We start from the raw sequence: 40,492 nt of genomic DNA on the forward strand, positions 1-40,492 counted from the left end.
CGGGGTGGGGGGGCTCTTCCGGGGGGGGCTGGTTCTTCTATTTGTTGTACCGGCCCCGCGACTCCATCCTCAGCATCCGGCTCACCTCGCGGCTGCGGGAGGCCTTCGGCGCGGAGGTGTCGCCCCGGCTGGTGTTCACCCACTCCACCGTGGCCGCCCTCGCCACGGCCCTCACCGGGGCGAGCGGCCGTACGGAAGGGAGGGAGGCGCCGATCACGCCGGTGCCCCGGGACGCGGAGCTGCCGCTGTCGTATCCCCAGCAGCGCCTGTGGTTCCTGGACTCCTTCGCGCCGGACAGCACCGAATACATCACCCCGCTGGCGCTGCGGATGCGCGGCGCGCTCGACGTCCGGGTGCTGGAGGACGCGCTGACCGCGCTGGTGGCCCGGCACGAGTCGCTGCGCACCACCTTCGACGCGGTGGACGGGCGCGGAACGCAGATCGTGCACGAGCCCGCCCCGGTGCGGTTCACCCGGCACGATCTGTCGGACCTTCCCGCCGACCGGCGGGAGGCGGAGCTGGCGGAGCTGCTGGCGCGGGAGCGGGAGCGCCCCTTCGACCTGCGGCGCGGCCCGCTGCTGCGGGCCGGGCTGATCCGGCTGGGCGCCGAGGACCACGCGCTCACTCTGACGCTGCATCACATCATCACCGACGGCTGGTCCACCGGTGTGCTCATCGGCGATCTGCGCGAGCTGTACCGGGCGGGCCTGAGCGGCGAGGCGGCGGCGCTGCCACCGCTCCCCGTGGGGTACGCCGACTTCGCGGCGTGGCAGCGGTCCGAGCTGTCCGGCCCGTACGCCGATGAGGAACTGGCGTACTGGAAGCGGCAGTTGCGTGATGTGGAGCCGCTGGAGCTGCCCACCGACCGGCCCCGTCCGGCAGTGCGCAGCGGACACGGCGCGACGGTGGAGTTCGAGGTGCCCGCCGCGGTGAACCGGCGTCTGAAGGAGTACGGCCGGGCCCGTGGCACCACCCTCTTCATGACGCTGGTGGCGGCGGCCCAGGTGCTGCTGGCCCGGCTGTCGGGCCGACAGGACATCGCCGTGGGGACGGTCACCTCGGGGCGGGAGCGCGCCGAGACGGAGCGCCTGATCGGCTTCTTCGTCAACACGCTGGTGCTGCGCTCCTCGGTCGACCCCGAGCGCGGCTTCACCGACTTCCTGGCCGATGTGCGCGGCACCGTCCTGGACGCCTTCGCCCACCAGAGCGTGCCGTTCGAGCGGGTGGTGGACGAGGTGCAGCCCGTCCGGGACACCAGCCGGACACCCCTGTTCCAGGCGATGGTGGTGCTGCAGAACATCCCCGGCGGGCCTCTGGACCTGCCCGGACTGGCGCTGGAGGACATCGCCCCCGAGAACAGCACCGCGAGCTTCGACCTCACGCTGGAGTTCGCCGAGGCCGACGGGGGCGCGCTGCGCGGGCTGATCAGCTACAGCACCGATCTGTTCGACGCGGCGACGGCCGAGCGGATGGGCGCGGCCCTGCGCACGCTCCTCTCCGGCATCGCCGACGACCCCGAGCGGGCGGTGGGCGCGCTGCCGCTCGCCACCCCGGCCGAGCTGCGCCGCACCCTCGTGGAGTGGAACGCCACCGGGCACCCCGTACCACCGGCCACGCTGGCCGAGCTGTTCGAGCGGCAGGCGGCGGCGTCCCCGGACGCCACGGCCGTGGTGTCCGGGGCGAGCGGGCTCACCTTCGCCGAGCTGGAGACGGCGGCCAACCGGCTGGCGCACGAGCTGATCGGGCGCGGTGTGGGGCCGGAGAAGCTGGTGGCGCTGGTGCTGCCGCGGTCGGTGGAGATGGTGGTGGCGCAGCTGGCGGTGGTGAAGGCGGGCGGCGCGTTCCTGCCGGTCGACCCCCACTACCCGGCGGAGCGGGTGGCGTTCATGCTGCGGGACGCCGAACCCCTGGTCGTCCTCGACGACATGGCGTCGGTGTGGGCCGGGGACGGCCCCGCGGACCCGCCGTCCGTCCAGGAACTGACACCGGACCATCCGGCGTACGTCATCTACACCTCCGGGTCCACCGGAGTGCCCAAGGCGGTCGTGGTCACCCACGCGGGGCTGGCGAGCTTCTCGGCCGCCGCCGCGACACGCTACGACGTCCGGGCCGGGGACCGGGTCCTGCAGTTCGCCTCGCCGAGCTTCGACGCCTCCGTGCTGGAGCTGTGCGTCTCCCTGCCGAGGGGTGCCGCGCTCGTGGTCGCGGAGGAGGGACCGCTGCTGGGCGAGCGGCTGGCCCAGGTGCTGTCGGAGCAGCGGATCACCCATGCGCTCATCCCCCCGGCGGCGCTGGCCACCGTGCCGGAGACGGCGCGGCAGGCGGGCCTGCCCGACTTGCGCACGCTGATCGTCGGCGGTGACGCGTGCTCCGCCGAACTGGTGGACCGCTGGGCCCCGGGACGCCGGATGATCAACTCCTACGGTCCGACCGAGGCGACCGTGGTGAGCACCTGGTCCGGGCCGCTGACCGCCGGTACGGGGGCGCCGCCGATCGGCGGGCCGATCCGTAACACCCGGGCCTATGTGCTGGACTCCGCGCTGCGGCCGGTCCCGGTGGGCGTGGCCGGGGAGCTGTACGTGGCCGGGGCGGGTCTGGCCCGCGGCTATCTGGGCCGGCCCGGGCTCACCGCCTCCCGCTTCCTGGCCGATCCGTTCGGCCCCGCGGGCGGGCGGATGTACCGCACGGGCGATGTGGTGCGCTGGACCTCGGGCGGCGAGCTGCGGTTCGTCGGCCGGGCCGACGACCAGGTCAAGGTCCGGGGCTTCCGGATCGAGCCGGGCGAGGTGGAGAGCGCGCTGCGGCGCAGCCCCGAAGTGGGCGAGGCGGTGGTGGCCGTGACGGACACCGGGCCCACGCCCGAGCATCCGTCCGGGCTGAAGCGCCTGGTCGGTTACGTGGTTCCGGCACCCGGCGCCACGCCGACCGCCGCCTCGCTGCGCGACTTCCTGGGCCGCACCCTGCCGCCCCACATGGTGCCGTCGGCGTTCGCCACCCTGGAGGAGCTGCCGCTCACGCCCAACGGCAAGGTCGACCGCCGCGCCCTGCCCGATCCGGATCCCACTCCGGCCCCGGGCGCGGACCATGTGGCGCCGCGCACCCCGATGGAGAGCCGGATCGCGGCGATCTGGGCGGATGTCCTCGGCCTTGACCGGGTCGGTGTGAACGACAACTTCTTCGACCTCGGCGGGGATTCCATCCTGAGCATCCAGGTGGTCTCCCGCGCCCGCCAGTCGGGGCTGCGGCTGTCCACCAAGGACCTCTTCACGCATCAGTCGGTGGCCGCCCTGGCCGCCGTGGTCACGGCCGAACGGGACGACGAGGGCGGGGCGGAACCGGTGACCGGAGACCTTCCGCTCACCCCGATCCAGCGCTGGTTCTTCGCCACCCACACCGTCAACCCGCACCACTTCAACCAGTCCACCCTGCTGGAGCTGGACCAGAAGCTGGACGAAGCGGCGCTGGAGGAGGCGCTGGCCGCGCTCCTCGTCCACCATGACGCGCTGCGGATGCGGTTCACCGAGGACGGCGGGCAGTGGCGGCAGTACAACCCGGAGCCCGAGGCGGCGGAAGTCCTCGCCCGGTACGACCTGTCGGGGCTGCCGGAGCAGGAGGCGGACGCGGCGATGGAGAAGGCGGCCGACGCCCTGCACGCGGGCTTCGACCTCGGCAGCGGGCCGCTGCTGAAGGCCGCGCTGTTCCGGTTCGGCGACGACCGGCGGCCGTTCCTCTTCCTGACCGCCCACCATCTGGTCATCGACGGGGTGTCCTGGCGGATCGTGCTGGACGACCTGGACACCGCCTACCAGCAGAGCGTGCGGGGCGAGGTGGTCGACCTCGGCCCCAAGACGACCTCGTTCCGGGACTGGGCCCGGCAGCTCGCCGAGCAGGTCGCCGACGGCGCCCTGGACCACGAGGTCGACCACTGGGCCTCGGCGCTGGACGCGCGGCCGCTGCCGGTCGACCACGAACCGGCCGCCCCGGGCGCCGAGGCCCGGGCGGTTCCGGTGGAGATCGACGAGGCGGACACCGAGGCGCTGCTGCGCGCGGCCCCCACCGCGTACCGCACCCGCATCAACGACGTGCTGCTGGCCGCCCTCGCGCTGGCGCTGTCGCGCTGGACCGGCCTGGAGCGGGTCTCCGTCGAACTGGAGGGCCACGGGCGCGAGGACGTCATCGAGGGCGCCGATCTGTCCCGTACGGTGGGCTGGTTCACCACGATGTACCCGGTCTCCTTCGACCTGCCCGCCACCGGGGACTCCGCGTCCGTCGACTGGCGCGGCCTGGTCAAGTCGGTCAGGCGGCGGCTGCGGGCCGTCCCCGGCAACGGCTTCGGCTTCGGGGCGCTGCGGACCTTCGGTACGGACGCGGTACGGGAGCGGCTGACCGGCACCGGCGACGGGCCGCAGGTGGTGTTCAACTACCTCGGCCAGTGGGACGCCCGGTCGGCCGAGGCCAAGGACGGCCTCGTCCACGCCGAACACGGCTCCTTCGGCCAGGATCACGACCCGCGCGAGGGCGGATCGCATCTGCTGGAGGTCGTGGGCGCGGTGCAGAACGGGCGGCTCGGCTTCACCTGGTACTACCGTCCCGGTGTCCACGAGGAGTCGACCGTGGCGGCGGTGGCCGCGGACTTCGCGGACGCGCTGCGCCGCATCGCCCAGGACTGCCGGGGTGGTGCCGCATGACCGGGGAGCGGGGGGCCCTCGAAAGCGGCGAGGCGGGTGTGGCGGCCGACGGCCGCGCCGCCGCGCCGGTGCCCCTGGCGCGCAACCGCGGCTACCGGCTGCTGTGGGGCAGCCAGGCGCTCTCGGAGTTCGGCTTCCACGCGTCGATGATCGCGTTTCCGCTGCTGGTCCTGGCGCTCACCGGTTCCGGTGCCGCGTCCGGCCTGGTGATGGGCACGATCGCCGCCGCGCAGATGGTGGCCGGGCTCCCGGCGGGTGTTCTGGTGGACCGGTACGACCGCAAGGCGCTCATGCTCGGCTGTGAGGCGGCCCAGGCGGTGTCCGCCATCAGCCTGGTCATCGCGGTGTGGAGCGACGCGGCCACCGTGCCGCACATGGTCGCCGTCGCCGCGGTGTTCGGCGCCGCCGCCGCCCTCTTCGAACCGGCCGAGAACGCCGCGCTGCCGCTGCTGGTGGACACCACCCAGCTGCCCGCCGCGGTCTCGATGAACACGGCGCGGGCGTCGATGGGGCAGCTCTCGGGCACCGCGACCGGCGGGTTCCTGTTCGCCGCGGGGCGGTTCGTCCCGTTCCTGGCCGACGCCGTCATGCACACCCTGTCGTTCGTCGCGCTGCTCTTCCTGCGGCTGCCGAAGCGGGAGCGGCCCACCGCCCCGCCCGGCAGGCTCGGCCACGAGATGCTGGCCGGCCTGCGGTGGGTGTGGCAGGAGCGCCGGATCCGGGTCACCATCCTGTGCGCGGTCGTGCTGAACCTGTTCTTCAGCGCCTTCTACCTCGTCGTCATCGTGCTCGCCGGAACCCGAGGGGTGCCGTCGGGGGAGGTCGGGGTGATGGCGGCCATGCTCGGGGTGGGCGGGGTCGCCGGCGCGCTCGCCGCGCCCGTGCTCCACGGCCGCCTCGGCGCCTACCGCGCCATCGTGGCGGTGTTCTGGGCGCTGACCGTGCTCACCCCGGTCGCCGCGCTCGTGCACGGCGGCTATCTCACCGGGGTGCTGTTCGCCCTGATGGCACTGTTCCCGCCCACCGCGAACACCGCGATCATGACGGAGCAGCTGCTGCGCACCCCCGACGAGCTGCGCGGCAGGCTCACCAGCGCCCTCGCCCTGGCCTGCGGGGCCGCGGGCGCGGCGGGACCCGCGCTGGGCGGCCTGCTCACCCAGGCCCTGCCGGGCGACCGGGCGATCCTGGTGTGCTCGGCCGGAATGGCCGCCGCGGCCGTGCTCGCCACCGCCAGCCCGACCCTGCGCGGGCTGTCCCCGAACCCCCCGCCCGGCAACCGGGCGGCGGCGGCCTGAGAACCGCATCCACGCAAGTTCCGTACGGAAACGACTGAGGAGAACAGCTCATGGACGACAACGCCCGCTACCAGGTGCTCCGCAACGACGAGGACCAGTACTCCCTGTGGCCCGCCGACCTCGACGTGCCCGACGGCTGGCAGGCCGTCGGCAAGGAGGGCACCAAGGACGAGTGCTCCGCGTACGTCGACGAGGTGTGGACCGACATGCGGCCCCGCAGTCTGCGCGAGCGCATGGCCGAGTCGGGTTCCTGAAGCCGCGCCCCGGCGCCCGCCGGGGAATCTCCGGGGCGCGGTGTCCGTTTCCGCCCGAGGAGGCCGGACGGACACCGCACCCGCAGGAGGCAATCATGTACGGCGACGAAGCGACGATCCGCACGATCCTGGGCGAGCTGGGAGACACCTGGGCGGTCGTCGGCCTGTCCTCCAACCAGGCCCGCGCGGCCTACGGCGTGGCCGGGGTGCTCCAGCGCCACGGCAAGCGCGTCGTGCCCGTGCACCCGAAGGCCGAGACGGTGCTCGGCGAGCCCGGCTACGCCACCCTCGCCGAGATCCCGTTCCCGGTCGACGTGGTCGATGTGTTCGTCAACTCCGAGCTGGCCGGGCCGGTCGCGGACCAGGCGGTGGAGATCGGCGCCAAGGCGGTGTGGTTCCAGCTCGGCGTGATCGATCCGGCGGCGTACGAGCGGACCCGCGCGGCGGGACTCGAGATGGTGATGGACCGCTGCCCCGCCATCGAGATCCCCCGGCTGGGCCGGTAACCGGCCGGGCGCTGCGCGCGCCCCGGCGGCCGGCTTCGCCCGGCCGCTAGACGCCCAGCCCCTCCAGCACGACCGCGCCCGGCAGCCCGGCGAGCAGCTTGCCCGGCACGATGAGCTTGCCCCGGCGGCTGCCGCTGCCGATGAGCGCGTACGGGATGTCGGCGACGGCGGCGTCCAGCAGCAGCGGCCAGCCGGCGGGCAGCCCGATCGGGGTGATGCCGCCGAACTCCATGCCGCTCTCGCCGGTCGCCGTACCCGTGGGCGCGAACGACGCCTTGCGGGCGCCCAGATGGCGCCGTACGACCCCGTTGACGTCCGCGCGGGTGTGGGCGAGGACCAGGCACGCGGCGAGCGTGACCTCACCGCCCCGCTTCCCCGCGACCACCACGCAGTTGGCGGACTGCTCCAGCAGCCAGGAGCCGTAGTTCTCCACGAGCACGGCGGTGTCGGCCTTGTCGGGGTCGGTGTCCACGTAGAGCACCTGCTCCACCGGCTCGGCGCCGCGCCAGTCGCGCAGCGCGCCGGCGACCGGGGCGGTCAGCAGGTCCAGGCATTCCACGGCGGGACGGACCTCGTCGAAGGCATCCATCGGGGTACTCATGGCGACAACGTAACAGCCGTACGGGGACCGGGACGGGCCCCGATCAGCGCGGGGGCGGGATGGATACCGCCAGGGTCATGGTGACGGTCTCCTCGCCGTCGTTGCGGTAGGCGTGCGGCACGTTCGACTCGAAGATCGCCGAGGTGCCGGCGGGCACGACGTACTCCTGGCCGTCGACCAGGAGCGTCAGCTCACCGTCGCGGACGTGCAGCATCTCGACGGTGCCGGGCGGGTGCGGATCCGAGTCGCTGCCGTCGCCCGGCATCAGCCGCCAGTCCCACAGCTCCAGCGGCCCCCGTGCCTCCGTCCCGACGAGCAGCACGGTGTGGCTCCCCGCCTCCGTGGACCACATCCGCACCGCCTGCTCGGGCGGTACGAGCCGCACCCGCGCTTCCTGCTCGTAGTCGAGCAGCGTGGTGATGCTCACGCCGAGCGCGTCGGCGAGCTTCACGGTGGTGCCGACGCTCGGGTTCGTACGGGCCTGCTCGATCTGGATGATCATCCCCCGGCTGACCCCGGCCCGGGTGGCGAGGGCGTCCAGGGTGTAGGCACGTTCGTTGCGCCAGCGCTTGAGGTTGCGGGCGAGCGACTGCGTGAGCTGATCGAGGTCGGTCACGGGCATCCAGTCCAATATCGTAAATGGCGTAGTCGAACAGATTGAACTACGGTGGGGTGTACTCCAGCGTCCATCTCACTGTACGGCGAGGTTTCCCCATGTCCGCACTCTTCGCTCTGGCCACCAGCCTCATGTGGGGGCTGGCCGACTTCGGCGGAGGGCTGCTCACCCGGCGCACCCCCGCGCTCACCGTGGTCGTCGTCTCGCAGGTCATCGCGGTGAACGTGCTCGGCGCGATCGTGGTCGCCACCGGCGGCTGGTCCGAGGCCGGGCCCCAGCTGTGGTTCGCCGCGGCGGCGGGCGTGGTGGGCCCGGCCGCCATGCTCTGCTTCTACCGGGCGCTCGCGCTCGGCCCGATGGGCGTCGTCTCCCCGCTCGGCGCCCTGGGCGGGGTCATGGTGCCGCTCGCGGTCGCGATCGTCCTCGGCGAGCGGCCCGGGCTGCCGCAGCTGGCCGGGGTCGTGGTGGCGGTGGCCGGGGTGGTCCTGGCCGGCGGGCCGCAGACCGGCGGAGCCCCCGTACAGCGGCAGACCCTGCTGCTCACCCTGGTCGCCGCGCTGGGCTTCGGATCGGTGATGGCGCTGATCGCCGAGGCGTCCTCCACCCTGACCGGGCTCTTCCTCGCGCTGTTCGTGCAGCGGGTGTGCAACGTGGTGGTCGGCGGCACCGCGCTGCTGGTCTCCGTACGGCGCGGCACCCGCGCGCTGCCCGAGGGCGGCCTGCGCGTCGTCGCGGCGACCCTGCCCGCGCTCGCCTTCGTGGGCCTGGCCGACGTCGCCGCCAACGGCACCTACAACCTGGCCGCCCACCACGGGCCGGTCACCATCGCCGCCGTGCTCGCCTCGCTGTACCCGGTGGTGACCGCGCTCGCCGCCCGCGGGCTGCTGGGCGAGCGGCTGCGCGCGGTGCAGGCGACCGGCGCCGGGCTCGCCCTGGTCGGCACGGTGCTGCTGACGACGGGCTAACGTGCCGGGAACGGCAGGAATCGCGGACCGAAGGAGACGGCAGTGGCGGAGCGGGCGCTGATCGCGGGAGTGGGCGGCAAGGAGCCGAAGGTCGATCCGGAGGCGTTCACCGCCCCGACCTCCGTGGTGATCGGCGATGTGTCGGTGGCCGCGGGGGCGAGCGTCTGGTACCACGCCGTGCTGCGCGGCGACGCCGAGTCGATCAGTGTGGGCGCGCACAGCAACATCCAGGACAACTGCACCGTGCACGCCGACCCCGGCTTCCCGGCCACCGTCGGCGAGCGGGTCACGGTGGGCCACAACGCGGTGCTGCACGGCTGCACCGTCGAGGACGACGTCCTGGTCGGCATGGGCGCCACGGTGCTGAACGGCGCGCACATCGGCGCGGGCTCGCTGATCGCCGCCCAGGCGCTGGTGCCGCAGGGGATGCGGGTGCCGCCGGGCTCGCTGGTCGCTGGCGTTCCGGCGAAGGTCAGGCGCGAGCTGACCGAGGAGGAGCGGGAGCACGTCCGGCTGAACGCCGAGGGCTACGTGGAGCTGGCCCGCCACCACCGCGCGGCGACGGAGGAGCGGGCCATCGAGGCGGGGTGACGCCGAGCGGCTACTCGGCGGCCGGGACGGGCTCCGGCTCGGCCGCCTCCGCTCCGGCCCCGGAACCGCCGGCCGCGACCGGCTGCTCGGCGGCCCGCCGCCGAGCCTTCTCCCGCACCTTCTTCGTACGCCACTTCATCACCAGCATCGAGCCGAGGCCGAAGCACAGCGCGGCCACGAGCCCGAGGTAGGAGAAGCGCTTGAGCCAGTCCTCGGCGACCTTCCCGACGGAGTAGATGACCGCGGTGGTGCCGCCCGCCCAGACGATGCCGCCGAGCACGTTGGCGATGGCGAACTTCCAGTACGGCATGCGCAGCACCCCGGCGAGGGGGCCCGCGAAGATGCGCAGCAGCGCGATGAAGCGGCCCACGAAGACCGCCCACATGCCCCACTTCTGGAAGGACCGCTCGGCGGACGCCACATGATCGGCGCCGAAGTGCTTGGGGAATTTACGGCCCAGCCAGGCGAGCAGGGGCTTGCCGCCCCTGCGGCCGATGAGATAGCCGATGGAGTCGCCGATCACCGCACCCGCGATGGCGCAGGCCCCGAGGATGTACGGGTTGATGTGGTCCTGCGACGCCGCCAGCAGCGAGGCGGTGACGAGGATGATCTCTCCGGGGAGCGGGATGCCCAGGCTTTCGAGGCCGATGACCAGGCCGACGAGCAGATACACACTGATCGCGGGTACGGTCGCGAGCCATTCCTCGATGTGCAACGCCGGATCCCTCCCGTATGCCGATCCATGGTCGGCGCACGCCCGATCGAGCGCACTTCGGGAAGCGTACTCAATCGGCGCGTCCGCCACATTCCACGATGCGTGGTCCCGGCCACATCGGCGCGCCGGAGAGCCCCGTACGAGGGGGAGGTGCCCCCGTACGAGCGGTCCGTGCGGGGAGGGAAGCCGCCGCTCAGTCCTGCGGCCGCAGGGTCCAGGTGACGGACATCTCCCCGGTGACCGCTCCGTCCTCGCGCGTGATCTCGATCCGTACGGGGAATTCGGGGCGCTCGCCCGCGTCGAGTCCGGCCACCACCTCGGCCGCCGGCCGGCCGAGCCGGGCGGTGGCGGTGACCGGCCCCTTGGCGAGCTTCTTGTACTCGATCTCGGCGCGCACGGCGAGCGGTACGGCGCGCCGGAGCTGGTCGCCGAAGGCGGCGAGCACGACCGCGCCGGAGGCGGATTCGGCCAGGGTGAACATCGCCCCCGCGTGCGGTCCGCCGACGTGGTTGTGCAGATCGGGCTGGTCGGGCAGGCGCACCACGGCGCGTTCGGCCGACGCCTCGATGAACTCCAGGTTCAGGGTGCGCACCATGGGCACGGTGGCCGCGAGCATGTCGCCGATGGATGGCAGTGTCTCTGACATGCCCCGGAAGTTACCATCCAGTAGCTCATTCGGGAACGGGGCGGCCGTAGCCGCTCCCGGCGGCCCCCTCTATCGTTATCGGCCATGTGGCCAGGACAGCAGCCGCCCGGGGGCGAGCACAATCCGCAGGATCAGAACCCCTATCAGCAACCGGGGTATCAACAGCCCAATCCGTACCAGCAACCGGGCTACCAGCAGCCGAATCCGTATCAGCAGCCACAGCCGGGCTACCCCGGCCAGCCGCCGGGCCGGCCGGGACAGCCGGGACCGCAGCCGGGCTACGGGCCACCGCAGAACCAGCCCGCACACGGCTGGAACACGCCGTCCGGACCGGCCGGGCCACCACAGCCCCCGCAGCCGCCGCGGAAGAAGCGCACGGCGACCATCGCGATCGTCGCCGCGGTGGCCGTCGTCGCGGCGGCCGTGATCACCGGCGTCGTCGTCCTGAACCAGGGCGACGACAAGGACGACCAGGCGAAGGACGGCGGGAAGCCCGCCGCCCCCGCGTCCTCCGCCGCCTCCTCCGCCCCGGCCGAGGACCCCTCCGCGGGCGGCGAGGACAACCCGCGCGCGGGCGGTGACGCGCCCGAGATGAAGCCGGTGATATCCGGCTGGCAGACGGTCGTCAGCCCCAAGCGGCACGACGCCTTCGACGTGCCCGCGAACTGGACGGTGAAGAAGCCGGACCTGAGCATCGGCTTCGAGGACGAGAAGGGCAACCCGCTCGTCATCATGTCCGCCCCGGCCAAGTACAAGGAAAACGCCTGCACGGTCAAGGGCAAGGACGGCGAGGAGGAGACCAGCGGCATCGCCGGGGTCGGCACCAAGGGCGCGCAGGGCGCCAAGACCGAGGCCTCCGCCGCCAAGATCGAGGCCGAGAACTGGGTGTTCGCCGCCTTCGACCAGAAGGAGACCGGCACCCGCAAGGTCACCGACGCCAAGCCGTTCAAGAGCGCGCACGGGCTCAAGGGCTACACCTCCACGGCCACGGTCACCGGCGTCAAGAAGACCGACAAGTGCGTCACGGACGGCAAGGCGGTCACCGTCACCTACACGGACGTCAACGGCGACTTCGCGACCTGGGTGCTCTACTCCGCCAAGGGCGTCAAGGACGAGGTCCCGGACGCCACCATCAAGAAGATCATGAGCACGCTGCGTCCGGTGAAGTCCGAGGGCTCCTGATCGACGCGGCCGGAATGGGGTTGAACGCCGGGGCCCGCCCCCGGGATAGTTCGGCTGCGTGACCACTCCCCCGGCCCCGCGTCCCCGACCGCACCGCCCCGCCTGGGCGGGCCGCAACTACACCCTGCTGACCGCCGCCGCGATGGTGACGGGCCTCGGAAACTCCGGGGCCCTCATCGCGGCGGCGTTCGCGGTGCTGGACGCGGGCGGGGACGGCGGCGACGTCGGGCTGGTCGCCGCGGCCCGTACCGTCCCGCTCGTCGCCTTCCTGCTGATCGGCGGCGCGTTGGCGGACCGGCTGCCGCGGCACCGGGTGATGGTCGCGGCCAACGCCCTCAACTGCGCCTCGCAGGGCGTCTTCGCGGTGCTCGTGCTCACCGGCGAGGCGCGGCTGTGGCAGATGGCCGTGCTCGCCGCGCTCAGCGGCACCGGGCAGGCGTTCTTCAGCCCCGCCGCCGAGGGCATGCTGCTCTCCAGCGTCACCGCCGAACAGTCCGCCCGCGCCTTCGCGTTGTTCCGGATGGGCATCAACGGCGCGCAGATCGGCGGTGCCGCGCTGGGCGGCGCCCTGGTGGCGGTCGCCGGCCCGGGCTGGGTGCTGGCCGTCGACGCCGCCGCCTTCGCCGCCGCCGGGGCGCTGCGCACCCTGCTCGACGTCAGCCACATCGCACCGCGCGCATCCGACGGCGGCATGCTGCGCGATCTGCGCGAGGGCTGGCGGGAGTTCACGGGGCGGCCCTGGCTGTGGACCATCGTGCTGCAGTTCTCGGTCGTCAACGCCGTGGTGGCCGCGGCCGAGGCGGTGTACGGGCCGCTGGTCTCCGAGGAGCAGCTGGGCGGGGCGCGGCCCTGGGGGTTCGCGCTCGCGGCGTTCGGCGTGGGCACCGTCGTCGGCGGGCTGACGATGACCCGCTGGAGACCGCGCCGCCTGCTGCTCCCGGGCATCCTGTGCGTGCTGCCCCTCGCCCTGCCGTCGGCCGCGCTCGCCGTCCCGCTGTCCGTACCAGCGCTGTGGGCGGTGATGTTCGTCGCCGGAGCGTCGGTCGAGGTGTTCGGGGTGTCCTGGATGACCGCCCTGCACCAGGAGATCCCCGAGGACAAGCTGTCCCGGGTGGCGGCGTACGACGCGATCGGCTCCATGGCCCTGGTCCCCCTCGCCACCGCCCTCGCGGGCCCCGCCGAGAGCGCCTTCGGGCGGTCCGCCGCGCTGTGGGGCTGCTCGACGCTGATCCTGCTGCTGACCCTGGCGGTGCTGTGCGTACCGGACGTACGGCGGCTGCCGCGCCGCCAACCGGCCCCGGTCGCCGAGGGAATGCCCGCCACCGAACGGACGGCGGCGCCGGAAAAGCTCTGAGGGGCGCTCCTCACGTGCCCTACGGCACCCCCGGCCGGCCGCTGCGGACGTGGCCCCTGCCGTCACCCGACGCTGAACGCCCCGCCCGGCGGCTCGGGCGAGGGCACCGCGTCCTCGTCCCGCACCGGCACCGCGTCGCCCGTGAACCGATCCAGCGCCGCCCCGTGCTCCACCCGCGCCGGAAACGCGTCGGCCGCGGTACGCCGCGCCAGCACCCCGACCGGCAGTTCGCCCTGCGAGGCCACCAGCACCGCGTTCCCGAACCGGCGGCCGCGCAGCACCGCGGGCTCCGCGATCAGGCACAGGTGCGCGAACACGGCGCGGAACGTGGCCAGCTGGGAGCGGAGGAAGGTGAACGGCGCGCTGTCGGCGAGGTTGGCCGCGTAGACGCCGCCGGGGCGCAGCACCCGGGCCGCGGCGCGCGCGTACGCGACGGAGGTCAGATGCGCGGGCACCCGGGAGCCGCCGAACACATCGGCCACGATGACATCGGCGGACGCCTGCGGCGCGGCCTCCAGCGCGGCGCGGGCGTCCGCCCGGCGCACCGTGATGCCCGCGCCGCCCGGCGGCAGCGGCAGCCGCTCGGCGACCAGTTCCAGCAGTCCGCCGTCGGCCTCGATCACCTGCTGCCGGGAGCCGGGCCGGGTGGCGGCCAGATAGCGGGGCAGGGTCAGCGCCCCGCCGCCCAGGTGCAGGGCGTCCAGCGGCGCGCCGGGCCCGCCGGTCCCGTCGAGGACATGGGCGAGCCGGCGCGCGTACTCGAACTCCAGGTGACCGGGGTCGTCCAGGTCGACGTACGACTGGGGTGCGCCGTCCACCGTGAGCAGCCAGGCGCGCGGGCGGTCCAGGTCCGGCATCAGCTTGGCGGTGCCGTGGTCCACGGCCCGGGTCACGGGTATCGGCTCGTTCACCGTCCCATTGTGCCGTTCCCCGGCAGGTCACGGCTCCCGCTCTCCCCGGCGGGGCCGGGCGGGCGGGAGCACGGGCCCTACGGCTGGTCGGGCACGGTGAGGACCGTGCCCGCGCCCACCGTGCGGCCGCCCTCGCGGATCGCGAAGCCGAGCCCCGGCTCCAGCGGCACCGCGCGGCCCAGCTCCACCGTCAGGGTGACGGTGTCGCCGGGGCGGGCCACCCCGGCGGCCCCGAGGTCCACCTCGCCGGCCACATCGGCCGTACGCAGGTAGAACTGCGGCCGGTAGCCGGTGACCACGGGGGTGCGGCGGCCGCCCTCGGCCGCCGACAGCACGTACACGCGCGCGGTGAAGCGCCGCCGGGGCACGACGCTGCCGGGCGCCGCGACCACCTGGCCGCGGCGCACCGCGTCCCGGGCCACCCCGCGCAGCAGCAGCGCCACGCTGTCGCCCGCCTCGGCGGACTCCATGGGTTTGCCGAAGGTCTCGACGCCGGTGACGACCGTCGTCACGTCCGCGCCCAGCACCTCGACGCGGTCGCCGACGCGCACCGTGCCACGCTCGACGGCGCCGGTGACCACGGTGCCACGGCCGGTGATGGTCAGCGTGTTCTCCACCGGCAGCAGGAACGGGGCGTCGGTGTAGCGCACCGGGGTGGGTACGTAGATGTCGACGGCGTCGAGCAGCGCCTCGATCGCACCGCTCCAGCGCGGGTCGCCCTCCAGCGCGCGCAGCCCGGAGACCCGTACCACGGGCGTGGCCTCGCCGGGGTAGCCGTGCGTGGACAGCAGCTCGCGCACCTCCAGCTCGACCAGGTCGGTGAGTTCGGGGTCGCCCGCGTCGGCCTTGTTGAGGGCGACGACGATGTGGTCGACCCCCACCTGGCGGGCGAGCAGCACGTGTTCGGCGGTCTGCGGCATGACGCCGTCGAGCGCCGAGACGACGAGGATGGCGCCGTCGAGCTGGGCCGCGCCGGTCACCATGTTCTTGATGAAGTCGGCGTGGCCGGGCATGTCGACGTGCGCGTAGTGCCGGGTGTCGGTCTCGTACTCGACGTGCGCGATGTTGATGGTGATGCCGCGCGCGGCCTCCTCCGGCGCCCGGTCGATGCGGTCGAACGGCACATAGGTGCCGCCGGGGCCGCGCTCGCTGAGGACCTTGGTGATGGCGGCGGTGAGCGTGGTCTTGCCGTGGTCGACGTGCCCCATGGTGCCGATGTTCAGATGCGGCTTGGTGCGCACGTAGGCCGGCTTGGACACCTTGGGCAGCTTGGACGTGGCGGACATGCGGGCTGTTCCTCCTCGGAACGACAAGGGAAGCGCGGACCCCGGTGCCCGGCCGACCCTCCCCTGGCGGGGTCCGTCGGAGTGGTCCGAGGAGGGTCAGCTTCGGGCGCCGTCGAAGAGGGCGTCGGAGAAGAGGGCGGCAGCCTTCGGCGCGTCCGCGACCGCGGACGGCATCACGAGGAAGGCATACCGGAACATGCCGTGATCATTGCGTACCGTTCGGTCCCCGTCGAATGGTTTTCGGGGCGCCCGGGGCCGGTGTGATACCGGTGAACCCCTGGCGCCCGGGAGGCGGTCGTCCGGACCGGCCCATGTATCAACGGGGCGACAACCAGCCGACGAGCGAACGACATCACAGCGTTCCCCCGGCCCGGTCGGTTACGCTCCCCCGATGCTCGATGTCGCCGCCCCCTCCCCGAAAACGGCCGTGCGCCGCACCCGCGCCGTGCTGTTCTCGCCGTGGTCACGGCTGGGGCTGCTCGTCGCGCTGCTGGCCGGTTCCGCGACCGCGGTGTGGGTGTGGCAGCCGCAGCGGCTGCTGGCCGACGGCTGGCCGCCCCAGCTGTCGGGGGCGGCGGCCGTGGTGCTGTTCGCGGCCGCGTACGGGCTGTGCACCGCCGCGCTGATGCCCAGGCCGCTGCTGAACCTGGCGGCCGGTGTGCTGCTCGGCGCCCAGGCCGGTCTCGCCGCGGCCGTCGCCGGTACGGTGCTCGGCGCCGGGATCTCCTTCGGCCTGGGCAGACTGCTGGGGCAGGACGCGCTGCGCCCGCTGCTGCGGGGCCGCTGGCTGGGCGCGGCCGACCGGCAGCTGAGCCGGCACGGTTTCCGCTCCATGCTGGCGATCCGGCTCTTCCCGGGCGTACCGTTCGCCGCCGCGAACTACTGCGCGGCGATCTCGCGGATGGGCTGGCCCGCGTTCCTGCTGGCGACAGGGCTCGGCTGTGTGCCGAACACGGCGGCGTACGTGGTGGCGGGCGGCCACGCGGCCACGCCCACCTCGCCCGTCTTCCTGATCGCGCTGACCTGTATCGCCGTACCCGCCCTCGCCGGGCTCGTCATGGCCTGGCGCAAGCGCGGCAGGCTACGGGGCGCCTGAGAGCGGGACGGGGCGGCCCGTACCGCTCAGGGACGGCTCAGTGCGGTTTCGCCGCGGCGCGCGCGGACAGCGGCTCGGCGACGTCCTCCAGCGGGCGCTGTTCCGCCGGTACGGCCAGGAAGGCTGCCACCACCCCGGCCACGACCATCAGCGACGCCCCGATGCAGAAGGCCAGGACCGTGTCCCCGACGACCCCGCTCCGCGTCAGCTCGGCGAAGATCAGCGGGCCGCTGATCCCGCCGGCCGCCGTGCCGATGGCGTAGAAGAAGGCGATGGCCAGGGCGCGCGTCTCCATCGGGAAGACCTCGCTGGCCGTCAGATACGCGGAACTCGCGCCCGCCGAGGCGAAGAAGAGGACCACGCACCAGCAGCCCGTCATGGTCGCCGCGTTGAGCCAGCCCCGGCCGAACATCCAGGCGGTGACGAACAGCAGCGCACCGGAGAGGACATACGTCCCCGCGATCATCGTCCTCCGCCCGAGAGTGTCGAAGAGCCGGGAGAGCAGCAGCGGCCCGATGAAGTTGCCGGCGGCGATGACGGCGAAGTAGTAGCCGGTGTCGCCGCTGGGCACCCCGAAGAACGTCACCAGGATCGAACCGAAGCCGAAGGTGATGGCGTTGTACAGAAACGCCTGCCCGATGAAGAGGGCCAGGCCCAGCACGGCGCGCTTGGGGTACTTGCGGAAGAGCGTACGGGCGATGTCCACGAACCCGGTGCTCTTCCGGGTCCTGATGGTGATGTCCTCGGACGGTTCGGGCAGCGTGACGCCCCGTTCCTCCTCGACCCGCCGCTCGACCTCCCGGACCAGCTCCTCGGCGCCCTCCGACCGGCCGTGGATGAACATCCAGCGCGGGCTTTCGGGGACATGGCGGCGCACCAGGAGGATCACGAGCCCGAGGACGACGCCGAGCGCGAAGGTGAGCCGCCAGCCGATGTCCGCCGGGAAGAAGCGGGTGTTGAGCATCAGGACGGACAACAGGGCACCGCCCACGGCGCCGAGCCAGAAGCTCCCGTTGATGACGATGTCGACGCGGCCCCGGTAGCGGCTGGGAATCAGCTCGTCGATCGCGGAGTTGATGGCCGCGTACTCCCCGCCGATGCCGAAGCCGGTGAGGAAGCGGAAGAGGAAGAACCACCAGACGGAGAAGGACACGGCGGTCAGCGCGGTGGCGGCGAGGTAGACGCCGAGCGTGACGAGGAAGAGTTTCTTGCGGCCGTACCGGTCGGTGAGCCAGCCGAAGACCAGCGCCCCGGTGCAGGCCCCGGCGACATAGAGCGCCGCCGCCATGCCCGTCACCTGGGCGTCGGTGATGGGCAGCCCGCTGCCGGGCTCGGAGAGGCGGCTGGCGATGTTGCCGACGACCGTCACTTCCAGGCCGTCCAGGATCCATACGGTGCCCAGGCCGATGACGACCATCCAGTGCCAGCCGGACCAGGGGAGCCGGTCCAGCCGCGCCGGAACCTTGGTGGTGACGATCGCGGCGTCCCCGTCCCGGGATGGCCGTGGCGCGTCCGGCCCGGTGGTGGTCATGTGGCTCCTCGGCGGCTGCTGGGCGGCGTTCGGTGATCGCATTCCGAACACACTCCGAAAGACCGCCGAGTACCCCTGTCCATATGGGTAAACCGGCCTTCGGGCCGGGCCCTTGGCAGGCCGTCCGCCCGGGGACGCTACGCTGCCACCACAACCGGTTGCCGGTCCCCGGCGGCCGGCCTTCCCCTCGGCCGCCCCGCTTGTCCCGGCATACCCCGGAACAGCGCATGATCAGCCTTTGGATAGCGTAGACGCAATGTCGTGGTTTGAATCTTTCATCCTCGGGCTGGTCCAGGGGCTGACCGAGTTTCTTCCGATCTCCTCCAGCGCCCATCTGCGCCTCACGGCCGCCTTCGCGGGCTGGAGCGACCCTGGCCCAGCCTTCACCGCGATCACCCAGATAGGCACCGAGCTGGCGGTGCTCATCTACTTCCGCAAGGACATAGCCCGGATCGTCAGCGCCTGGTTCCGCTCCCTGTTCAACAAGGAGTGGCGCGGCGACCACGATGCCCAGATGGGCTGGCTGGTGATCGTCGGATCGATCCCGATCGGCGTGCTCGGCCTCACCCTGCAGGACGCGATCGAGGGCCCGTTCCGCGATCTGCGGCTCATCGCCACCACCCTCATCGTCATGGGCATCGTGCTCGGCTACGCGGACCGGCGGGCCGCGCGCGATGAGACGGGCGGCAAGCACCGCGTCGCCAAGCAGCGCAAGTCGCTGCAGGAGCTGAGCGTCCGGGACGGACTCATCTACGGCATATGCCAGGCGATGGCGCTCGTCCCCGGTGTCTCCCGGTCCGGCGCGACCATCAGCGGTGGTCTGCTCATGGGCTACACCCGCGAGGCCGCGGCCCGCTACTCCTTCCTCCTCGCCGTCCCGGCCGTGCTGGCCTCCGGGGTCTTCGAGCTGAAGGACGCGTCCGAGGGGCACACCGAGTGGGGTCCGACGATCTTCGCGACCGTCATCGCCTTCGTCGTCGGTTATGCCGTCATCGCCTGGTTCATGAAATTCATCTCCAGCAAGAGCTTCATGCCGTTCGTGATCTACCGGATCCTGCTGGGCCTGGCACTGTTCGCCCTGATCGGCATGGGCGTGCTGAGCGCCCACGCGGCCGAGTCGGCGGGCTGACCTCCACCACGCGCAGCACGTGAGAAGGAGAGATGGGCCGCCGGCCGAGGAGGGAGGAGGTCCGGCGGCCCCTTCGCTCAGGTCTGGCGCCCCCTGAGCGGTATGCGAAGAGTCAACCGCCACGCGGCGCGCAGCGGGAGGGTGTGTGATAGATATATGCAAGCACTCTCATCACACGGGGTGTGAATACATCACACTCCGTACGACCTCCCCCCTGAGCCGTGCCTCATCCCCTCCCGTCGCGGAGGGCCTCGACCAGCTCCCCCAGCCCCGAAACCCGCCAGTCCGCCCGCGCCGCATCATCACCGGCAGCCCACAGATGGCCCCAGGGCCCCCGGCGGACATGCGCGGCCCGCAGCCCCGCGGCCCGCGCCGCCCGGATGTCGAACGCCGGATGGTCGCCCACGTACACCGTCCGGTCCGGCGGGGCCCCGCCCAGCTCCACGACCCGCTCGAAGAACCCCGCATCGGGCTTGGCCACCCCCCACTCCCCGGACGTCGCGACGGCGTCCACCGGCAGCTCCAGCCCGCGCAGCAGCTCCCCCGTGCGCACCGGCTGGTTCCCGGCCACCACGACCCGCACCCCCAGCGCACGCAGCGCCCCGAGCGCGGGCCGCACGTCCGGATACAGATCGCGCTCCTCCAGCCACTCCCGGCGCCCCGCCGCATCCCACGCCCGCCGCTCCGCGGCGACATCCACCCCCGGCCTGGCCAGCCGGATCGCGTCTCCGTCCTCCCGCCCCTGCGCGACCACGGCCCCCACCAGGGCGGACAGCGTATGCCGGGGCACCCCGAGCCAGTCGGCCCACGAGGCCCAGTAGCGGTCCTCCCGCACCAGGGTGGAGCCGACGTCGAACGCCACCACATCGATCACGACGCGCCCTCCCCCGCCCCCTTCTCCCCCGCCCAGTCCGCGTACCGGACCCGCTCGATCTCCAGCACCTCGCCGACCGTCCCCCACTCGTTCTTCCCCAACCGCGCCAGCGGCCGCAGCCTGCCCACCTCCGGATGCCCGTCGACCATCACCCCGGCATCGACGGCGGCATGCACCACCCGCCCGAACACCACGGTCGAGTCCCCCAGCAGCACCGTGCTGTGCAGCTCGCACTCCAACGCCACCGGCGACTCGGCCACCCGCGGCGGCCTCACCCGCACACTGTCCTCCCGCGCCACCCCCACCGCCTCGAACTCGCTCACCCCCCGTGGAAAGTCCGTCGCCGTCCCATTGATCGTCTCGAACATCCGCTCCGACGCGAGGTTCACCACGAACTCCCCGGTCTCCTCCACATTGCGCAGCGAGTCCTTCCGCCCGACGGAGGTGAACTGCACGACGGGCGGTGAGACGCAGGCGACGGTGAAGAAGGAATGCGGGGCGAGGTTCGGTGCCAGCGTGTCCGGGTTGATGGTGGACACCCAAGCGATCGGCCGGGGCACGACGACCGAGGTCAGCAGCTTGTAGAAGGGGTTCCGGCCGACGGTCTCAGGATCGAAGTCGATACGCATACGCCCCAGTATCCGCAACCCGGACCGTCCGCCCCAACGACGATCCGCGATCTCACCCGACCCCCGAGTTCCACGAAGGTCTCCGGTGCCGGAAGGCACGAGCCTGAGCACGTCGGGGCCGCGTCACCCTCCCGGTGATGGTGCGCGACACCCCGGGCCTTGGGCTCGTCGGGCAGCCCGTCGAGGCGGCCGTGCCGACATCGTCGCGGGCGCTGCGGACGTCATGTCCGGGGCTTGTGCGCGAACACCCAGCGGTTGCCCTCCAGCGCGTCGTTCGGCTCGGGGAGGGGGCCGCGTCCGTGCCGGTGGGTGAAGTCGAAGGGGGTGTGCACCGAGGTGGACCAGCCCTTGGCCGTCAGGTCGCCGGCGGAGTCGGGGCGTGGCCCCTTGTCGAAGAGGTGGAGCAGGTCGATGCCGATCTGTTCTCGCGTGGCCGTGTAGATCGCGCTGTCGCGGTACTCCAGCAGGTCCTTCTCCAGCTTCGCCTCGAAGGCCAGTGCGCTGCCTCCGGTGGTCAGCCGGTCCACCGTGTCGATGAGGTACGTCTCGGTGGGGCCCGGCAGGTAGAAGAGCAGTCCCTCGGCCAGCCAGACGCTCGGTGCGTCCGGGTCGAAGCCGGCGGTGGTCAGCGCGGTGACCCAGTCTGCGCGCAGGTCGACCGGCACGGGGACGCGCTTCACCTTCGGGGTGGCCGACAGGTCCGTGAGCACTCGGTGCTTGAACGCCAGCACGCCCGCCCTGTCGATCTCGTGGACCACGCAGCCGGACGGCCACTCCAGCCGGAAGGCGCGGGTGTCCAACCCCGCGCCCAGCAGCACCACTTGGCGGGCGCCCGTACCGACCGATCGGAGGAGGAAGTCGTCGAGGACCCTGGTCCGCAGGCCGAAGTAACGGGCGAACCGCCCCCACAGCGGGTTGCCGTCCCCGTCCGGGGCCTGCTCGATGCGCACCGGCCAGTCCGCGCACGCCGGGGCGGCGCGCACGAAGTGTTCCGCGTAGACGTCCCTGGCCAGGCTGTCGTAGCGGTGGGTCTCGATCGCCCGTGCCGCGGCGACCAGGAGGGCGGTCAGACCCACGCCCGCGTCCACGCCTTCCACGTCCGTCTGCCGGGGCGCCGTGCCGACCATGTTTCCTCCGTTGGCGGAATGGGGGATCGTGAGGTGCCTGCTTGTCGTATGCGGTGCGTCCGCGGTGCTGCATGCCTCGCTCATCGGCTTCTTCCCTCCGGAAGCAGGACGGGTTTGACCACGCGGCCCGCGTCGCAGTCGCGTTCGGCCTGGTTGATGTCGGCCAGCGGGTAGGTGCGGATCAGCTGGTCGAAGGGGAAGCGTCCGGCCTGCCACAGCCCGATCAGCCGGGGTATCAGCAGTGCGGGTACGGCATCCCCTTCGCAGATGTGGCGGATGGTGCGGCCTCGGTCCAGAGTGCCCGGTTCGAGCGGCAGTGCGGTGTGGAGCCGTGCCACCAGGCCGAGGCTGCCGGTGGGGCGCAGTGCCCGGAGGGCATCGTTGATGAGCGGGGACGAGGCCGTGGTGTCCAGCGCGTACTGCGCGCCACCGTCAGTCAGCCGCCGGATCTGGTCGGGCAGTCCAGTCGTTCCGGCGAGCAGCGGGATCGCGCCGAACCGTTCGGCCAGGGCCAGCCGCCCGGGATGCCGGTCGACAGCCACGGTCGGCGCCCCGGCGGCGGTGGCCGCCATCACCGCGGCCAGGCCCACCGCTCCCGCGCCGAAGACCACGAGGGTGTCACCGGGGCCGGCGCCGAAGGCGTGCAGCACGGCTCCGGCGCCGGTGAGGAAGCCGCAGCCGAGCGGCCCGAGCAGTTCGACGGGCAGGGCGGGGTCGACCCGGACGGCGTTGCGGGCCGGGACGAGCGCATACTCGGCGAACGAGGACTGGCCGAACCACCGGGGGGCCAGCGCTTCCCCGGTCGCGTCGGTGAGCCACGGCGCGTCCTCCTTGCGTCCGCCGAAGAGGTTCAGGGAGGTGAAGGAGTCGCAGTAGGCGGGGGCCGCGCCGCGGCAGTTGCGGCAGTGCCCGCAGGAGTCGAAGCTCAGCACGACGTGGTCGCCGACGCCGATCGCGGTGTCCGGGCCGCCGCCCGTCCGCACTACGACCCCGGCCCCCTCGTGGCCGAGCACCGCCGGCAGCGGGCTGCGGCCGGCCGATCGCCGGACCGCGAGATCGGTCCTGCACATCCCGCAGCCCGCGATCTCGACCAGGATCTCGCCGTCGGCGGGTTCCGTGCACAAGGTCACCTCCTCGACCGCGAACGGGTCGTCGTACGAGCGCAGTACGGCCGCCTGGAACCTCATGGTCATGCCTCCTGCGGACGGTGGACGACGAAGGGCCGGAGGTTGCCGTAGAGCCCCCACGGTCCGCCCGCGACGCCGACACCGCTGTTCTTGACGCCCGCGAAGGGCTGGGCAAGGGACAGTTCGGCATGGTGGTTGATCCAGGCCGTGCCGCATTCGAGCCGGTCGGCCACCGCCCCGGCCCGGTCGAGATCGGTGCCCCATACCGAGCCGCCCAGTCCGAAACCGGTGCCGTTGGCCGCGTCGACGGCTTCGTCGAGGCTCCGGTACGGCAGCACCGGCAGGACCGGTCCGAATTGCTCCTCGGTCACCACCGGGCTGCCGGGCGGGACGTCGGTGAGGATGGTGGGAGCGAAGAAGTAGCCCGGCCCGTCCAGCCGGTGGCCACCGGCCGCCGCCCGGGCTCCATCGGCCAGGGCCTGCTTCACGACCTGCTCGACCCGGGCCAGTTGGGGGGCATTGTTGACGGGGCCCAGCCGGGTGTTCGGGTCGAGGCCGGCTCCGACGGCGACGGACTTGGCGCGCTGGGCGAGGGCTTCGACGACCTCGGCGTGGAGCCGGACCGGGGCGTAGACGCGTTTGACCGCCATACAGACCTGCCCGCAGTTGCGGAACGCGGCCCAGAACAGCCGGTCCGCGATTCCGTCCACCTCGACGTCGTCCAGCAGGACGGCGGCGTCGTTGCCACCCAGTTCCAGGGTGACCCGGGCGAGCGAGGCCGCCGCCGCTTCGGCGACGGCGCGCCCGGTGGGCACCGAGCCGGTGAAGGTGACGTGGCGGATGCCCGGGTGGGAGGCGAGGCGGGCGCCGAGGGGTTCGCGGCCGGTGACGACGGTCAGCACGTCCTCGGGCAGGGCGGTGGCGAGGACGGCGCCGAGCAGCCGGGTGGCGAAGGGGGTGAACGGGGACGGTTTGAGGACCATGGTGTTGCCCGCCGCGAGCGCGGGCGCCAACTTCGCCGCCGCGAGCTGGAGGGGAAAGTTCCACGGCACGATCGCGGCGACGGGTCCGAGGGGCCTCCAGCGGATCTCGCTGTGCACGGGACGGCCATCGGTGATCTGCCGGGTTCTGGGGGCCAGGCCGGCGAAGTAGCGCAGGCGGGCCGCCGTACGGGCGATCTCCGCGTACGACTCGGCCAAGGGCTTGCCCTGTTCCCGGGTGAGCAACCTGGCGAGGTCGTCGCCGGCCGTCTCCACGGCATCGGCCGCCCCGCGCAATGCGGTGGCGCGCGCGGCGGGGTCGGCACGCCAGTCGTGCCAGGCCCGGTGGGCCCGGTCGACCACGGCGTCCAACTCGTCCGGCTGCTGGTCGGGGGCTTCGTCGAAGGTCTCCCCAGTGGCCGGGTCGACGACGGCGAAACACGCGGCCCGGCGTCCGGGGACGCGGTCGGGCTCAGATGTCGGCATGCCGCTGGTCAGTTCACGGCCGGGGCGCCGGCCGCGTGCTCCCGTGCTTGCCGGTCCATCTCCGCCCGGAAGGCGGCCACCAGATGCGGCTGAATCCTTCCGGCGTTGCGGTCGCCGCCCTCGCAGACCGCTCCGCGCACGCCCACGATGTCCGTGCCGATGCGGGTCAGCGGACCGAGGTCGGTCTGTTTGACACTGCCCGCGAGGGCGGCGAGCAGACCGGACGCGTGGGCCAGCCGGACGAACTCGGCACAGACGTCCGGCGGAACGTGGTCGAACAGCCGCGTCCCGTCCTTGATGGCGGTGTCGAGCATGGCCGCGTCGGCGCCGGAGCGGGCGGCGATGTCGGGCACGGCGAGCGGGTTGACGCAGCCGACGCGGTGGGCGTCGGCGTAACCGGAGGCGACGACGAGCGCGTCGGGGCGGTGGTCCTTCACCGCCCGGACGACCGCGCGCATGACCTCGATGCCCTGATCGGGCGTCGTACACCCGTAAAGGCCGACCTTGATGTACGTGGCGCCGGAGACGACCGCGCCGAGCGCGGCCTGGGCCACCGTGCCGGGCTTGTACGGGACGTCTCCCACGGTGGCCGACACCGGTTTGTCCGCCGGGACCGCGTCGCGGATCTCTCTGATGACCCAGGGGAAGTTGGCGCCGAGCGAGCCCTCGTCGGGCTTCTTGACGTCGACGATGTCGAGGTGCTCCGCGGCCTTCGCACAGACGAGGGCCTCCTCGACGCTGTCCGGGGAGATGAGAAGCAACACCATGGGCTCCTTCCGCCGCATGTCCACCTGACCGAGGACAGGGGTGCGGATCGCCTGGTTCATGTGCGGTGCGCTCATCATTTCCGCCGCCCGTGGCCACCGGCAGAGCGTGCGGGCGCCCCTTGGGGCGCTCGTGCCCACGCAAAGTGCGCCGGCGTGCACCGCCTTGCTCCCGCCGGTCGACCACGACCGTACGGGCAGCGGCACCACCTCGTCGCCGACCGCAGCGGACCCACGTGCCGCCACGCCGACCAGCGGAAACCGGCACGGCGTCATCCAAACCCAGGTCCCCTGCCGGACTCCCTTCCCACGCAGCCGGGGCCGGGCCTCGACACCGGCCCCGCCCGGTTGCACACCGCAGCACGCACAGAAACGACCCACCCGAGATCCGGCCGGGGCGCACGCTGCGCCTTTGCTGAAGCCGCGCAACTCAGGTTGCTGCTCGCGCTGACCGTGTCTTCGCCCGGCCGTTCACGCCAGGTCGTCGAGGAGGCGGTCGACGGTCTCATGGGTGACGTGGGGCATGGCGACGAGGTGTGCCAGGTGTCCCTCGACGGCCAGATGCCACCGGCGGCACACGTGGGGAGCCGGCCGGTCGAAGACCACGGTGAGCGAGGCGGGGTTGCGCAGGCTGCGCCTGCCGAGAGCGGCGATACGGCGTTCGGCGTAGGCGGCGACGGACAGGCAGCGGGCGACGCGGGCCGCGAGCCCATCGCGCCCCAGCCGTCGGAGGGCGTACCACAGGAACACGGCCGCGAGCGCGTTGCGCGAGCAGGCGAGGGTGGCGTCACTGGCGCCGAGGTACTCGCCCGCCGTACCGGGGGACGGCACCAGATGGTCGCGGGCCAGGACGACACCGCAGGGCATGGGCACGCCGATCAGTTTGTGCCCGCTGATGGTGAGGGTGTCGGCGCCCGCGTCGAAGCCCCATGCGGGCGGGTTGGGGGCGAAGGCGGCCACGAGGGCGCCCAGCGCCCCGTCGACGTGCAGATGGCACTCCCCCGCGGGCGCGGTCGCCGCGCGCACCGCGGGCAGGTCATCGATGGCTCCGAGCATCGTGGTGCCGATGGTGGCGACCACGACCGCTCCCCGCCCGGCACGCCGCGCGCAGGCGTCCCGCAGCGCCCGCACGTCCATGCTCCCGTCCCGCCGCGTGGGAACGGCAACCGCCTCCATACGCAGCAACGCGGCGGCCCTGGCGACCGTGTGGTGTGCCGCCGCACTGTGGTAGAGAGGCGCCTGCGGAAGGCGTTGCCGGCCGACGTGCGCGCCGAAGAGGTTGCCCTCGGTCCCGCCACTGGTGACATAGCCGTACGTACGGGCCGGATCACCTCCCGCCAGACGGCAGAGGAAGCGCACCACGTGGCGCTCGAACGGCTGGCGGTCGGGCCGTGACGGATCGCCGGGCCCGGGGTCTCCCACGGTGTTCCACAAGACGTCCAGCAGACCGCCGAACTCGCGGTAGTCGAGATCGAGATTGACCGGATACCCGACCGATGTCTCCCGCCGCCGGCGCAACGCCGCTCCGAACCGGTACACGAGTTCCCCGTCCTCCGCGGCCGAGGTCCAGGGGACATCGGCGATGCCGAGGCTGTCCGCGCGGTCACGGGCCGCCGCTCCGAGCCGTCCGCCCGGTGCGGGACCCGCAGAGCGTGCCGGAGGGATCGCCGCGAGCCCGTCGGAGGTTCCGCCATCGGCGTACGAGGGGGTGGTCACGAGCATGGTTCCTCCGGGCGGCTACGGGGCCGTTCCCACGTCGGCCTCGGCAGGACAGTAGGGGCGGGGTGGACAACGCGACGGCCGTGCTCACCACGTCACTCGTACGGGGGACGGTGTCCGAGTCGCCGGGGCGCGTCCGAGGCCCCGCGCCGACAACGCCGCAACAGCCTGCCGCGGATGGAGCCGTGAGTCGCCCAGTGGGACTGCCACGGGCAATCACAGCAGCGCTGCCACCAGCGGCGCTGGTTCATCTCACCAAAGGCCCCAGTGCTGGCCTCTCCGGGCCCGATCCGATCGGGCATGGGCTCGTCATCGCTCATGCCGTCCGGGCGCGGTGCGCCTCGACGAGGCCGGCGCTTCGGCGGGAAGAGCCGGTGCTTTTCAGCGGCGGCAGCGGGTCGTTCCCCTTCCTCGGCGGAACAACCCGGCAGCTCGCCCTGCCCGGCCCGATCGTCATACGCCCCAGTATCCGCAACCCCACCGGCTCGCCGCGGCGTTGCCCACCGAGCGCGTCGGGACAGAAGGCCGACCGCTCAGCCTCTGGTAGCCGGCCTTCGGCCACCTCACCTCTACGCCTCTGGAGAGCTGGACAAGGCTTCGCCGATCATGCGGGTGGCGAAGTCACGGTCGTCAGTGATCCTGTTGATGTGCTCCGCGAGCAGCAAGGCCGTGGCTTCCAGGGGATTCATCTCGTCCTCGGTCCAGTCGCCGAACTGCTTGCGCCACAGGTTGGGGCTCAGGCCGGTGCCGGCCGCGACGACCAGGCCGGTCATGGTGGGGATGACCTCGGGACAGATGCTCTTGCGCATCATGCGCATCGAGGCCACGAAGCTGGGCACGACGTACTCGATGACGTCCCTGTCGTGGTCCTCGTAGGCCATCCGCAGCCACTGCATGAACATGTAGATGAGCGTGCATGCACCGTCCAGCATGTCCTTGGCCTCGTCGGGGCCGAGTGACGCGGCGAATTGGTCGCTCAGCTGCTGCTGTTCGGGGTCGGTCTCGGCCTTGCCGTCGTAGATGGCTTTGAGCCGGGAGTCGATCACCATGAGCGCAGCACCCACGTCGCCGGCGGGAGCGTACTGGGGGTCACAGGGCGATGACACAGGATTGCTCCTCGGGCTGATCGCGGGCCACACGGCGTGTCCGACGGTAGCCCGAAAATGAGGCCATGGTCCGACAAATCGCGTGTGGACACTCTTTCGGCTCCCGCAACGGAAGGCACGCGGGTTCCAGGAATCCTGGGTGCCAAACGGCAGGAACCCGTACGCGCGCCCCCGGATTGCAGGGCCCCGCGTACGGGTTGGCAGCCGCTTCCGGGACAGCAGTAGGTCACGCGTCACTGAGCCAGTCCCCGACCTCCAGGTCGTGTGCTGCGAGCCAGGCGAGGATCTCGTGCCCCGCCTGGCTGTGGCGCGTCACCCAGACCCTTCCCGGTGACCGCGGCATCCGTGCCGAGGGCGGACATCATCGTCGATGGCACCGGCCTGCTCTGCATCAGCCTCCTGCTCCGTCTGCACAAACAGATCCACAACGCCGAGCCGGGCACCGTCGTCCACGTCATCGCCACCGAGCGGTGCCGCCCCGCTCGACCTGCCCGCCTGGTGCCACGTGACCGGCCACGCCTCCCTCTGCCCCGTCCCCGGAACCGAAACAGTCGGTGTACGCACTACAGCTAACCGCCGACGCCCTTCGCCCGCGGTCCGGCGCACCTTGGCACCCAGACGATCCACTACACGGCCACAGCAAATAGCCTCACGAGCCCAGGCAGAAGGGCTCCCAGGGCTTCAAGATCAACGCATTGCCCCCTATGACCCGCATCTCGGTCGTACTCCGACTACCGCCGGTCCGAACGGCCTGGGGCGGCGAGATCCGGTGCCGAGAAGTTCGTCACGCAGGAGGCCAACCGGAGAGGAAGGCGGGTTGGCGGCCGGGGATACCGGGCGGATGCGGGCCCGCCTGGAAAAGTTGTCGCCGGTCTGGGCTGCTGTCACGTCACGGCGTCGGCGAGCATGAAGGCGGCCACGGCCAGCAGGACCACGGCGAAGATGCGCTGCAAGTGGGGCGCGGAGACCTTCGCGGCTATGCGCTTGCCGTCCCAGGCGCCCAGGATCGCGGTTCCGATGAACGGGCCGATCAGCGCCCAGTCGAGCGAGGCGGCGGCGCCGGAGCGAGTGGCCAGGGAAGCCGGCGAGTTGGCCGTGATGACCAGCAGGCTGGTGCCGACTGCGGCCTCCATCTCGAAGGCCAGGACGGTGACCAGGGCGGGGACGGCGAGAAAGCCGCCGCCCACACCGAGCAGTCCGGTCAGCGTGCCGAGTGCGGCACCGGCCCCGGCTGCCTTCCCCGGCCGTACACCGCCGTCTTTGGGGCGGGCGGTGGCAGCGGGCCGGAGCATTTTGCTGGCGGAGAGGGCGGCTATGGCGGCGAAGGCGAGGGTGAGGACGGCTTGAGGCACGTGGGCGGAGGCGGCCCCAGCGACAGCCGCCGGAAGAATCCCGGCGGCTGCCAATGCCGCTCCGGCCTTCCACCGCACCCGCCCGGCCCGGGCGTGCGCGTACAGGGCGGTCGGAGACGTGGCGGTGACGATGATCAGGCTGGCGGTGGTGGCTGAGGCGGGGGTGAAGCCGAGCAGGTAGATCAGGGCGGGCACCGCCAGGACGCTGCTGCCGCCGCCGAGGGCGCCGAGCACCAGGCCGACGACGGCTCCTGCAATCAGGGCCAGGATCAGGGCGGTCACGCTATTCGCCCACTGTGTCCGCTGTCGTCGGCCGACGGCATTCCGGTCCCGGTGACCCGGGGGTGGGCCTGTACGGGGCCGAGGCAGCCAAGAGCCTGGCGGTAGAGGAACATCACGTGCCTTCTGTGCGGGTGGAGCAAGGGATTCATGACCGGGTGAGGCTCAGGCCCGCGTCGGCGGCCGCCTCGAAGCTGTCATCGATGGCGACGACCTGTCGTCCGGCCGCGTCCAGGAGGGATGCGGCGATCGCCGCGCGCATGCCGCCGGCGCAGTGCACCCACACCGTGCCGTCCGGCACGTCGCCGACCCGGCCGCGCAGTTCGTGGAGCGGAATGTGCACGGAGTCCTCGATGAAGCCGTTCACGCGTTCGGAGTCCCGTCGCACATCCAGCACCACCATGTCCTCGCCGCGCATGTGTGCATCGGCGAGGCCGGCGAAGCCGGCGCGGGGGAAGAAGGCGAGCCGTTCTCCCTGACGGACCCAGGTGGCTGGATCCCCGGTGGCGGCGGCGGCCGGACGGTCGATGCCGACCCGGGTCAGCTCCCGCTGCGCGTCGGCGATCTGCGCCGGGGTGTCGCCGAGCAGGGTGACCGGCTTGCCCCACGGGATCAGCCAGGCCAGGTGGGTAGCCAGCTTTCCGCTGCCCTCGAAGTTGAGCGATCCGGCCACATGGCCGTCGGCGAAGGCGACCCGGTTGCGCAGGTCCGCCACCCACTCGCCCGCCTCCAGCCGCTCGGCGATCTGTGCGGCGTCGGCGGTCTCGGGCGGGGTCAGGTCGACGGGCGCGGGGCCGGCGGCGTTGGCCGGCCCCATGTGCGTGTAGTAGGCGGGCACGTCCTCCAGCCCGGCCAGGACCCGCTTCACGAAGTCGTCGACATCCAGGGTGAAAGCGTCGTTGCCGGCGCGTTCCTGGCCGATCGTGCTCGCATCGCCCTCGGCCTGAGAGGAGGAGCAGAAGCTGCCGAAACCGTGCGTGGGCAGCACCGGCACCTCGTCGTCGAGCGTCGCCGCCAACCGGTGGACGGAGGCGTGCTGGGCACGGGCCAGTTGCTCGGTCAGCCGCGGGTCCACCAGGTCCGGTCGTCCCACGGAGCCGATCAGCAGCGAGCCGCCCGTGAAAGCAGCCACCGGGCTTCCCTCCTCCTCCAGGACGTACGAGGTGTGGTGCGGGGTGTGGCCCGGGGTGGCTATCGCGCGCAGCACCAGGTACTCGTCCACCTCGGACACGTCCCCGTCCGCGATAGGAACGCGAGGGAAGGAGACGCGGGCCCCGACCGGGACGAGGTAGCGGGCGCCGGTGAGGCGGGCCAGTTCCAGCCCGCCGGTGACGTAGTCGTTGTGCACGTGCGTCTCCGCCACGTAGGCGATGCGCACCCCTCGCCGCGCGGCGAGGGGGATCACCTGATCGACGTCCCGCGGCGGATCGACCACGACCGCAGCTCTCCGACCCCCTGCCAGATAGCTACGGTTGCCCAGCCCCTCGAACTCCAGGGTGTCGACAAAAAACATGGCGTGACTCCTCCCCGGGCTGGCGTACCCGGGTAATTCCGTTTCGGGAAGCCGCCGCCGCAGCTCCGGAACCGTTGCGCCACTCCGAACCGCTCGCGATATCCGCGGTTCTCATTACCTGGGCCATTGCGCAAACGGTCACCGTCCGGAATGGCGGTAGCGAATTTTCCGAAGACTGCGGGCGGACGGCGCATCCGGCCGGCCTCATGCCGGCGGACGTATGCGACGGTTATCTGCCGGTTTTGCTTTCGTCAGCCCTCGCGCACCGCATCTGCGACGCGATCGCCGTTGTTCTCGGCGCTTTCGCTCCCGGGAAGGACGACCGGCAGCCCCGCTGCTGCCCACGCCTCAAGGCCGCCGGCCACGCTGTAGACGGAAGACCGGCCCGCGCGGATCGCCTGCACGCCGCCCTGCGCGCTGCGGTTGCCTGTGCGGCAGACGAAGGCCAGTGGGCCGTCAGGCAGATCCGACAGCGACGCCGGCAATGTGCTGAGCGCGGCGTGGACGGCGCCGGCCGGGTGACGCGCTGCCCATTCATCGTCTTCACGGACATCGACCAGTGTGAGTTGCCCGTCCTCGGCGCGGCGACGCGCCTCAACAGGAGACAGGTCAGCGGGCATGCGACCGTCGCCGGAACTCAGGCTCTGCGTGGGCAGGACCGTCCGGATCGCCTCGTAGTTCGAGGCATGGACGACGGCTATCTGCTGTCCCATCATCGGGCAGACATTCATCGCCTCTTCCCAGTGACCGGTGGACTCCCATTCCGCCACGTTGACGAGAGGGAATTTACTCCCCGGAGCGATCGTGCGGAACATGTACGTCCGAATGAAACCGGGCTGCGCCGCCATCACCTCCGCAGCATCTTGCCATGCGGCGAGATAAGAGGCTTCCTTCTCCTCATCGATCTCGATCGGAATGATCACGACGTGGCGATTGTCCATCTGCTGCTTCCTCAAGTATTTCAACTACCGACATGCCGCTCGATCCGGAGGAATTCCCAACGAATGCGGGAACACGACCGAGTCCTGGAGATACCGGCTTTCAGTTGGGGGCCGGGACCATCTGGACGCAGCTTGCACACACGTATCCGCAGGCGACGAATCCTCTTGCTGGACTGGCAAGATGCTCGGCGTGGTCCGGGGCCGTCGGCCGATCGGCGAGCCATCCCCGGCGGCGAGAGCCAGCGCGTCTTGCCAGAACAGCATGAACCTTTGCGGCATCCGTGGCGCCATCGCACGCTGATGGCATGAGCGAGTTCGAGTTGATACGAGATGGTGAACAGACCTGGGACGTCGTGGTGGTCGGGGGTGGGACCGCCGGCCTTTCCGGGGCGTTGAACCTGGCCCGGGTACGCCGGTCGGTTCTGGTGATCGACAAGGGTGAGCCCCGCAACGCTCCGGCTGCCGGCGCCCATGGTGTGCTCGGCCGCGAGGGCATCTCTCCTCTGGAGCTGCTGCGGCTCGGGCGCGAGGAGGTCGCTTCGTACGGCGGTCGTGTCGTTTCGGGACAGGTCGCGCGGATCTCCCGGGACGGCGCGGCTTTCCGGGTCGTTACCGAGGGCGGGCAGCGCGTACGGACGCGCAGAGTGCTGGTGACCACTGGTTTGGTCGATGTGCTGCCGGACGTGCCGGGGCTGGCCGAACGGTGGGGGCGGGACGTGCTGCACTGCGTGTACTGCCACGGCTGGGAAGTCCGGGACAAGGTCATCGGGGTGCTCGGCAACTTCCACCAGGCACTGTTGTTCCGTCAGATGTCCAAGGACGTCACGCTGTTCCTGCACACCGCGACGGAACTGACCGACGAACAGTGGGAGCAGTTGGCCGCTCTCGGTGTCGGCGTGGTCGACGGTGAGGCCACCGGGCTCGAGGTCGACAGCCAGGACCAGCTGGCGGGCGTGCGGCTGGCATCGGGAAAGGTGGTGCCGGTCCAGCAACTGGTGGTCGCCCCCCGGTTCCTCGCGCGCGCGGGTTTCCTGCGCGAGCTGGGCGCGACGATGCAGGAACACCCCATGGGCCTGGGGGAGCAGCTCCAGGTGGACGCCTCCGGGTTCACCGGAGTGCAGGGCGTGTGGGCCGCGGGGAACGTCAGCGATGTACTGGCCGGGGTTCCCGCCGCGGCAGCAGCCGGCACCACCGCGGCCGCCGCGATCCACATGGACCTGCTGAAGGCCGACGCGGAAGCCGCCGCCCGTGCGGCGAAGGACGGTGAAGTGTTCAGCGGGGCGATGGAGGCCGAGGCGTCGCGGCGGGTGCAGGGCAGCCGTGCGCACGGACTGGGCTCCCTCCCCGGCGGGAACTGAGCCCTTACCGCGACCGGGTCAGGTGGCGCGGACCCGGAGGTGGGCCCGTTCTCCCTGGCGTCCAAGCAGGATGAGAAGTTCAACGGCCTGGTCGCCGTCGGCGCCAATCCAGTGCGGCACGTGCGTGTCGAACTCCGCGGCCTCGCCCGGCTTGAGGCTCAGGCTCTGCTCGCCCAGCAGTAGCCTGAGCCGTCCGGCGAGCACATAGAGCCACTCAAAACCGTCGTGAGTCTGCAGCTCCGGCTCGCTCTGGGACGTGGGTGAAATGAGAAGCTTATAAGCTTGGGCGCCGCCAGGATCGCTCAGCGGCACCAACGTCATCCCTCCCCGGGTCACCGGGCGCAGGTGAATGCGCGGGTCTCCCGTACGGGGCGCGCCCACGAGATGGTCGAGGGGCACCGCGTACACCTCGGCGAGTGGCAGCAGCAGCTCCAAAGTCGGCTTGCGACTGCCGCCCTCCAGACGGGACAGCGTGCTCTCGCTGATTCCGGTCCGCTGGCCAAGCTCAGCCAGCGTGATCCCCCGCCGGTGACGCAGCTCCCGCAGACGGGGCCCGACCGCATCCAGAACGTCCTTCTTCGCGCTGTTCACACCCTGATACTGCCCGAAAGGGAAGTCCTTCGCTGTTGCCTCGACCGGCTTTCGCACAGAGTGCCTTGGCCGGATCGTTGACGCACCCCGAACACTGCCGAGTTCCAGCTGATCGCCTCCCCCACCGACGACGCCGCGGACGACATCGTCTGGCACTGCACCACCAGCGACCCCGTCCATGAGGTGCCGCACGGCATGCTCCTCGACCGCTACGGCCCCTACCGGTGCGTGTTCGACGGGCCTGGGTCGGCGAGGCGGAAATCCCGGACGCCATCGCCGAGGTCACCAGCCCGCTCGCGCACGGGGGCAGCAGGTGCTCACCCGCTGCCCCTCGGCGGCTGACCGCCCTGAACCGAGCCGCAACCGGCATGAGGCCGGGGCCGCTTACGGCTCCGGATCGAGCGGGATCTGGAGGGTTAGGAGCGAACCAGCACGCTTGACGGTCACAGGGTAGGTGGCGCCCGACCGCTTGCCACGCAGGACGTTGTCCAGGTCGTTCACCGTGGGAGTGAGTGTGCCTGCAACGTCGATGATGAGATCACCGGGCTGGAGACCGGCGGCCTGGGTGTTGCTGCCTGGGTCGACCGCGAGGACTCGTACGCCTCCGCCCGGGGGGCTGGTGTTCTTGAGGTTGCCCGCGATGATGCCCTGGATGCCGGGCTTGATGTTCACGGTGAGCGGCTGGGTCACTCCGTTCAGGGTGAAGCTGCCAGTGAAGGTTCCCCCGGCCAGTGGCGCATCGCTGTCGGCGACGAGGTGGACGGTGAAGGGGTAGCGGAAGTCCCACGTGCTGGCCGAGCTCTGCCCCGTGGCGGACCTGCCGTCGGGAGCGATCTGGACCGGGCACGACATGCCCTCGCAGCGCAGGTCAAGTCCCGTGATGCGGGTGTACGGCGGGGCCTGGACGCTGATGGCACTCGGCTGGCTGTACCGCTGCCCGTCCGGCGGATAGTCGACCGTCTTCTCCGGCCCCCCGGCATCCAGATCGGGGACGCTCTGCTGAGGAGGCAAGGAGCGGGTCCGGGAAGGCGCAGAGGCTGCTGCGGATGCGGAGAACGCGGTGGCGGGCACAGCCGCTCCGGCTGCGAGCAAAGCGGTGCCCAGGGCGAGAACACCGCATGCACGGCGGAACTTACGGAACATCAGGAGCCTTCCTGATCGTTGGGGCCCCAACGTCCCAGCCGGGGCCACAGCACAGCTTGAGTACCGGTCTCAGTCCACTCGACCGAGGAACGAGTACCCCCGAGGCCTCAGCGTCGAGACGGGCGCATGTGGATGCCGCCCCAGCCCTGAAAGGGGGGCGGGCTCTCGTCCACCGGAGTCATCACGCGCCGGCCCTCGACTGTGACCTCCATCACGTATCGCAGTTTCCAGAACCCGATACCTCGGCCTCGACCGACTGCACACAGACCGAACCGTCCGCCCCACCGCTGAAACGACATGGGGGAAAGGGACATGAGGTTCGCCACGACAATGCCCGACAACAGCCCCTGCGATCACGCCGTGAAGCCGTCGGGGAAGCCCCGCGACCCGGCGTCCGACTGCCCCGGCCGGACCGCGTTCGCCGTCGTGTGCAGCGAGCACGAACAGGATGTATTGCATTGAATGCAACATCCGACCGGTCCTGCGGCGGCTCGTTTTGCCCGGTCGGCGCCCCCTCAACAGCCGCTTGCGCGCGATGACGTCAAGGCTCTCGCCGGCCTGCTGGCGCCGGTGCGCGACCACATGCGCTCCACACCACCCCGTTCAGCCGCGCCGCGCCGCAAAGCCGGATCTCAAGGACCCGGCCCGGTCTAGGGACAATAGCCATCGCGGCGCGGGCTTCTCCGGGCCGGTCGCGCCATAGTGGGAGGCCTGGCGGCCGCCTTCCCGACGTCTGCCTCGCCATCACTCGCGTCACATGGGGCTGTGGTGAGACGGCGTCCGTTCGCTGCCGCCGGTGCCACCCGTCGCCGGGTCGAGGACGCCATCGACGCGCTCGGCTTCCGGCCCGGCCGCGCGGCCCGCGAACTCGCGGGCAAGGAAGCCCGCTCGCTGACCGTCCTCACCAGCGACACCAGTCCGTACGGGGCCGCCTCGCTCGCCGCGCGGGAGCTGGTCGCGAATCGGTCGGTGAGCGCCGTACCGTGCGGCAACGACGACGTGGCCGCCGGGTGATGCGTGCGGCCCGCGAAGCCGGAGGCATCACCCCGCCCTGACCACGGTCCGCCTCGACTTCGAGGGGCTCGGCCGCACCTGCTTCGGGCTGCTGCACCGGTTGCAGCCGGTTCGCCGGCGCGAGAGGTGTTGACGTCTCTCGCTATCCGCCTATCATCCATGCTTGTCCGGGCAGCCGATTAGTGTTCGCCATTCCGAACAGCAATCAGACGGACAGGTTTGTGTCGGCCGCACAGACCAGCGCTGAAAGACGTTATCCGGTGCGATGTGTCCCCTGCGTCAACGCGCCGCGTCCCAAGGGGGATCCCAAGGGAACAGGGGCACTGCGAGCACCTGCGACCAGCCGAGGACCCGTGCACCGGAGCGGCCCGCCGCCCCGCCGCTCCAGGACCACTTCCGCAACGCGTGCACACCACCGGGCCTTCTCGTACGAGGCCGTAACCACACCACGTCCACCGTGCCGGCACGTCATCGCTCCTCTGGCACTCCGGCCACCACAAAGGAGAACGACCCTCGATGTCCTGGCTCCACCGCGAGCACAGTCGCCGCACCGCACTGGCAACAGCCACCGGGCTGGTGGCGGGAGCCGCCCTGCCCGTCTCCGCCGCCCGCGCCACCGCCCCATCCCACGGCCCCGCCGGGGCCACCCTCACAGCCGTCGGCCCGTACGCGAATCCGGTGATCTGGCAGGACTTCGCGGACATCGACATCATCCGCGTCGACAACACGTACTACTACTCGGCCTCCACCATGCACTACTCGCCGGGTGCACCCATCCTCCGCTCGTACGACCTGGTCAACTGGGAGTTCGCCGGGCATTCGGTGCCCGTCCTGGACTTCGGCCCCAAGTACGACCTGAGCGGCGCCCGCGCCTACGTCAAGGGCATCTGGGCGTCGTCCCTCGCCTACCGCCCGCGCAACCGCACGTTCTACTGGCTCGGTTGCATCGAATTCGGTACGTCGTACATCTACACCGCTCCGTCCGTCGAAGGGCCGTGGCGCAGGCTCACCGCGATCAACAACGCCTACTACGACGCGGGCCTGCTCGTCGACAGCGACGACACCCTGTACGTGGCCTACGGGAACACCACCATCAGCGTGGCCCAGCTCTCCGCCGACGGGCGCAGCCAGGTCCGTGCGCAGCAGGTGTTCACCACGCCGTCGAGCGTCGGGACGCTGGAGGGCTCCCGCTTCTACAAGATCAACGGGAACTACTACATCTTCCTCACCCGCCCGGCGAACGGCCAGTACATCCTGAAGTCGACCAGCGGCCCCTTCGGGCCGTACACCATGCGGCAGGTCCTGCTCAACCTGGGCGGACCGGTCTCCGGCGGCGGGGTGCCGCACCAGGGCGGACTCGTACAGACCCCTGGCGGTGCCTGGTACTACATGGCCTTCGTGGACGCCTACCCCGGCGGCCGGATCCCCGTGCTGGCCCCGATCAGCTGGACCTCCGACGGCTGGCCCGTCGTACAGCTGGTGAACGGCGCCTGGGGCGCCTCGTATCCGAGCCCGGTCGTCCCCGCGCCGCCCCGCCAGGTCACTCCGCTGACCGGCGTCGACACCTTCGACGGCACGGTCCTGAAGCCGAAATGGGAGTGGAACCACAACCCGGACACCACCAAGTGGTCGGTCGACAACGGTCTGACGCTGCGCACCGCCACCGTCACGAACGACCTGTACTGGGCCCGCAACACCCTCACCCACCGCATCCAGGGACCCACCTCCACCGCCACCGTCCAGCTCGACCACTCCGCGATGCGCGACGGCGACCGGGCCGGGCTCGCGCTGCTGCGCGACTCCTCCGCGTGGATCGGGGTGAAGCGCGACGGCGGCGCGACGCGGGTGACGATGGTGAACGGGCTGACGATGGACGGAAATTGGAACACCACCGGCACCGGCACGGAAGTGGCGAGCGCCACCGTCCCGAGCGGCCGCATATGGCTGCGCGCCACCGCCGACATCCGCCCGGGCGCGGGACGTCCGGGTACCTTCTCGTACAGCACCGACGGGGTGAACTTCATCCGTCTCGGGCCCTCGTTCACCATGGGCAACGACTGGCGGTTCTTCATGGGGTACCGGTACGCCATCTTCAACTACGCCACCCAGGCACTCGGCGGGTCGGTCAAGGTCGCCCGGTTCGAACTGTCCACACCCTGAGTCCGGCCCGCCCCACATCGAATGTCCTACGCGCCCTCGCGTGTGCCCGGCCGGCTGTCTTCCGCGCGGTGGCGGTCCCATCCGGCGGACGGCTCAACGGCTGCGGCGGTGGTACCCGGCCCATCGCGTACCTCGGGGTGCACGGCATGTCTCATCCCTCCCTCATCCAGTAGAGGAGTTCATCCGTGACCACTCGACTGACGTTACGCCCCTTGAGGCGCACGTTCCTGGCGACAGCGGCGGCAGTCGCGCTCGGCGTCGGCGTCCTCACCGGCACGGCCCCGGCCTCCCAGGCCGCGGCCTCGCTGCCCTGTGACATCTACGCCTCCGGCGGCACGCCCTGCGTGGCGGCGCACAGCACGACCCGCGCGCTGTACGGCGCCTACAACGGACCGCTGTACCAGGTGCGCCGCGCCTCCGACAACGCCACGCGGGACATCGGCGTGCTGAGCCCGGGCGGATACGCCAACGCCGCCGCACAGGATTCGTTCTGCGCCGGTACGAGCTGCCTCATCACCATCGTCTACGACCAGTCCGGCCGGAACAACCGCCTCACCCAAGCGCCTCCCGGCGGCTTCCCCGGCCCGGCTCCGGGCGGATATGACAACCTCGCGAACGCGACAGCGGCGCCGACCACCCTCGGCGGCCACAAGGCCTACGGCGTCTTCGTGGCTCCTGGCACCGGGTACCGCAACAACACCACCAACGGCGTCGCGAAAGGGGACCAGCCGGAGGGGATGTACGCCATCCTCGACGGCACCCACTACAACGGCGGCTGCTGCTTCGACTACGGCAACGCCGAGACCAACAGCCGTGACAACGGCAACGGCACCATGGAGGCCATCTACTTCGGGAACAACAAGGTCTGGGGCTACGGTGCCGGCAACGGCCCCTGGATCATGGCCGACCTCGAGAACGGCCTGTTCTCCGGGGTGAACCAGCGCTACAACGCGGGCGACCCCACCATCGGTCACCGATACCTGACCGCCATCGTCAAGGGCGAGCCGAACCACTGGTCCATCCGTGGCGGCAACGCACAGTCGGGCGGTCTGTCGACCTTCTACAACGGACCGCGCCCCAACGTCCCGGGCTACAACCCGATGAAGAAGGAAGGTGCCATCATCCTCGGCATCGGCGGCGACAACAGCCACGGCGCCGCCGGCACCTTCTACGAAGGCGTGATGACGTCCGGCTATCCGTCGGACGCCACCGAGAACGCGGTGCAGGCCAACCTCACCTCGGCCGGTTACGGGAAATCCTAGTGACCTGAGTCGGAGATTCGGTGGCAGTAGGCGGCCACTTTGTCGAGGATCTCGTCGGCTGTCTTCGTCCAGACGAACGGTCGCGGCTGCTCGTTCCAGTCGGCCAGCCATGCCCGGATGTCGCGTTCGAGAGCCTGGACGGAGCGGTGGACGCCGCGCTTGAGCTTCTTCTGCGTAAGTTCGGCGAACCACCGCTCGACCAGGTTCAGCCAGGACGAACTCGTGGGCGTGAAGTGCAGGTGGAAGCGCGGGTGCGCCAGCAGCCACTTCTTGACCTCGGGCGTCTTGTGGGTCGCGTAGTTGTCCAGGATCAGGTGCACGCCGAGACCCGCCGGAACCTCCTTGTCGAGCCTGGCCAGGAACTTCTTGAACTCCACCGCGCGGTGCCGGCGGTGCAGAGAGCCGATGACCTTCCCGGTCGCCACTTCCAAAGCGGCGAACAAGGTGGTGGTGCCGGCCCGGACATAGTCGTGGCTGCGGCGTTCGGGAACGCCGGGCATCATCGGCAGCACCGGCTGGGAGCGGTCCAGTGCCTGGATCTGCGACTTCTCGTCCACACACAGGACCAGGGCCTTCTCCGGCGGGTCGAGGTAGAGCCCGACCACATCGCGGACCTTGTCGATGAACAGCGGGTCCGTGGACAGCTTGAACGTCTGCGTGCGGTGCGGGGCCAGGGCGAACGCCCGCCAGATCCGCGAGAT

At 71.5% G+C, this 40,492-nt stretch carries 34 protein-coding genes and 2 pseudogenes; 15 read left to right on the plus strand and 21 right to left on the minus strand.

Features of this window, described 5'->3' with window-relative positions; genetic code table 11:
* Positions 1-41: 41 nt before the first annotated feature.
* From ABZ562_RS31335 to ABZ562_RS31350, 4 genes are all read left to right on the plus strand, one after another.
* Entirely contained in the window at positions 42-4,688 is a 4,647-nt protein-coding gene (locus ABZ562_RS31335; protein WP_361486009.1) for an amino acid adenylation domain-containing protein, read from the plus strand.
* Positions 4,685-5,983: an MFS transporter gene (locus ABZ562_RS31340; protein ID WP_361486012.1), complete on the plus strand. Its 1,299-nt coding sequence runs from the start codon at positions 4,685-4,687 to the stop codon at positions 5,981-5,983. The genes ABZ562_RS31335 and ABZ562_RS31340 overlap by 4 nt, the downstream gene beginning before the upstream one ends.
* Positions 5,984-6,033: 50 nt before the next feature.
* The gene (locus ABZ562_RS31345) at positions 6,034-6,237 is read left to right on the plus strand and encodes an MbtH family protein (protein WP_361486015.1); all 204 of its coding nucleotides are present in this window, start codon (positions 6,034-6,036) and stop codon (positions 6,235-6,237) included.
* Positions 6,238-6,332: 95 nt separating this feature from the next.
* Positions 6,333-6,743: a CoA-binding protein gene (locus tag ABZ562_RS31350; protein ID WP_361486017.1), complete on the plus strand. Its 411-nt coding sequence runs from the start codon at positions 6,333-6,335 to the stop codon at positions 6,741-6,743.
* A gap of 46 nt (positions 6,744-6,789) precedes the next feature.
* Here ABZ562_RS31350 and ABZ562_RS31355 read toward each other — a convergent pair whose 3' ends face one another.
* Both ABZ562_RS31355 and ABZ562_RS31360 read right to left on the minus strand, forming a co-directional pair.
* Positions 6,790-7,344, minus strand: coding sequence for a YbaK/EbsC family protein (locus tag ABZ562_RS31355; protein ID WP_361486020.1), 555 nt, complete (start codon positions 7,342-7,344; stop codon positions 6,790-6,792).
* A 43-nt stretch (positions 7,345-7,387) separates the two neighbouring features.
* Entirely contained in the window at positions 7,388-7,960 is a 573-nt protein-coding gene (locus tag ABZ562_RS31360) for an XRE family transcriptional regulator (RefSeq protein WP_361486093.1), read from the minus strand.
* Between the two features lie 98 nt (positions 7,961-8,058).
* Here ABZ562_RS31360 and ABZ562_RS31365 point away from each other — a divergent pair, with 98 nt between their 5' ends.
* Positions 8,059-8,925 (plus strand): EamA family transporter, encoded by an 867-nt coding sequence (locus tag ABZ562_RS31365; RefSeq protein WP_361486023.1) that lies wholly within the window; start codon positions 8,059-8,061, stop codon positions 8,923-8,925.
* Between the two features lie 42 nt (positions 8,926-8,967).
* Positions 8,968-9,516 carry a gamma carbonic anhydrase family protein gene (locus ABZ562_RS31370; protein WP_361486026.1) on the plus strand — a complete coding sequence of 183 codons (549 nt, stop codon included), beginning with the start codon at positions 8,968-8,970 and terminating at the stop codon, positions 9,514-9,516.
* A 10-nt stretch (positions 9,517-9,526) separates the two neighbouring features.
* On the opposite strand, the gene ABZ562_RS31375 is transcribed toward ABZ562_RS31370, so the two are convergent.
* On the minus strand, positions 9,527-10,231 hold the full coding sequence (locus ABZ562_RS31375; RefSeq protein WP_361486028.1) for a DedA family protein: 705 nt from the start codon (positions 10,229-10,231) through the stop codon (positions 9,527-9,529).
* 193 nt (positions 10,232-10,424) lie between these two features.
* Entirely contained in the window at positions 10,425-10,877 is a 453-nt protein-coding gene (locus ABZ562_RS31380; protein ID WP_361486031.1) for a DUF4442 domain-containing protein, read from the minus strand.
* Positions 10,878-10,961: 84 nt separating this feature from the next.
* Between ABZ562_RS31380 and ABZ562_RS31385 the strand changes: the two genes are divergently transcribed.
* Positions 10,962-12,059, plus strand: a complete 1,098-nt coding sequence (locus ABZ562_RS31385; RefSeq protein WP_361486034.1) for a hypothetical protein — start codon at positions 10,962-10,964, stop codon at positions 12,057-12,059.
* A 58-nt stretch (positions 12,060-12,117) separates the two neighbouring features.
* Positions 12,118-13,413, plus strand: a complete 1,296-nt coding sequence (locus tag ABZ562_RS31390; protein WP_361486036.1) for an MFS transporter — start codon at positions 12,118-12,120, stop codon at positions 13,411-13,413.
* Positions 13,414-13,475: 62 nt separating this feature from the next.
* On the opposite strand, the gene ABZ562_RS31395 is transcribed toward ABZ562_RS31390, so the two are convergent.
* Together ABZ562_RS31395 and tuf are read right to left on the minus strand one after the other, a co-directional pair.
* Positions 13,476-14,324 (minus strand): fused MFS/spermidine synthase, encoded by an 849-nt coding sequence (locus ABZ562_RS31395; protein WP_361486039.1) that lies wholly within the window; start codon positions 14,322-14,324, stop codon positions 13,476-13,478.
* Between the two features lie 77 nt (positions 14,325-14,401).
* Positions 14,402-15,583, minus strand: a complete 1,182-nt coding sequence (gene tuf, locus ABZ562_RS31400) for an elongation factor Tu (protein WP_361486095.1) — start codon at positions 15,581-15,583, stop codon at positions 14,402-14,404.
* A gap of 418 nt (positions 15,584-16,001) precedes the next feature.
* Between tuf and ABZ562_RS31405 the strand changes: the two genes are divergently transcribed.
* Positions 16,002-16,706, plus strand: coding sequence for a VTT domain-containing protein (locus ABZ562_RS31405; protein ID WP_361486041.1), 705 nt, complete (start codon positions 16,002-16,004; stop codon positions 16,704-16,706).
* Positions 16,707-16,743: 37 nt separating this feature from the next.
* Here the strand turns inward: ABZ562_RS31405 and ABZ562_RS31410 are convergent, their stop codons facing one another.
* Complete coding sequence (locus tag ABZ562_RS31410) at positions 16,744-18,237, minus strand: MFS transporter (protein ID WP_361486044.1); 1,494 nt, start codon at positions 18,235-18,237, stop codon at positions 16,744-16,746.
* 256 nt (positions 18,238-18,493) lie between these two features.
* On the opposite strand from ABZ562_RS31410, the gene ABZ562_RS31415 reads away from it, so the two are divergent.
* Positions 18,494-19,366, plus strand: a complete 873-nt coding sequence (locus tag ABZ562_RS31415; RefSeq protein ID WP_361486047.1) for an undecaprenyl-diphosphate phosphatase — start codon at positions 18,494-18,496, stop codon at positions 19,364-19,366.
* Between the two features lie 226 nt (positions 19,367-19,592).
* Here the strand turns inward: ABZ562_RS31415 and ABZ562_RS31420 are convergent, their stop codons facing one another.
* The 11 genes from ABZ562_RS31420 to ABZ562_RS31470 all read right to left on the minus strand — a co-directional run bounded on the left by ABZ562_RS31420 (position 19,593) and on the right by ABZ562_RS31470 (position 32,263).
* Entirely contained in the window at positions 19,593-20,240 is a 648-nt protein-coding gene (locus ABZ562_RS31420; protein ID WP_361486049.1) for an HAD-IA family hydrolase, read from the minus strand.
* Positions 20,237-20,869, minus strand: coding sequence for a flavin reductase family protein (locus ABZ562_RS31425; RefSeq protein ID WP_361486052.1), 633 nt, complete (start codon positions 20,867-20,869; stop codon positions 20,237-20,239). The genes ABZ562_RS31420 and ABZ562_RS31425 overlap by 4 nt, the downstream gene beginning before the upstream one ends.
* A 221-nt stretch (positions 20,870-21,090) precedes the next feature.
* The gene (locus ABZ562_RS31430) at positions 21,091-21,996 is read right to left on the minus strand and encodes a class I SAM-dependent methyltransferase (protein ID WP_361486055.1); all 906 of its coding nucleotides are present in this window, start codon (positions 21,994-21,996) and stop codon (positions 21,091-21,093) included.
* An 80-nt stretch (positions 21,997-22,076) separates the two neighbouring features.
* Positions 22,077-23,183, minus strand: coding sequence for an NAD(P)-dependent alcohol dehydrogenase (locus ABZ562_RS31435; protein ID WP_361486098.1), 1,107 nt, complete (start codon positions 23,181-23,183; stop codon positions 22,077-22,079).
* A gap of 2 nt (positions 23,184-23,185) precedes the next feature.
* A complete protein-coding gene (locus ABZ562_RS31440; RefSeq protein WP_361486058.1) occupies positions 23,186-24,589 on the minus strand; it encodes an aldehyde dehydrogenase family protein in 1,404 nt (467 codons plus the stop codon).
* Positions 24,590-24,597: 8 nt separating this feature from the next.
* A complete protein-coding gene (locus tag ABZ562_RS31445; protein ID WP_361486101.1) occupies positions 24,598-25,353 on the minus strand; it encodes a (5-formylfuran-3-yl)methyl phosphate synthase in 756 nt (251 codons plus the stop codon).
* 471 nt (positions 25,354-25,824) lie between these two features.
* Positions 25,825-27,075, minus strand: a complete 1,251-nt coding sequence (locus tag ABZ562_RS31450) for a histidine decarboxylase (protein WP_361486061.1) — start codon at positions 27,073-27,075, stop codon at positions 25,825-25,827.
* Between the two features lie 566 nt (positions 27,076-27,641).
* Complete coding sequence (locus tag ABZ562_RS31455; protein WP_361486063.1) at positions 27,642-28,178, minus strand: hypothetical protein; 537 nt, start codon at positions 28,176-28,178, stop codon at positions 27,642-27,644.
* Positions 28,179-29,062: 884 nt separating this feature from the next.
* Positions 29,063-29,812, minus strand: a complete 750-nt coding sequence (locus ABZ562_RS31460; RefSeq protein WP_361486065.1) for a sulfite exporter TauE/SafE family protein — start codon at positions 29,810-29,812, stop codon at positions 29,063-29,065.
* Between the two features lie 145 nt (positions 29,813-29,957).
* Complete coding sequence (locus ABZ562_RS31465) at positions 29,958-31,322, minus strand: MBL fold metallo-hydrolase (protein WP_361486068.1); 1,365 nt, start codon at positions 31,320-31,322, stop codon at positions 29,958-29,960.
* A 251-nt stretch (positions 31,323-31,573) separates the two neighbouring features.
* Positions 31,574-32,263, minus strand: coding sequence for a rhodanese-like domain-containing protein (locus ABZ562_RS31470; RefSeq protein ID WP_361486071.1), 690 nt, complete (start codon positions 32,261-32,263; stop codon positions 31,574-31,576).
* Between the two features lie 305 nt (positions 32,264-32,568).
* Here ABZ562_RS31470 and ABZ562_RS31475 point away from each other — a divergent pair, with 305 nt between their 5' ends.
* The gene (locus ABZ562_RS31475) at positions 32,569-33,621 is read left to right on the plus strand and encodes an NAD(P)/FAD-dependent oxidoreductase (RefSeq protein ID WP_361486073.1); all 1,053 of its coding nucleotides are present in this window, start codon (positions 32,569-32,571) and stop codon (positions 33,619-33,621) included.
* A gap of 18 nt (positions 33,622-33,639) precedes the next feature.
* Here the strand turns inward: ABZ562_RS31475 and ABZ562_RS31480 are convergent, their stop codons facing one another.
* Positions 33,640-34,212 carry a helix-turn-helix domain-containing protein gene (locus ABZ562_RS31480; protein WP_361486076.1) on the minus strand — a complete coding sequence of 191 codons (573 nt, stop codon included), beginning with the start codon at positions 34,210-34,212 and terminating at the stop codon, positions 33,640-33,642.
* 384 nt (positions 34,213-34,596) lie between these two features.
* The gene (locus ABZ562_RS31485) at positions 34,597-35,223 is read right to left on the minus strand and encodes a PDZ domain-containing protein (RefSeq protein ID WP_361486079.1); all 627 of its coding nucleotides are present in this window, start codon (positions 35,221-35,223) and stop codon (positions 34,597-34,599) included.
* Positions 35,224-36,123: 900 nt separating this feature from the next.
* Between ABZ562_RS31485 and ABZ562_RS31490 the strand changes: the two genes are divergently transcribed.
* From ABZ562_RS31490 to ABZ562_RS31505, 4 genes and pseudogenes are all read left to right on the plus strand, one after another.
* The gene (locus tag ABZ562_RS31490) at positions 36,124-36,369 is read left to right on the plus strand and encodes a hypothetical protein (RefSeq protein ID WP_361486081.1); all 246 of its coding nucleotides are present in this window, start codon (positions 36,124-36,126) and stop codon (positions 36,367-36,369) included.
* Between the two features lie 516 nt (positions 36,370-36,885).
* Positions 36,886-38,529 carry a glycoside hydrolase 43 family protein gene (locus ABZ562_RS31495; RefSeq protein WP_361486083.1) on the plus strand — a complete coding sequence of 548 codons (1,644 nt, stop codon included), beginning with the start codon at positions 36,886-36,888 and terminating at the stop codon, positions 38,527-38,529.
* 32 nt (positions 38,530-38,561) lie between these two features.
* Positions 38,562-38,678: pseudogene (locus tag ABZ562_RS31500) on the plus strand (hydrolase); the annotation flags it as partial.
* A 78-nt stretch (positions 38,679-38,756) separates the two neighbouring features.
* Positions 38,757-39,779, plus strand: a pseudogene (locus ABZ562_RS31505) (arabinofuranosidase catalytic domain-containing protein); the annotation flags it as partial.
* Between the two features lie 8 nt (positions 39,780-39,787).
* Here the strand turns inward: ABZ562_RS31505 and ABZ562_RS31510 are convergent.
* A partial coding sequence (locus tag ABZ562_RS31510; RefSeq protein WP_361486086.1) for an IS630 family transposase occupies positions 39,788-40,492 on the minus strand: 705 nt, incomplete at its 5' end.

Source organism: Streptomyces sp. NPDC019937, from assembly GCF_040631655.1.
Lineage (GTDB): Bacteria > Actinomycetota > Actinomycetes > Streptomycetales > Streptomycetaceae > Streptomyces.

Excerpts from the sequence above, each read along its gene's own strand:
- ABZ562_RS31405 (WP_361486041.1), top strand. The coding sequence starts at position 16,002 with ATGCTCGATGTCGCCGCCCCCTCCCCGAAAACGGCCGTGCGCCGCACC.
- ABZ562_RS31385 (WP_361486034.1), top strand. The coding sequence starts at position 10,962 with ATGTGGCCAGGACAGCAGCCGCCCGGGGGCGAGCACAATCCGCAGGAT.
- ABZ562_RS31435 (WP_361486098.1), bottom strand. The coding sequence starts at position 23,183 with ATGAGGTTCCAGGCGGCCGTACTGCGCTCGTACGACGACCCGTTCGCG.
- ABZ562_RS31380 (WP_361486031.1), bottom strand. The coding sequence starts at position 10,877 with ATGTCAGAGACACTGCCATCCATCGGCGACATGCTCGCGGCCACCGTG.
- ABZ562_RS31475 (WP_361486073.1), top strand. The coding sequence starts at position 32,569 with ATGAGCGAGTTCGAGTTGATACGAGATGGTGAACAGACCTGGGACGTC.
- ABZ562_RS31425 (WP_361486052.1), bottom strand. The coding sequence starts at position 20,869 with ATGCGTATCGACTTCGATCCTGAGACCGTCGGCCGGAACCCCTTCTAC.
- ABZ562_RS31355 (WP_361486020.1), bottom strand. The coding sequence starts at position 7,344 with ATGAGTACCCCGATGGATGCCTTCGACGAGGTCCGTCCCGCCGTGGAA.
- ABZ562_RS31430 (WP_361486055.1), bottom strand. The coding sequence starts at position 21,996 with ATGGTCGGCACGGCGCCCCGGCAGACGGACGTGGAAGGCGTGGACGCG.
- ABZ562_RS31410 (WP_361486044.1), bottom strand. The coding sequence starts at position 18,237 with ATGACCACCACCGGGCCGGACGCGCCACGGCCATCCCGGGACGGGGAC.
- ABZ562_RS31470 (WP_361486071.1), bottom strand. The coding sequence starts at position 32,263 with ATGGACAATCGCCACGTCGTGATCATTCCGATCGAGATCGATGAGGAG.
- ABZ562_RS31465 (WP_361486068.1), bottom strand. The coding sequence starts at position 31,322 with ATGTTTTTTGTCGACACCCTGGAGTTCGAGGGGCTGGGCAACCGTAGC.
- ABZ562_RS31350 (WP_361486017.1), top strand. The coding sequence starts at position 6,333 with ATGTACGGCGACGAAGCGACGATCCGCACGATCCTGGGCGAGCTGGGA.
- ABZ562_RS31415 (WP_361486047.1), top strand. The coding sequence starts at position 18,494 with ATGTCGTGGTTTGAATCTTTCATCCTCGGGCTGGTCCAGGGGCTGACC.
- ABZ562_RS31450 (WP_361486061.1), bottom strand. The coding sequence starts at position 27,075 with ATGCTCGTGACCACCCCCTCGTACGCCGATGGCGGAACCTCCGACGGG.
- ABZ562_RS31345 (WP_361486015.1), top strand. The coding sequence starts at position 6,034 with ATGGACGACAACGCCCGCTACCAGGTGCTCCGCAACGACGAGGACCAG.
- ABZ562_RS31340 (WP_361486012.1), top strand. The coding sequence starts at position 4,685 with ATGACCGGGGAGCGGGGGGCCCTCGAAAGCGGCGAGGCGGGTGTGGCG.
- ABZ562_RS31365 (WP_361486023.1), top strand. The coding sequence starts at position 8,059 with ATGTCCGCACTCTTCGCTCTGGCCACCAGCCTCATGTGGGGGCTGGCC.
- ABZ562_RS31440 (WP_361486058.1), bottom strand. The coding sequence starts at position 24,589 with ATGCCGACATCTGAGCCCGACCGCGTCCCCGGACGCCGGGCCGCGTGT.
- ABZ562_RS31495 (WP_361486083.1), top strand. The coding sequence starts at position 36,886 with ATGTCCTGGCTCCACCGCGAGCACAGTCGCCGCACCGCACTGGCAACA.